The 57477-nt window shown below is 70.1% G+C and carries 47 protein-coding genes (1 of these 47 only partly in view); 26 read left to right on the forward strand and 21 right to left on the reverse strand.

The window, feature by feature from the left end; translation table 11 throughout:
* Positions 1-16: 16 nt before the first annotated feature.
* The 4 genes from mdtD to SLW55_RS17105 form a co-directional block, all read right to left on the reverse strand.
* Positions 17-1447: a multidrug transporter subunit MdtD gene (gene mdtD, locus SLW55_RS17090; RefSeq protein WP_267092580.1), complete on the reverse strand. Its 1431-nt coding sequence runs from the start codon at positions 1445-1447 to the stop codon at positions 17-19.
* A gap of 243 nt (positions 1448-1690) precedes the next feature.
* Positions 1691-2758 carry a uroporphyrinogen decarboxylase gene (gene hemE, locus SLW55_RS17095; RefSeq protein ID WP_267107060.1) on the reverse strand — a complete coding sequence of 356 codons (1068 nt, stop codon included), beginning with the start codon at positions 2756-2758 and terminating at the stop codon, positions 1691-1693.
* Positions 2759-2768: 10 nt separating this feature from the next.
* Positions 2769-3023 (reverse strand): WGR domain-containing protein, encoded by a 255-nt coding sequence (locus tag SLW55_RS17100; protein WP_010344159.1) that lies wholly within the window; start codon positions 3021-3023, stop codon positions 2769-2771.
* 63 nt (positions 3024-3086) lie between these two features.
* On the reverse strand, positions 3087-4040 hold the full coding sequence (locus tag SLW55_RS17105) for a helix-turn-helix domain-containing protein (RefSeq protein WP_320745473.1): 954 nt from the start codon (positions 4038-4040) through the stop codon (positions 3087-3089).
* A gap of 89 nt (positions 4041-4129) precedes the next feature.
* Here SLW55_RS17105 and SLW55_RS17110 point away from each other — a divergent pair, with 89 nt between their 5' ends.
* The 5 genes from SLW55_RS17110 to SLW55_RS17130 all read left to right on the forward strand — a co-directional run bounded on the left by SLW55_RS17110 (position 4130) and on the right by SLW55_RS17130 (position 11254).
* Positions 4130-4753, forward strand: coding sequence for a cysteine hydrolase family protein (locus SLW55_RS17110; RefSeq protein WP_295918204.1), 624 nt, complete (start codon positions 4130-4132; stop codon positions 4751-4753).
* Positions 4750-5073, forward strand: coding sequence for a cupin domain-containing protein (locus tag SLW55_RS17115; protein WP_267111638.1), 324 nt, complete (start codon positions 4750-4752; stop codon positions 5071-5073). The genes SLW55_RS17110 and SLW55_RS17115 overlap by 4 nt, the downstream gene beginning before the upstream one ends.
* 417 nt (positions 5074-5490) lie before the next feature.
* Complete coding sequence (locus tag SLW55_RS17120) at positions 5491-6612, forward strand: efflux RND transporter periplasmic adaptor subunit (protein ID WP_295910419.1); 1122 nt, start codon at positions 5491-5493, stop codon at positions 6610-6612.
* Entirely contained in the window at positions 6609-9809 is a 3201-nt protein-coding gene (locus SLW55_RS17125) for an efflux RND transporter permease subunit (RefSeq protein ID WP_320745474.1), read from the forward strand. Before SLW55_RS17120 ends, SLW55_RS17125 begins: the two co-directional genes overlap by 4 nt.
* A complete protein-coding gene (locus SLW55_RS17130) occupies positions 9809-11254 on the forward strand; it encodes an efflux transporter outer membrane subunit (protein ID WP_320745475.1) in 1446 nt (481 codons plus the stop codon). The genes SLW55_RS17125 and SLW55_RS17130 overlap by 1 nt, the downstream gene beginning before the upstream one ends.
* 70 nt (positions 11255-11324) lie before the next feature.
* Here the strand turns inward: SLW55_RS17130 and SLW55_RS17135 are convergent, their stop codons facing one another.
* The gene (locus SLW55_RS17135) at positions 11325-12350 is read right to left on the reverse strand and encodes an alpha/beta hydrolase (RefSeq protein ID WP_267099192.1); all 1026 of its coding nucleotides are present in this window, start codon (positions 12348-12350) and stop codon (positions 11325-11327) included.
* A gap of 111 nt (positions 12351-12461) precedes the next feature.
* Here SLW55_RS17135 and SLW55_RS17140 point away from each other — a divergent pair, with 111 nt between their 5' ends.
* Positions 12462-13280 carry an AraC family transcriptional regulator gene (locus SLW55_RS17140; protein WP_320745476.1) on the forward strand — a complete coding sequence of 273 codons (819 nt, stop codon included), beginning with the start codon at positions 12462-12464 and terminating at the stop codon, positions 13278-13280.
* 59 nt (positions 13281-13339) lie between these two features.
* On the opposite strand, the gene aroB is transcribed toward SLW55_RS17140, so the two are convergent.
* Both aroB and SLW55_RS17150 read right to left on the reverse strand, forming a co-directional pair.
* Positions 13340-14449 carry a 3-dehydroquinate synthase gene (aroB, locus tag SLW55_RS17145; protein WP_320745477.1) on the reverse strand — a complete coding sequence of 370 codons (1110 nt, stop codon included), beginning with the start codon at positions 14447-14449 and terminating at the stop codon, positions 13340-13342.
* Positions 14446-14988 carry a shikimate kinase gene (locus SLW55_RS17150; RefSeq protein ID WP_010344147.1) on the reverse strand — a complete coding sequence of 181 codons (543 nt, stop codon included), beginning with the start codon at positions 14986-14988 and terminating at the stop codon, positions 14446-14448. The genes aroB and SLW55_RS17150 overlap by 4 nt, the downstream gene beginning before the upstream one ends.
* Before the next feature lie 133 nt (positions 14989-15121).
* On the opposite strand from SLW55_RS17150, the gene pdxH reads away from it, so the two are divergent.
* Both pdxH and SLW55_RS17160 read left to right on the forward strand, forming a co-directional pair.
* Positions 15122-15721 carry a pyridoxamine 5'-phosphate oxidase gene (gene pdxH / locus SLW55_RS17155; RefSeq protein WP_017910874.1) on the forward strand — a complete coding sequence of 200 codons (600 nt, stop codon included), beginning with the start codon at positions 15122-15124 and terminating at the stop codon, positions 15719-15721.
* Between the two features lie 70 nt (positions 15722-15791).
* On the forward strand, positions 15792-16592 hold the full coding sequence (locus SLW55_RS17160) for a cobalamin-binding protein (RefSeq protein ID WP_295966014.1): 801 nt from the start codon (positions 15792-15794) through the stop codon (positions 16590-16592).
* Positions 16593-16735: 143 nt separating this feature from the next.
* Here the strand turns inward: SLW55_RS17160 and SLW55_RS17165 are convergent, their stop codons facing one another.
* Complete coding sequence (locus tag SLW55_RS17165) at positions 16736-18121, reverse strand: MFS transporter (protein ID WP_320745478.1); 1386 nt, start codon at positions 18119-18121, stop codon at positions 16736-16738.
* A 101-nt stretch (positions 18122-18222) separates the two neighbouring features.
* Here SLW55_RS17165 and soxR point away from each other — a divergent pair, with 101 nt between their 5' ends.
* Positions 18223-18660 (forward strand): redox-sensitive transcriptional activator SoxR, encoded by a 438-nt coding sequence (soxR, locus tag SLW55_RS17170; protein ID WP_267085740.1) that lies wholly within the window; start codon positions 18223-18225, stop codon positions 18658-18660.
* Between the two features lie 192 nt (positions 18661-18852).
* Here the strand turns inward: soxR and SLW55_RS17175 are convergent, their stop codons facing one another.
* The 4 genes from SLW55_RS17175 to SLW55_RS17190 form a co-directional block, all read right to left on the reverse strand.
* On the reverse strand, positions 18853-19305 hold the full coding sequence (locus SLW55_RS17175; protein ID WP_267099367.1) for a DUF4426 domain-containing protein: 453 nt from the start codon (positions 19303-19305) through the stop codon (positions 18853-18855).
* A 142-nt stretch (positions 19306-19447) separates the two neighbouring features.
* The gene (gene proC / locus SLW55_RS17180) at positions 19448-20293 is read right to left on the reverse strand and encodes a pyrroline-5-carboxylate reductase (RefSeq protein WP_320745479.1); all 846 of its coding nucleotides are present in this window, start codon (positions 20291-20293) and stop codon (positions 19448-19450) included.
* A gap of 128 nt (positions 20294-20421) precedes the next feature.
* Positions 20422-21450 (reverse strand): hypothetical protein, encoded by a 1029-nt coding sequence (locus SLW55_RS17185; protein WP_318526801.1) that lies wholly within the window; start codon positions 21448-21450, stop codon positions 20422-20424.
* Positions 21451-21766: 316 nt separating this feature from the next.
* On the reverse strand, positions 21767-22444 hold the full coding sequence (locus SLW55_RS17190; RefSeq protein WP_267099380.1) for a YggS family pyridoxal phosphate-dependent enzyme: 678 nt from the start codon (positions 22442-22444) through the stop codon (positions 21767-21769).
* A 100-nt stretch (positions 22445-22544) separates the two neighbouring features.
* Here SLW55_RS17190 and SLW55_RS17195 point away from each other — a divergent pair, with 100 nt between their 5' ends.
* The 9 genes from SLW55_RS17195 (at position 22545) to SLW55_RS17235 (ending at position 34855) form a co-directional block, all read left to right on the forward strand.
* Complete coding sequence (locus SLW55_RS17195; protein WP_010344138.1) at positions 22545-23582, forward strand: type IV pilus twitching motility protein PilT; 1038 nt, start codon at positions 22545-22547, stop codon at positions 23580-23582.
* Between the two features lie 127 nt (positions 23583-23709).
* Complete coding sequence (locus SLW55_RS17200) at positions 23710-24840, forward strand: PilT/PilU family type 4a pilus ATPase (RefSeq protein ID WP_010344137.1); 1131 nt, start codon at positions 23710-23712, stop codon at positions 24838-24840.
* A 156-nt stretch (positions 24841-24996) separates the two neighbouring features.
* Complete coding sequence (locus SLW55_RS17205; protein ID WP_267099365.1) at positions 24997-26274, forward strand: WD40 repeat domain-containing protein; 1278 nt, start codon at positions 24997-24999, stop codon at positions 26272-26274.
* The gene (locus SLW55_RS17210) at positions 26271-27770 is read left to right on the forward strand and encodes a diguanylate cyclase (protein ID WP_267099364.1); all 1500 of its coding nucleotides are present in this window, start codon (positions 26271-26273) and stop codon (positions 27768-27770) included. Before SLW55_RS17205 ends, SLW55_RS17210 begins: the two co-directional genes overlap by 4 nt.
* A 449-nt stretch (positions 27771-28219) precedes the next feature.
* Positions 28220-28816: an MFS transporter permease gene (locus SLW55_RS17215; RefSeq protein ID WP_267099363.1), complete on the forward strand. Its 597-nt coding sequence runs from the start codon at positions 28220-28222 to the stop codon at positions 28814-28816.
* A 153-nt stretch (positions 28817-28969) separates the two neighbouring features.
* The gene (locus SLW55_RS17220; protein WP_053069717.1) at positions 28970-29686 is read left to right on the forward strand and encodes a YitT family protein; all 717 of its coding nucleotides are present in this window, start codon (positions 28970-28972) and stop codon (positions 29684-29686) included.
* A 586-nt stretch (positions 29687-30272) separates the two neighbouring features.
* A complete protein-coding gene (locus SLW55_RS17225) occupies positions 30273-31583 on the forward strand; it encodes a hypothetical protein (RefSeq protein WP_267099362.1) in 1311 nt (436 codons plus the stop codon).
* 37 nt (positions 31584-31620) lie between these two features.
* Entirely contained in the window at positions 31621-33690 is a 2070-nt protein-coding gene (locus SLW55_RS17230) for a LodA/GoxA family CTQ-dependent oxidase (protein WP_267099361.1), read from the forward strand.
* 49 nt (positions 33691-33739) lie between these two features.
* The gene (locus SLW55_RS17235) at positions 33740-34855 is read left to right on the forward strand and encodes an FAD-dependent monooxygenase (protein ID WP_267099360.1); all 1116 of its coding nucleotides are present in this window, start codon (positions 33740-33742) and stop codon (positions 34853-34855) included.
* Positions 34856-35064: 209 nt separating this feature from the next.
* Here SLW55_RS17235 and SLW55_RS17240 read toward each other — a convergent pair whose 3' ends face one another.
* The 3 genes from SLW55_RS17240 to SLW55_RS17250 are packed head-to-tail and all read right to left on the reverse strand — an operon-like array spanning position 35065 to position 38629.
* Positions 35065-36285 (reverse strand): hypothetical protein, encoded by a 1221-nt coding sequence (locus SLW55_RS17240; RefSeq protein WP_320745480.1) that lies wholly within the window; start codon positions 36283-36285, stop codon positions 35065-35067.
* Positions 36282-36821, reverse strand: a complete 540-nt coding sequence (locus SLW55_RS17245; protein WP_043095742.1) for a DNA-3-methyladenine glycosylase I — start codon at positions 36819-36821, stop codon at positions 36282-36284. The genes SLW55_RS17240 and SLW55_RS17245 overlap by 4 nt, the downstream gene beginning before the upstream one ends.
* Positions 36822-36835: 14 nt before the next feature.
* On the reverse strand, positions 36836-38629 hold the full coding sequence (locus tag SLW55_RS17250) for a DUF4153 domain-containing protein (protein ID WP_320745481.1): 1794 nt from the start codon (positions 38627-38629) through the stop codon (positions 36836-36838).
* A gap of 105 nt (positions 38630-38734) precedes the next feature.
* Here SLW55_RS17250 and SLW55_RS17255 point away from each other — a divergent pair, with 105 nt between their 5' ends.
* From SLW55_RS17255 to SLW55_RS17285, 7 genes are all read left to right on the forward strand, one after another.
* Positions 38735-39301 (forward strand): YqgE/AlgH family protein, encoded by a 567-nt coding sequence (locus SLW55_RS17255; RefSeq protein ID WP_010344126.1) that lies wholly within the window; start codon positions 38735-38737, stop codon positions 39299-39301.
* 7 nt (positions 39302-39308) lie between these two features.
* On the forward strand, positions 39309-39806 hold the full coding sequence (gene ruvX, locus SLW55_RS17260; RefSeq protein ID WP_152236613.1) for a Holliday junction resolvase RuvX: 498 nt from the start codon (positions 39309-39311) through the stop codon (positions 39804-39806).
* Between the two features lie 19 nt (positions 39807-39825).
* Entirely contained in the window at positions 39826-40773 is a 948-nt protein-coding gene (locus SLW55_RS17265; protein WP_017913284.1) for an aspartate carbamoyltransferase catalytic subunit, read from the forward strand.
* 209 nt (positions 40774-40982) lie between these two features.
* The gene (locus SLW55_RS17270) at positions 40983-42983 is read left to right on the forward strand and encodes a M1 family metallopeptidase (RefSeq protein ID WP_320745482.1); all 2001 of its coding nucleotides are present in this window, start codon (positions 40983-40985) and stop codon (positions 42981-42983) included.
* A gap of 419 nt (positions 42984-43402) precedes the next feature.
* The gene (locus SLW55_RS17275; RefSeq protein WP_017910646.1) at positions 43403-44467 is read left to right on the forward strand and encodes a polysaccharide lyase family 1 protein; all 1065 of its coding nucleotides are present in this window, start codon (positions 43403-43405) and stop codon (positions 44465-44467) included.
* Positions 44468-44917: 450 nt separating this feature from the next.
* Positions 44918-47176 (forward strand): methyl-accepting chemotaxis protein, encoded by a 2259-nt coding sequence (locus SLW55_RS17280; protein ID WP_152236591.1) that lies wholly within the window; start codon positions 44918-44920, stop codon positions 47174-47176.
* A 797-nt stretch (positions 47177-47973) separates the two neighbouring features.
* Positions 47974-50226: a methyl-accepting chemotaxis protein gene (locus SLW55_RS17285; protein WP_320740872.1), complete on the forward strand. Its 2253-nt coding sequence runs from the start codon at positions 47974-47976 to the stop codon at positions 50224-50226.
* A gap of 177 nt (positions 50227-50403) precedes the next feature.
* Here the strand turns inward: SLW55_RS17285 and SLW55_RS17290 are convergent, their stop codons facing one another.
* Positions 50404-50886 carry a hypothetical protein gene (locus tag SLW55_RS17290; RefSeq protein ID WP_267083122.1) on the reverse strand — a complete coding sequence of 161 codons (483 nt, stop codon included), beginning with the start codon at positions 50884-50886 and terminating at the stop codon, positions 50404-50406.
* Positions 50887-51099: 213 nt separating this feature from the next.
* Positions 51100-51483, reverse strand: coding sequence for a hypothetical protein (locus tag SLW55_RS17295; protein ID WP_267085757.1), 384 nt, complete (start codon positions 51481-51483; stop codon positions 51100-51102).
* Here SLW55_RS17295 and SLW55_RS17300 point away from each other — a divergent pair.
* Entirely contained in the window at positions 51404-52780 is a 1377-nt protein-coding gene (locus SLW55_RS17300) for an amino acid permease (protein WP_152182549.1), read from the forward strand. The genes SLW55_RS17295 and SLW55_RS17300 overlap by 80 nt on opposite strands.
* A gap of 391 nt (positions 52781-53171) precedes the next feature.
* Here the strand turns inward: SLW55_RS17300 and SLW55_RS17305 are convergent, their stop codons facing one another.
* The 4 genes from SLW55_RS17305 to mgtE all read right to left on the reverse strand — a co-directional run.
* Positions 53172-54440 carry an arsenic transporter gene (locus SLW55_RS17305; protein ID WP_320745483.1) on the reverse strand — a complete coding sequence of 423 codons (1269 nt, stop codon included), beginning with the start codon at positions 54438-54440 and terminating at the stop codon, positions 53172-53174.
* Positions 54441-54699: 259 nt separating this feature from the next.
* The gene (locus SLW55_RS17310; RefSeq protein WP_267102618.1) at positions 54700-55149 is read right to left on the reverse strand and encodes a hypothetical protein; all 450 of its coding nucleotides are present in this window, start codon (positions 55147-55149) and stop codon (positions 54700-54702) included.
* Between the two features lie 174 nt (positions 55150-55323).
* Positions 55324-56142 (reverse strand): prolyl oligopeptidase family serine peptidase, encoded by an 819-nt coding sequence (locus SLW55_RS17315; protein ID WP_267085756.1) that lies wholly within the window; start codon positions 56140-56142, stop codon positions 55324-55326.
* A 211-nt stretch (positions 56143-56353) separates the two neighbouring features.
* Positions 56354-57477, reverse strand: partial view of a magnesium transporter gene (gene mgtE, locus SLW55_RS17320; RefSeq protein WP_017913818.1) — the 3' portion only. It continues 235 nt past the right edge of the window; the window shows 1124 of its 1359 coding nt (coding positions 236-1359); its start codon lies off the right edge, out of view; the stop codon is at positions 56354-56356.

Here is a 57477-nt window from a genome sequence, read left to right on the forward strand (position 1 = left end):
GTCCCGGGTCCCGGCATCACTCCGCCACTTCCTCCACCTGCTTCGGCAGCGGCCGCGTATCCGGCAGCTGCCAGAAGATCAGGGTCGAGGTCAGGGTGATCGCGCCGACGCAGACGAAGGTCGCATGCAGCGCCGCGGTGGCGCCGTGGGTGTCGCCGAGATGGGTGTTGAACGCGGCCAGCAGGCTGCCGGCCGCCGCGGCGCCGAAGCCGGTGGCCAGCATCATCACCATCGACAGCAGGCTGTTGCCGGCGCTGGCCTGATCGCGGTCCAGGTCGCGCAGGGTCACCGTGTTCATGACGGTGAACTGCAGCGAGTTGACCGCACCGAACAGCGCCAGCTGCAGCAGCCGCCAGCCCAGCGGCTGGCCGGCGTCGAACAGCAGGAAGCTGGCCATCGCGGTGCCGACCAGCACGGTGTTGGTCATCAGCACGCGGCGGTAGCCGAAGCGCTCCACCAGCTTCACCGCCGCGCGCTTGGAGGCCATGCCGGCCAGCGCCACCGGGATCATCATCAGCCCGGCGTTCATCGGGCTCATGCCCAGGCCCACCTGCAGCAGCAGCGGGATCAGGAACGGCATGCTGCCGCTGCCCACGCGCGAGAACAGGTTGCCGAGGATGCCGATGCGGAAGCTGGCGACCTTGAACAGATGCAGCGGGAACAGCGGCGCCGCCGCGTTGGCCGCGTGCAGCCAGTAGCCGATCAGCGCCGCCAGCCCGGCGATCGCCAGCAGCATCACGAAGGCGTGGCGCAGGCCCAGCTCGGAGATGCCGTCCAGCGCCAGCGACAGCGCGACCATGCCGAAGGCCAGCATCGCGTAGCCGATCAGGTCGAAGCGGGTGCGTTGCTCGCCGTAGAAGTCCGGCATGATCTTCAGCGCGGCGGCGAAGCCGATCGCGCCGATCGGCAGGTTGATCAGGAATACCCAGTGCCAGGACGCCACCTGCACCAGCCAGCCGCCCAGGGTCGGGCCAACGAGCGGCCCGATCAGCGCGGGGATGGCGATGAAGCTCATCGCGCTGAGGAACTGCGCCCGCGACACCGAGCGCATCACCGCCAGCCGGCCCACCGGCAGCAGCATCGCGCCGCCGATCCCCTGCAGCACCCGCGCGGCCACCAGATACGGCAGCCGCGGCGCCGCCGCGCACAGCAGCGAGCCGAGGGTGAACAGCACGATCGCGGCCAGGAAGGTGCGGCGGGTGCCGTAGCGGTCGGCGATCCAGCCGGAGGCGGGAATGAACATCGCCACCGCCAGCGCGTAGCTGAACACCACCGACTGCATCTGCAAGGGGCTCTCGCCCAGGCTGCGCGCCATCGCCGGCAACGCGGTGTTGACGATGGTCGCATCCAGCATCTGCATGAAGATGGCCAGCGACACCAGCCACAGCAGCGGACGGAAACTACGCGCGTCGGGAACGGCGATCGGATCGGAGGAGGGCGCGGACATCGGCACGCAGGGGCGACGCGAGGGGGGCGATAGGATCGCGCAGATCGCGTCGCCGTGTCGTGCAGTTGCGCGCGTTGCGCGCTTGCGATGCAGCGCGCGCTCAGCGATCAGCGCTGTCGACGCAGGTATGGACGGCGCCCTGAAGCCGCTCCTACGCGAAAGCGCAAGAGATCGAGCGCACGGTCAGATCGCCGACCGTGCGCGAGACTGGAATCCCCAATCCCTAATCCCCAATCCCGGCTCTTAAGCGCGCCGACTATGCCGCTGCACCGCCGCCACCAATGCCCCGACATGCTCCGGCTGCATGTCCGGCGACAGCCCGTGGCCCAGGTTGAACACGTGGCCATCCAGCGAGCCGCCGTTGCCGTCGGCATAGCTGCGCAGCACGCGTTGCACTTCGCGGTCGATCGCCTCCGGCGCGCCGTACAGCATCGCCGGGTCCAGGTTGCCCTGCAGGGCGACGCGGCCGCCGGTGCGGCGCGCGGCGTCGGCCAGGTCGATGGTCCAGTCCACGCCCACACCTTCCGCACCGGAGCCGGCCAGCTCTTCCAGGTAGGGCGCATTGCCCTTGCCGAACAGGATCAGCGGGGTGCGCTCGGCGCCGTCGCCGCGCGCCAGTTCGCGGGCGATGCGTTGCAGGTAGGGCAGGGAGAATTCGCGGTACATCGCCGGGCTCAGCACGCCGCCCCAGGTGTCGAACACCTGCAGCGCCTGCGCACCGGCCGCGCGCTGCGCCGCCAGGTAGGCGATCACCGCGTCGGTGTTGACCGACAGCAGCTGGTGCAGCGCCGCGGGTTCGTTCAGCGCCAACGCCTTGATCCGCGCGTAGTTGTCGCTGCCGCCGCCCTCGACCATGTAGCAGGCCAGGGTCCAGGGGCTGCCGGAGAAGCCGATCAGCGGGACGCTGCCGTCCAGTTCGCGGCGGATCACCCGCACCGCGTCCATCACGTAGCGCAGCTCGGTTTCCATGTCCGGCACGCCGAGCCGGGCGATCGCCGCGGCGTCGCGCACGGGGTGGCGGAACTTGGGGCCTTCGCCTTCGACGAAGTACAGCTCCAGGCCCATCGCATCGGGAATGGTGAGGATGTCCGAGAACAGGATCGCCGCGTCCAGCGGGAACCGCGCCAGCGGCTGCAGGGTCACTTCGCAGGCCAGTTCCGGGGTCTTGGCCATGGCCAGGAAGCTGCCGGCGCGGGCACGGGTGGCGCGGTACTCGGGCAGGTAGCGCCCGGCCTGGCGCATCAGCCACACGGGGGTCTGGTCCACGGGCTCGCGGCGCAGCGCGCGCAGCAGGCGGTCGTTCTTGAGCATGGGGGATTCCTTAGCGCGGCGCGTCGGCGCCACGGGTGAACATGACCTGGAAGCCGCGCTTGAGCTGGGCGTCGCGGGCTTTCTCGAAGGCGGCGTTGGCGTCTTCCTGCTGCAGGTAGAGCTCGCGCCGCAGCTGCGCGCGGCCGCCGATCTGGCCGCTCTCGCGCAACAGTTCCCAGCCGCCGAGCAGGTCCGGCTGCAGGGTCAGCTGCAGGTAGCGTGGCGGCTCGTTGCCGTCGGGGCGTTGCTGGAGGAAGACGCGCATGTGCCGATTGTAGCGGGTGCCGGTGCAGGCGACGTGGCCCGGTCGGCGGAACGCAGCGGCCGCTCAGCCGGCACGGAAGCCGCGGCGATACGCCGACGGCGGCAACCCCAGGTCGCGCGTGAACTGCAGGCGCAGCGCGCCGGCACTGCCGAAGCCGCAGTCGGCGGCGATGCGCTCCAGCGGCAGGTCGGTGCGCTCCAGCAGTTGCTGGGCGCGGACCAAGCGCTGGTGCGCCAGCCACTGCACCACGGTGGTCCCGGTCACCTGGCGGAACTGCCGGGTGAAGCTGCGCCGACTCATCCGCGCGTGCGCGGCCAGCGCGTCCAGGCGCAGCGGCTGGTCCAGGCGCTGCAGCATCCAGTCCAGGGTCGGGCCCAACTGGGCGTCGCGGCGGCTGGCCGGCAGCGGCTGTTCGATGTACTGCGCCTGCCCGCCCTGGCGGTGCGGCGCCACCACCAGGCGCCGCGCGATGCGGTTGGCGACATCGGCGCCGTGGCGGCGCCGCACCAGGTGCAGGCAGCAGTCGATGCCGGCGACGGTGCCGGCCGAGGTCAGCACGTCGCCGTCGTCCACGTACAGCACGTCCGGCTGCAGCCGCACCTGCGGGTGGCGCTGCGCGAAGCGCGCCAGCGCCGCCCAGTGGGTGGTGGCGGGGCGGCCGTCGAGCAGGCCGGCATCGGCCAGCACGAAGGTGCCCAGGCACAGCCCGACCACCTGCGCGCCGGCGGCGTGGGCGCGGCGCAGCGCCTGGCACAGCGCCGCCGGTGCCGGCTCGGCGGCATCGCGCCAGGACGGCACGATCACCGTGTCGGCGTCGTCCAGCGCCTCCAGGCCGTGCTGCACCTGGATGGCGAAGCCGGCATCGGTGCGCAGCAGTCCCGGCTCGGCGGCACACACGCGCAGGTCGAAGGCCGGCAGGTCGGTGTCCGGCCGCGCTTCGAACACCTGGCAGGGCACCGCCAGGTGGAAGGGACTGATGCGATCGAAGGCGACCACGGCGATGCGATGCGGCGACATGGCCCGATTTTAGCGAAAACGGTGTTTCGGGCCACTCGTCGACGCGGGTGCGGCCACCGACACTGGCTGCCCCTTCGCCGGAGTCACCCATGTCCTCTCCACGCCGCGCCCTGCTGGTCATCGATGTCCAGAACGACTACTTCGACGGCGCACTGCCCATCGCGCATCCGCCGGTGGCGCAGTCGTTGCCCAACATCCTGCAGGCCATGGACGCGGCGCAGGCGCACGGCGTGCCGGTGCTGGTGGTGCAGCACACCGCGCCGGCGCAGGCGCCGGTGTTCGCCGACGGTAGCGCCGGTTGGGCGTTGCACCCGCAGGTCGCCGCGCGGCCGCACACGCGGCTGCTGCGCAAGACCCGGCCGAGCGTGTTCGCCGACACCGACCTGGCCGACTGGCTGCAGGCGCAGGCGATCGACACCCTGACCGTGGCCGGCTACATGACCCACAACTGCAACGCCTCCACCGTGTACGAGGCCTTCCACCGCGGGTTGGCCGTGGAAGTGCTGGGCGACGCCAGCGGCGCGCTGCCGTATGCCAACGCCGCCGGCCAGGCCAGCGCCGAGGAGATCCACCGGGTGTTCGGGGTGGTGTTCCACAGCAACTTCGCCGCGGTCGCCGACACCGCGCAGTGGATCGCGGCAGTGCAGGCAGGGCAGCCGCTGCCGCGCGACAACGTGCTGCAGTCCAACCGCCGCGCGCGGGACCTGGCATGAGCGGCATGCCGCGGGTGCTGCGTGCGCGCGAGTTCACCGGCAGCCGCGCCTGGGAGGCGCTGCCGGTGGCGCTGCTGGACGGGATCGGCGTGCGCATCCATTGGACCGACCAATCGTACGTTTGGCACGTCAACGACGGGGCGGAAGTATTCGTGGTGCTGGACGGACAGGTGCAGATGCGCTGGCGCGTGCAGGGCATCGAGCAGGCGGCGCTGCTGCAAGCCGGCGACGTGTTCCATGCGCCGGAAGGCACCGAGCATGTGGCGCACCCGCAGGGTCCGGCGCGGGTGCTGGTGGTGGAGCGCGACGGCAGTCCGTGATTGCCGGGATCGCTCCTGGCCGGCGGGCGCCGCGATGGTACCCGGGACGTGCCGCTGTCGATGACGTGTGTACAGGGCGACGCACACTGCGCGTTCTGATGTGCGTTCTATCACGGAGCCATCACTGGCGATCTGGCGTCATTGGGACAGGCTATGCCGCTGCGTGCGCACAGAGATCCTGGTGTCACGGCATCGCCATTCACCACGAGTGCGGACGCGGCCGGTATGCGAAGCCAGAGCGATGGGCGGTTCCCTGGGCAGCACCCCGAGGTCGGGGCGGGACGGGATCCCGCGCGGCCTGCTGCCATTTCCGACGACGTCATGTCGTTGCGCGCGCCACGTCGTCGCGCGAGCGCTTATCAAACGCCACGCAGGGCGTGCGGCCTGGGTCGGGTCACTGTCTTCGCCGGATTGGCGGTGCTGTGCCTGCTGATCCTCGGCGGCTGGGTTTGGCACGCGCACCGCCAGCAGCCCGCGCCGGCGCCCGAGCCCTTGCGCGTGCAGACCATGACCGTCGCGCCGCACCGGGTGCCTGACATCATCGAGACCTCCGGCACCCTGTTGTCGCCGCAGACCGTGGAGGTGCGCGCGCAGGCCGACGGGGTGCTGCAGTCGGTGCTGATCCATGACGGCGAGCAGGTCCACGCCGGGCAACTGCTGTTCACCATCGATCCGCGTCCGCTGCGGGCGGCGTTGGCGCAGGCGCGCGCCACCCTGGCCCGCGACCAGGCGCTGGCGGCGGATGCGGCCGATACCGAGGCACGCTACGCCAAGCTGTCCAGGACCGGCGCGGTGGATCCCAAGACCTACACCACGGCGGCCGACACGCTGCGCTCGCTGCGCGGCACCGTCGCCGCCGACCAGGCGCAGGTCGAGCAGACGCAGCTGTCGCTGGCCTACACCCAGGTCCGCGCGCCCATCGACGGCCGCGCCGGCGCCATCGCGGTCAAGCCGGGCAACCTGGTGTCCAGCGGGTCCAGCACCGCGCTGGTCACGCTCAACGTCAGCACGCCGATCGAAGTGCGTTTCGCGCTGGCGCATGTGCAGGTCGATGCGGTGCGCGCCGCGCCGCTGGGGCACCAGGGCCTGGGGCTGCCGGTACTTGCGCTGGATGCGGTGAACGGCACGCTGCTCGAGCGCGGCGAGGTGGCGTTCCTCGACAATGCCTTCGACACCAGCAGCGGCACGCTGGAGCTGCGCGCACGCTTCGCCAACGCCGGCGCCACACTGTGGCCGGGGCAGTTCGTCACCGTGCGGGTGATCCTGGCCGAGGACCCGCAGGCGCTGTCGGTGCCCGAGAGCGCCTTGCAGCAGGGACAGCAGGGGCCGTACGTGTACTGCGTGGTCGAGGGCCATGCCGTGTCGCGGCCGCTGACCGTGGCGCGGATGGTCGACGGGCAGGCGGTGATCGCCAAGGGCCTGCGCGCGGGCGATCGCGTCATCCTCACCGTGCCCAACGAACTGCGCGACGGCACCGCGGTGCAATCCGGCAACCAGCACGCCACGCCGACCGCGGCGGCGACCGGACGGCATGCGTGAATCTGTCGGCGCTGTTCATCCGCCGCGCGGTGATGACCTCGGTGCTGATGATCGCGCTGGTGCTGGCCGGCGGCATGGCCTACTTCGCGCTGCCGGTCAGCGAGCTGCCCGACGTCAGCTTCCCGACCATCACCGTCAACATGTCGCTGCCCGGCGCCAATCCCGAGACCATGGCCGCGGCGGTGGCGACGCCGCTGGAGCGCCAGTTCAGCGGCCTGCCCGGGCTGGACACGATGAGTTCGACCAGCAGCGTCGGCAGTACGCGCATCGTGTTGCAGTTCGCGTTGAGCCGCAATGTCGATGCCGCCGCGCAGGACGTGCAGAACGCGGTGTCGCAGGCGGCCGGCCTGCTGCCGCGCGAGATCAATCCGGCGCAGATCCAGAAGGAGGATCCCAGCGCCGCGCCGATCATGCACCTGATCCTGCGCTCCAGGACCATCGCGCTGCCGCTGCTCAACCAGTTCGCCAAAGACCGCGTGGCGTTGCGCCTGGCCTCGGTGCCGGGCGCCGGCCAGATCGATGTCAACGGCGCGCAGAAGTACGCGGTACGCCTGTTCGTCAACCCGCACCTGCTCGCCGCCCGCCACCTGGGCTTCGACCAGGTGGTGTCGGCGGTGCAGGCGGGCAACAGCAACGCGCCGGCCGGCACACTGATGGGGCGCGCGCGGTCCTACACCGTGCGCGCCGACGGCCAGCTCAAGCGCGCGGCCGATTTCGACGCCATGGTGCTGAGCTACGCGGACGGCGCGCCGGTGCGCCTGCGCGACGTCGGCCATGCCGAGGACAGCGTCGAGAACCTGCAGACCGCCGCCTCGCTCAACGGCCAGCGCGCGATCGAGATCAACATCCACCGCCAGCCGGGCGCCAACACGCTGTCGGTGACCCAGGGCATCCAGGCGGCGCTGCCGGGGATTCGCGCGCAGTTGCCCGGCGACGCCCAGCTCGACGTGCTCTACGACCGCGGCGACTACATCGGCGCCTCGGTGGAGGACGTGGAGTGGACCCTGGTCGGCTCGCTGGTGCTGGTGATCGTGGTGATCCTGCTGTTCCTGCGCAGCTGGATGGCGACCCTGATCGTGGCGCTGGTGCTGCCGACCTCGCTGATCGGCACCTTCGCGGTGATGCGGCTGCTGCACTTCAGCCTGGACAACATCTCGATGCTGGCGCTGACCCTGTCGGTCGGCTTCGTGGTCGACGACGCCATCGTGGTGATCGAGAACATTGTCCGCCATGCCGAGCAGGGCGCCAGCCGCATGGACGCGGCTATCGCCGCCTCGCGCGAGATCGGCTTCACCGTGCTGTCGATGACGGTGTCGCTGTCGGCGGTGTTCCTGCCGATCGTGTTCATGGGCGGGCTGGTCGGGCGGTTGTTCTCCGAGTTCGGCATGGTGATCGCGATCGCGGTGATCCTGTCCGGCATCGTCTCGCTGACCCTCACGCCGATGCTCGCCAGCCGCTGGCTCGACCCGAAGAAGAGCGCGGGCTGGGTGTTCGAGCGCTTCGACCGGCTGGTCGAGGCCAGCGAACGCGGCTACGCGCGCTCGCTGGCCTGGGCGACCGAGCGCATCGGCCTGATGTGCGTCATCGGCGTGGCCACCCTGGTCGGCACCGCCGGCGTCTACGCCGTGGTCGAGAAGGGCTTCATCCCGCAGGTGGATTCGGGAAAGATCGACGGCGATACCCGTGTGCCCGAGGGCACCGCTTTCGCCGACTTCGTGGCCAAGCAGGCGGCGGTGGTGAAGATCATCCAGCGCAATCCCAACGTGGCCAACGTCGAATCGGTGATCGGTTCGGACAACTCGCTCAGCAACAGCGGGCGCCTGTTGATCGGGCTCAAGCCGCTGTCCGAGCGCAGCGGCAGCGCCGAGGAGGTGATCCAGGACGTGCGCAAGCAGGTCGCCGCGATCCAGGGCATCACCCTCAACATGCGCAATCCGCCGGCGATCGACATGGGGCCGACGGCCTCGAACGGGTCGCTGCAATACGTGCTGCAGTCCACCGACCAGAAGGCGCTGTACGCCCAGTCCGACAGCATCCTGCAGCGCCTGCGGCAATTGCGCGACGTGCAGGATCCGCAGAGCGACCTGCAGCTCAAGAACCCGGAGATCGAGGTGGTGCTGCACCGCGAACAGGCCGCCGCGCTGGGCGTCACCGCCGCGGGCCTGCAGGACACCCTGGCCAGCGCCTACGGCGGCCGCAAGATCAGCACCATCTACGGCGACACCGATCAGTACGAAGTGCTGCTGCAGGTCGATCCCGCGGCGCAGGCCGACCTCAACGGCCTGGATGCGCTGTCGTTCAACGGCAACCAGAATCCCGGCATCACCGCGATCGGCACGCAGACCTCCAACAGCAGCTCCGGCACCAGCGCGGTGCTGACCGCGGCCGGCGGCCCGATGGTGCCGCTGCGCGCGGTGGCCGACGTGCGCATGGGCGTGGGGCCGGTGGCGATCAACCATTACGCCGGCCTGCCGGCGGTGACGCTGTCGATGAACCTGGCGCCGGGCGTGTCGCTGGGCGAGGCCGCCGCCGGCATCGGCAACCTGATGGCGCAGACCCTGGGCAAGGACGACGCGCGCGCCATCAGCGGCCAGTTCGCCGGTTCGGCGCAGGCCTTCGAGAATTCGATGAAGACGCTGCCGATGCTGCTGCTGATCACCGTGCTGCTGATCTACGGCGTGCTGGCGATCCTGTACGAGAACGCGCTGCACCCGATCACCATCCTGACCTCGCTGCCGCTGGCCGGGTTCGGCGCCATCCTCATGCTGGTGCTGTTCCGTCAGGAGCTCAATCTCTTCAGCTTCGTCGGCCTGATCCTGTTGGTCGGGCTGGTCAAGAAGAACGGCATCATGATGGTGGACTACGCGCTGGACCTGGAGCGCTCGGGCGATGCGCGCTGGCAGCAGCCGCGCGCGGCGATGCTGGAAGCGGCCACGGTGCGCTTCCGCCCGATCATGATGACCACCCTGGCGGCGGTGCTGGGCTCGTTGCCGATCGCGCTGGGTTTCGGCGCCGGTGCCGAGGCGCGGCGCCCGCTCGGCATCGCCGTGGTCGGCGGCCTGCTGTTCTCGCAGGCGCTGACCCTGTATCTGACCCCGGCCTTCCACATCGCGATGGCCGAGTGGCTGGCGCGCCGCCGCGCACGTCGCAACGGCACCGCGCCGCCATCGGCGCCGACGCTGCCGGAGCCGGCCTGATGCGCGCGCTCGCGCTTGGCGCCGCGTGTCTGCTGTCGGCGTGCAGCCTGACGCCGGCCTATGTGCGTCCCGCCGCACCGATCCCGCCGTCGTGGCCGGTGGGCGACGCCTACCTGGCGCAGCACGAGGCCACGCTGCCGTCGCTGAGCTACCGGCAAGTGTTCGCCGACCCGCGGCTGCAGGCGCTGATCGCGCAGGCGCTGGACAACAACCGCGACCTGCGGATCGCGCTCGCCGATATCGCCCAGGCGCGAGCGCAGTACCGCATCCAGCGCGCGGCCCTGCTGCCGGAGGTGGGGGCCAGCGCGACCTATACGCGCTCCTATCGCGGCAAGGGCGCGGCGCCGGGCAACGACACGACCCAGGGCGGCAACGCAGCGGCTGCGCCGGCTGCCGGTTATGCCAGCAACTACGACCTGGGCGTGGGCGTCACCGCGTTCGAACTCGACCTGTTCGGGCGGCTGCACGCGCTGAGCACGGCTGCGCAGCAGCGCTATCTGGAACAGGAGGCCGCGGCCCGGGCCACGCGCCTGACCCTGGTCGGCGACATCGCCACGACCTGGCTGACCTATGCCGGCGACCGCAGCCTGCTGACGCTCGCGCAGGACACCGAACGCAGTGCCGGCGCCAGCGTGGCGCTGACCGCACAGCGGGTGGATGGCGGCATCGTGCCGCATTCGGACCTGGACCAGGCCAACCAGGTGCTGCATGCCGCGCAGGCCGACCTGGCTGCGCAGACCACGGCGCTGGCGCAGGACGTCAATGCGCTGCAGTTGCTGGTGGGCGCTCCGGTCGATCCGGCACTGTTGCCGGGTTCGATCGAGGAGGTCGCGGCCAGCATCGGCGATCCACCGGCCGGCCTGGACACCAGCGTGCTGCTGCGTCGGCCCGACGTGGTGCAGGCCGAATACGAACTGCGTGCGGTCAACGCCCAGATCGGTGCGGCGCGTGCCGCGTTGTTTCCCAGCATCAGCCTGAGCGGCCTGCTGGGCCTGACCAGCACCGCGCTGTCGCAGCTGTTCACCCACGACGCGCGCACCGCGTCGGTGGGCGCCGGCGTCGCCTACACCGTGTTCGATGGCGGCGCGGCGCGCGCCAATGTGCGCTACACCGAGGCGCAGCGCGATGCCGCGGTGGCCGGTTACGAAAAAACCGTGCAGACCGCCTTCGGCGAAGTGGCCGATGCCCTGGCCCGGCGCGGCACCATGGATGCGCAGGTGCAGGCGCAGCGCGCGCTCCTCGCCGATGCCGCCAACACCTACGACGCCAGTGCGCAGCGCTACCGCGAGGGCGTGGAAAGCGCGCTGTCCAACCTGGATGCGCAGCGCAGCTACTACGCTGCGCAGCGCAGTCTGGTCGCGGTGGAACTGACCGCGGCCACCAATCGGGTGACGCTGTATCGCACCCTGGGCGGGGACGCGTCGCTGGAGCGCGCCCAGCCCTGAGTGCGTTGGGGCGGGTAGGGCGGCACGCCGCAGCCAGGACGCGCTGCCTGACGTGCCGCCGGTGCTGCGCTTACTTCAGGTGCTCGCGCAGTCCGTCGCCCGCCTGTTGGATCGCGGTCCGCACCGCGGGCACGTCGCGCAGGGCATTGAGCAGGCCGAAGTCATGGATCAGCCCGTTGTAGCGGGTCACCGTGACCGTCACCCCGGCCTGGTCCAGCTTGCGGCCGAAGGCTTCGCCCTCGTCGCGCAGCACGTCCAGCTCGGCGGTCTGGATCAGCGTCGGCGGCAGGCCGGCGAGTTGCGCCGGGGTGGCGCGCAGCGGCGAGGCGGTGATCTCGGCGCGGGCCTTGGGATCGGTGGTGTAGTTGTCCCAGAACCAGGTCATCATGTTGCGGGTGAGGAAGTAGCCGCTCTGGAACTGCTGGTACGAGCCATCGTCGAAGCGGGCGTCGGTCACCGGCCACAGCATCAGGTCGTAGCGCAGCGCAGGTGTTCCGGCCGCCTTGGCCTGCAGCGCCACGGCCGCGACCATGTTGCCGCCGACGCTGTTGCCGGCCAGCGCCAGGCGCTTGCCGTCCACGCCGATCTGCGCGCCATGCTCGGCCACCCAGCGGGTGGCGGCATAGGCCTGGTGGATGGCGACCGGATACTGCGCTTCCGGCGACGGCGTGTAGTCCACATAGACCGCCACCGCGCCGGAGGCGTTGACCAGGTCGCGGATCAGGCGTTCGTGGGTCGGGAAGTCGCCCAGCACCCAGCCGCCGCCGTGGAAGAACATGAAGGCCGGCAACACCTGGCCGTCCGTGTGCGGCGGCCGCACGATCACCAGGTTCAGCGGCTTGCCGTCGGCCTGGATGGTGGTGCGGCTGACCTCGGCCGGCGGCAACGGCGTATTGGCCTGGGCATCGCGCAGCACCTGCCGCGCCTGCGACGGGGTGAGCTGTTCGATCGGCTTGCCGCCGCTGCCGTTGAGCGCATCGAGGAACGTCGCGACCGGGCGCAACGGCGCGGGCTGGTCGGCCGGCGTTGCGGCGGTGGCGGTGCCGATCGCGCCGGCCAGCATCGAGGTGGCGAGCAAGGGAAGCAGGGTCTTCATGGCGGTTTCCTGGGGCATGCCGGGCGGTGTGCCGGCGACAGGAGTGACTTTGCGCGCCAAGGCGATACGATAGGTGGTAAATTGTCCTTAAAACTTTACCTGGAGTGCCAAATGGCCGATCGCCTGGCCGCCTTGTTGACCCACTTCTCGGTCAGCGCCGAGGTCTTCCACGCTGGCACGCTGTGCGGGCTGCACCGGCTCGACGACGGCGACCGCGGGCAACTGCACCTACTGCGCCAAGGCAGCGTGGTCGTCCACAACGGCGATGGCAGCGTGCTGCGGATCGACCGGCCCAGCCTGCTGCTGTACCCGCAGGCCATGCCGCACCGCTTCGAGACCGATGTGCAACGCGGTGCGGACTTCGCCTGCGCGCACCTGCGCTTCGGTGGCGGTGCGGCCAATCCGCTGGTGCGCGCCTTGCCGGCCTGCATCTGCCTGCCGCTGGACGCGCTGCGCCAGGGGGAGACGCTGCTGCAGATCCTGTTCGAGGAAGCGTTCGCGCTGCATTGCGGGCGCCAGGCGGTGTTGAATCGCTTGTTCGAGGTGGTGCTGGTGCACGTGATCCGCGAACTGATGGAGCAGGGGCTCGCCGACGGCGGCATGCTCGCCGGGATGGCCGATGCGCGGCTGCGGCTGGCGCTGATCGGTATCCACGACGCCCCGGCGCAGCCGTGGACGCTGGAGAGCCTGGCCGCGCGTGCCGGCATGTCGCGCAGTGCGTTCGCGCGCAGTTTTCGCGAGACGCTCGGGTGCACGCCGGGCCAATACCTGCAGGACTGGCGCATCGCCCTGGTGCAGCGCGGCCTGCGTGAAGGACGGCCGCTGAAGCAGCTTGCCGACGAGGTGGGCTACGGCAGCGAGGCCGCGGTGTCGCGTGTGTTCAAGGCGCAGGTCGGGCAGAGTCCGCGCGCGTGGCGGCAGGCGCGCTGAGCGGGGGGCAGTCGCGGGTGGCCGGGCGCGCGCGGACACGCGCTCGGCGGCCTGCGCGCTCAGCCGGCGGCCAGCACCGCCAGCACTTCGGCCTCGTCCACGTCGGGGACGATCTCGGCGTGGCCGATGCCGCGCCACAGCACCAGCCGCAGGCGTCCGGCCAGGTTCTTCTTGTCCAGCCGCATGCGCGCCAGCAGCGCTTCCGGCGCCAGGCCGGCCGGTAGCGCGGTGGGCAGGCCGACGTCGTGCAGCAGCGCGCGCAGTTTCTCGGTGTCCTGCGCGCTGGCCATGCCCAGCCGCGCCGACAGTTCCGCGGCCAGCACCATGCCCACCGCCACCGCTTCGCCGTGGTTGAGGTTGGCGTTGTCCGGGGCGCCGTAGCCCTGTTCGGTCTCGATGGCGTGGCCGAAGGTGTGGCCGAGGTTGAGCAGGGCGCGCTCGCCCTTTTCCAGCGGATCGCGGGCGACGATCTCGGCCTTGTGCTCGCAGCTGCGCGCGATCGCCTGCGCCAGTGCGGCCGGCTCGCCGGCCAGCAGCGCGCGGCGTTCGGCATGCAGCCATTCGAAGAACAGCGGGTCGCGGATGGCGCCGTACTTGATCACCTCGGCCAGCCCCGCGCGCAGTTCGCGCGGCGGCAGGCTGCGCAGCGTGGCGGTGTCGGCCAGCACCGCGCGCGGCGGATGGAAGGCGCCGACCAGGTTCTTGCCCTGCGGGATGTCCACCGCGGTCTTGCCGCCGACCGAGGAGTCGACCATCGCCAGCAGTGTGGTCGGCAATTGCACGCAATCCACGCCGCGCATCCAGCAGGCGGCGGCGAAGCCGGCCAGGTCGCCGACCACGCCGCCGCCCAGGGCCAGCACGCAGGCGTCGCGGGTGGCGCCCAGGGCGGCCAGCGCGGCGATCGCCGCGGCGAAGTGGTCCAGGGTCTTGGAGGCCTCGCCGGCGGGGATCACGAAGTCGCCGATCTGCAACTCCGGGCGTGCCGCCAGCAGCGCGCTGCGAACCTGCGCGGCATACAGCGGCGCCACCTGGCTGTCGCTGAGCAGCAGCACATGGCGGCCGCGCACGTGCGCGGCGAGGGCGGCGCCGTCGTCGAGCAGGCCGGGGCCGATGTGGATGGTGTAGGCCGGGTCGCCAGCGACCTGGACCGTGCGCGATGCTGCGGTCATGCAGTGGGTTCCGGAAGTTTCCACGACGCGGCCAGGCGCACGACCAGTTGCGCGGTGGCCTCGGCCGGGGTGAGGTGGTCGGTGTCCAGGATCAGGTCGGCGACCTCGCGGTACAGCGGTTCGCGCACCGCGTGCAGGTCGCGCAGCACCTGCTCGCGGTCGCCACGCTGCAGCAGCGGGCGGCTGCGGTCGCGGTGCAGGCGCTGCAGTTGCGCGGCCACGCCCACCCGCAGGTACACCACGAAGCCGTGCTCGCGCATCTCGCGGCGGCTGTCGGCGTTGAGCACGGCGCCGCCGCCGGTGGAGATCAGGTGGCCGGGCGTGCTCAGGATGCTTTCCAGCACCGCGCGCTCGTGCTCGCGGAAACCGGCTTCGCCGGCGTGCTCGAACAGCGAGGCGATGCTGGCACCGGTGCGCTCGACGATGGTCTGGTCGCTGTCGACGAAGACCAGGCCGAAGCGCTCGGCCAGGCGGCGACCGATGACGCTCTTGCCGGCGCCCATCGGGCCGACCAGCACCAGGTTGGGGGCGGGATTCATCCGCCGATGCTAGCAGAGACCGACGCCGCCCCGCGCGCCGCGCGGGCGCGTGCGCGGGGCCTTGCGCGGCGAAGCGTGCGTCGCGCGGTGCATGGCGCGACAATGGCGCATCGTCCGCCGAGTGCCTGTCGCCATGCCCGATCTCTACGCCGAAGCCCTGTCCACGTTCGCCGACCTGTTCGCCGAGGCGCGCACCAGCGACGAGGCCGAATACAACGCCATGGTCGTGTCCTCGGCCACGCTGGAGGCGCGCCCTTCGTCGCGGGTGGTGCTGCTGAAGGCCTACGACGCGCGCGGTTTCGTGTTCTACACCCACCTGGACAGCCAGAAGGGCCGCGAGCTGCAGGCCAATCCGCAGGCCTCGCTGCTGTTCCTGTGGCGGCGCATGCGCGAGGACGGGGTGCAGGTGCGCATCGACGGCGAGGTGCAACTGGTCGCCGCGGCCGAGGCCGATGCCTATTTCGCCTCGCGCCCGCGCATGAGCCAGATCGGCGCCTGGGCCTCGGCGCAGTCGCGCACCTTGGCCTCGCGCGAGGAATTCGAGGAACGCGTGGCCAAGGCCGAGGCCACCTTCGAGGGTCGCGAGGTGCCGCGCCCGGACGGCTGGGGCGGGTTCCGCGTGGTGCCGCGCAGCTTCGAGTTCTGGTACGGCGCCAAGTACCGCCTGCACGAGCGCTGGCGCTACGAAGCCGACGCCGCCGGCCATTGGAGCAAGCGGATGCTGTTCCCGTGAGCGGCGGCGGCCCCGCCTGCCGTGGTACCGTCGCCGCGGTGCGCGCGTGCTCGGGCGAGGCGCGCTGAGCATGGGCCCGCAGCGCATCGTCTGCCTGACCGAGGAGCCGACCGAGACGCTGTACGCGCTCGGCGAACAACAGCGCATCGTCGGCATCAGCGGCTTCACCGTGCGTCCGCCGCAGGCGCGCCGCGACAAGCCCAAGGTCAGCGCCTTCACCAGCGCCAAGATCGGCGAGATCCTCAAGCTGCAGCCGGACCTCGCCATCGGCTTCTCCGACATCCAGGCCGACATCGCCGCCGACCTGGTGCGGCATGGCGTGGAGGTGTGGATCGCCAATCATCGCAGCGTCGACGGCATCCTCGATTACATCCGCCGGCTCGGCGCGCTGGTCGGTGCCGGGCCGCGCGCCAATGCCTACGCCGACGAACTGCAGCGCGGCCTCGATGCCCTCGCCGCGCAGGCCGCCACCTTGCCGCGGCGGCCGCAGGTGTACCTGGAGGAATGGGACGAGCCCATCATCACCGGGATCCGCTGGGTGGCTGAACTGGTGGGCATCGCCGGCGGCGACGACGTGTTCCCGGAACTGTCGGTGCAGCCGCTGGCCAAGGCGCGGATCCTGGCCAACGGCGACGAGGTGGTGCGGCGTGCGCCGGACATCATCCTCGGCTCCTGGTGCGGTAAGCGCTTCCGTCCCGAGCGCGTCGCCGCGCGGCCGGGCTGGGCGGCGATTCCGGCGGTGCGCGACGGGCAACTGTTTGAGATCAAGTCGCCGCTGATCCTGCAGCCGGGGCCGGCGGCCCTCACCGACGGCGTGCGTGCCATCGCCGACATCATCCAGGCCTGGGCCAGGGGCGTGGGCGCGCGCTAGGGCGGGCCCTCCAGGCCAAGAGCCGAACCGGCGCGACGTCCGTGCGTCGCCGCGGCATCGCCCCGCGAACGGATCGCTCTTCCTCGATCCTGCTTGTGGCGCGCGCCACCACGCCGCGGCGGGCGCCGGACGCGACGATTCCGTTAGCCCGGCGTCGGCTGGGTGCGGCCGGCGATGCCCAGGCCGAGCAAGGCCATCAGCGCGGCGACGGAGAAGGTCGACAGGTATGCAGCGGCGGCCGAGTACGCCAGCAGCGCGGCGAACAGCGAGCCGCCGACCGCCAGCGTGGTCGCCACCGCAATCGCCTCGCTCAACTGCAGCGCCGAACTGTTGCGGCCCTGCCGCGCCGGCGGCGACAGGGTCAGGGTCAGCACCGCCAGGGTCGGGTAGATCAGGCCCATGCCCAGGCCGGTCGCGGTCCAGCCGCCGATCGCCAGCGCTGCCGGCACTGCCGGCAGCAGCGCCAGCGCCGTGGCCGCGATGCCCAGCGCCATCAGCGTACAGCCCAGCCGCAGCCGCCGCAGACGGGTGGCGTCGCGGCCGTAGTGGCCCTGGTACCAGGAGCCGGCGAACCAGCCCAGCGCACCGGCGCTCAGTGCCACGCCGGCCCAGACCGGCGATAGCCCGCGCTCGCGCGACAGCAGCAGCGGCAGGAACGCCTCGCAGCCGAAGAACGCCGAGCCGGCGATGCCGCGCAGCGCGATCACGCTGGGCAGGCCGCGCGCGGCGCGCAGGGTGCCGGCCGGCAGCAGCCGCCAGGTGCACAGCGCCAACAGCGCCAGCGCCGACGGCAGCAGCAGCGCCGCCCACAGCCCGCGCTGCTGGCCGCCCAGGTACAGCAGGCAGACGCCGGCCGCGGCGCCCAGCGACCACCGCCGCGCCGCGCCGCTGGCGCCGTCCGCGCTCGCGGCGGGCGGCAGGCGCCGCAGCGCCGGCCACAGCAGCGCCGCCGCCGGCAGCGCCAGCAGCGGTACCGCCAGGAACACCCAACGCCAGCCGACGTGCTCGACGATCAGCCCGCTGATGCTGGGGCCGATCAGCGACGGCACCACCCAGCCGGCGGAGAACGCGGCGAACATGCGCGGGCGGATCGCCTGCGGATACAGCCGCGCGACCAGCACGTACAGCACCACCGAGATCGCGCCGGCGCCCAGGCCCTGCACCAGCCGGCCGGCCAGCAGGAATCCCATCGACGGGGCGAAGCCGGCCAGCAGCAGCCCGCAGACGAAGCAGGCCAGGCCGGTCCATAGCGGCGTCGCCGGCCCGTGCAGGTCGCTCCAGCGCCCGGCCACGGTCATGCCGATCACGCTGGTGGCCAGGGTCCCGCCGAAGGCCAGCGCGTACAGCCGCAGGCCGTCCAGTTCGCGGGCCACGGTCGGCATCGCCGCGGCCACCGCCAGCGCCTCGAAAGCGATCAGCGAGACCAGTGCGACCATGCCGATGGTGGTGGCGCGGTAGGCCGGCGCCAGCACGGAGCCGGCAGCGGCAGGGGCGGGTGGAGCAGCGGCGGTGGTGGCGTGGTCTTGCATCGGCGAACCTGGGAAAAAGGGTGGACGTCTGCCGGCGGCGACTTGCGTGGGCGCGTGCAGCCCATGCAGCATGCAACCTCAACCGGACTCGAGGTCAAGCGATGCAGGAAGAACTGAGCGTGGGGCAGGTTGCCGCGCGCAGCGGCGTGGCCGTGTCGGCGCTGCATTTCTACGAGAGCAAGGGCCTGATCCGCAGCATGCGTACCGCCGGCAACCAGCGCCGCTACACGCGCGACGTGCTGCGCCGGCTGGCGGTGATCCGCGTGGCGCAACGCGTCGGCGTGCCGCTGGACAGCGTCAGGGCCGCCTTCGCGCAGTTGCCCGACGCGCGCACCCCGACCCGCGCGGAGTGGGCACGGATGTCGGCGGTGTGGCGCGAGGAACTGGACGCACGCATCCTGCAGCTGACCCGCCTGCGCCACCAGCTCACCGACTGCATCGGCTGCGGCTGCCTGTCGCTGCGCCGCTGCCGGCTCAGCAACCCGGCCGACACCCTGGCCGCGCACGGCGATGGTCCGCAGCGCTGGGCGGAGGAGTGAGCGCTGCGTGCGCGCGCAGCCGCCGCGTGTAATGTCGCCCCGTCCACCGCTACCGCGTCGGGACTGAAGTCCCTCCCACAATTGACCGCGCTCGCTCTGCGCCGGTCGGTCTGTCGATCTTTCCGTAGGCGCGGTTGCAGCCGCGACCGGGGATTCCCGGTAATGCCAGTCGTGGCTGACGCGCGCTACGCGCTAGAAATTACGGGTGAAGCGCACCGTGCCGCTGCCGTCGGCACTGCGTACCTCCACCACGAAGCGCAGCTGGTCGTGGGCGCTGCTGCGCACCGTGCCGACGTAGTCGGTGTAGGCGTCGGTGCGGACCGCGCGCAGCGTCACCGGCTGGCGCTGGCCGCTGAGGTCGGTCGCCACCGCCTCCACCGTGCCCACAGCCGGTGCTTCCTCGCCGCCATGCAGGGTGCGCAGCGCGATCATCACCAACGCGGTGTCGGCCTCGCGGGCGATGCCGTAGCGGCGCGCCACGTCTTCGCTCATCGCCAGGGTGGGCAAGGCGTTGTAGTGCACGCGCAGCGCGCCGAAGTCGGCCTGCGCCGGGGTGGCGGCGAGCAGTGTCGCCGGGCGTGGGGTGTCCTGGTCCGAGCAGGCGGCCAGGGCCAGGCACAGCAGCGCAACGGGCAGGACACGCATCGGCGTTCTCCGGGTTTGCGTGGCGAACAACAGGTCTTACGCAGTCGCCCGGGGGGATACGGACGGCGCGCAGGAGTCGCAGTGTACGAGGGGGCGACGCCGATGCCGAGTACCGTCCGTGCCCGTCTGGTGCCCGCCGCGCTCAGTCGTCGTTGGCGGCGGACAGGGCACGGCCGCGCGCGGCCGCCGCATCGATCGCGGCTGCGGTCAGCGCCTCGAAGTCGCCGCGCTGGAAGGTCTCGATCGCGGCCTGGGTGGTGCCGTTGGGCGAGGTCACCCGCCGGCGTAGTTCGCTCGGCGCCTCGCCGGATTCGGTGAGCATGCGCGCCGCGCCGAGCACGGTCTGCAGGGTCAGGGTGCGCGCGGTGTCGGCGGGCAGGCCCTGCGCGATGCCGGCCGCTTCCATCGCCTCGGCGAGCAGGAACACGTAGGCGGGGCCGCTGCCGGAGACCGCGGTGACCGCATCGATCAGCGCCTCGTCCTCGACCCACACGGTGACCCCGGCCGCGGCCAGCACGCGCTCGGCGTGGGCGCGCTGGCCGGCGTCGACGCCGGCGCTGGCGAACAGGCCGGTGACGCCGGCGCCGAGCAGGGCCGGGGTGTTCGGCATCGCGCGGACCAGGGCGTGGCCGCCGCCGAGCCAGCGGTCCAGTTGCGCGGTGGTGATGCCGGCGGCGATGGACACCAGCAATGGCCGCTGCGCCTGCGCCAGCGTGGCCAGTTCGGTGCAGACCCCGCGCAGCACCTGCGGCTTGACCGCGAACATCCACAGCGCCGCGCCGTCGGCGGCTTCGGCCGCGGAGGCGACGGCGTGGACGCCGTACTCGGCGACCAGGGCTTCGCGCAGCGCCGCCACCGGCTCGGCCACACGGATGCGGCGCGGATCGGCGCCCTGCCGGACCAGCCCGGCGATCAGACTGCGCGCCATGTTGCCGCCGCCGATGAAGGCGATATCGGCGGCGTGGGAATCGGGGGAAGCGGAAGCCATGTGCGCACCGTCGCGAAGAGGGAGCGCCATGGTAGCGGCTGCGCCGCGCCGCGTTGCTGCGGTGCGGCGCAGTCCGGGTCACGCTGCGGAAGAACGCGCCGGCCGCCATGCGGACCGGCGCGGCGGCCTCAGTTGGACTCGGTGAAGGTGATCGACGGCGTGCTGCCGCCGGCCGTCGAGCAGCTGCCCAGGTTGAGATTGTTGGTCTCGCCGGTGCTGCCGGCGTTGGCCGCGCAGGTCGGGGCGGCGGTGGAGCCGTTGGTGGCGGCCACCTTCACCGTGATCGACGAGCCGGAGTTGAAGTTGGCGCTGGAACCGCCGGCGTTGCCGACCACGTTGAACTCGGCGTCCTTCCACACGGTGGCCAGCTTGACCACGCTGTCCTTGGCGCTGACGCTGTAGGCGGTGCCGTTGTTGGTGAAGGTGATGGTGTCGTTGCCGTTGGCGGTGGCCGAACCGGTCAGCTTGAGGTTGGCCAGTTGCGTGGCCGGCACGTCCGGCGCGCTGACCGCATTGCTGTTGCGGTAGCAGTCCGAACCGCCGCCGCTCATCCAGCCGCTCGGGCAGCTGCTGCCGTAGCCGATCAGCCAGTACTGCATGAACACCGCGGCCTGGCCCTGGGTCTCGTAGTCGGTGGCGTAGACGAACTGCTGCCACACGGTGCAGCCGGAGCGGCCGCCGCAGACGCTGGTGGTGGCGTTGTAGTTGGAGTTGATCTGCAGCGAGTACTCGTTCGGGCCGAGGATGCCGCCGCCGCCGAAGGAGGCCACGCCCACGCCTTTCTCCGAGGTCACGCCGGTCACCTGCGGGAAGCTGCCCACGACCTTGCTGATCAGGCTGCTGGAACGCAGCGCGTAGTCGTAGCCGTTGCCGGTGGTCTCGGTGGCGCCGAACAGGATCTTGTGCGGGATCGGATGCACGCGGCGGGTCAGGGTCTTGCAGACGTCCGTTTGCCACTGCGTATCGGGGAAGTTGGCATGGAAGCAGCCTTCCGCCGGCGTCGGTTGATGCGCCATGGTTTCGCGCCAGGCGGTGCGTGCCTGGACTTCCGCGGGCGACATCATCGCTTCTTCGTTGGTCCAGGCCGGCGTCGCCGTCGGCGCGGCCATGGCCGCGGGGACGTGCAGCAGACCAATGACGCAGGAGGCGAACAGCAATCGGGTGGATGCTTGCATCTGTGACCTCGTTCGAGCCGAGCGCATTCGGCAATGGACTGCGGAGGACCCGCGGTCGGCCGCCATGGAAGCGAAGCGCGTGCGTCTGAAACGTGACTGAATTAACGGTTTGCAACCGTGTCGCATGGTTCAGGAAGCGCTGTCGGCGCGAACCTTTCATTCATCCCGAAACTCTATGGTTTTCAACAAGATCGCCTACGACAGAATTCCGATGTTGGTGAATCGATTTTGAAGCGGCCGTAGACAAATCATCACGGTGTCACGGGCACTGCGGTAATGCGGCGCGGCAGCAGCCGGTTCAGCCGGAAGCGCGCGGACCGCGCGCCCCGAACAGGGCGGTGCCGACCCGCACCATGGTGGCGCCGGCGGCGATGGCGTCGGCGAAGTCGCCGCTCATGCCCATCGACAAGGTGTCGACCTGCGGGTGGGCGGTGCGCAGCCGCGCGAACAGGGCGTGCATGCGCGCGAACGCGTCGATGCGGCGTTCGGCCTCCGGCCACGGCGCGGGAATGGCCATCAGCCCGCGCAGCATCAGCGCCGGCTGCGCGGCGATGGCCGCGGCCAGCACGTCCACGGCGTCGGGCTGGCAGCCATGCTTGCTGGCCTCGTCGTCGATGTTGACCTGGATCAGCACGTTCAGCGGCGCGCGTTCGGGTGCTGCCGCGCGGCCCTTGGCCAGGGCGGCGACCAGCTTGGGCCGGTCCACGGTCTGCACCCAGTCGAACAGCGTCGCCGCCTGTTCGGCCTTGTTCGACTGCAGGTGGCCGATCAGATGCCATTCCAGTCCGGCCTCGGCCAGCGTGGCGATCTTGGCCGCCGCTTCCTGCACGTAGTTCTCGCCGAAGGCGCGCTGCCCCTGCGCGGCCAGCGCCGCCACGGCCTCGGCCGGCTGGGTCTTGGACACCGCCAGCAACTGCGCGTGCGGGCGCCCTGCGGCGTCGGCGGCGCGGTCCATGTCCAGGCGAATCTGTTGCAGCGGAGAGAGGGGCACGGCGGCGTTCCGGCAAAGGGAAGGGCGCTATACTGCCGGCCGGGGAATCATCCTTCCAGTCGCAGCCCAAGGGGAAAAGCAGCGTATGGATATCGCTGAACTATTGGCGTTCTCGGTCAAGAACAAGGCGTCCGACCTGCACCTGTCCGCGGGCCTGCCGCCGATGATCCGGGTCGATGGCGACGTCCGCCGCATCAACATTCCGGCGCTGGACCACAAGCAGGTGCATGCGCTTGTCTACGACATCATGTCGGACAAGCAGCGCCGCGACTACGAGGAATTCCTCGAGGTCGACTTCTCCTTCGAGATTCCCAGCCTGGCGCGCTTCCGCGTCAACGCGTTCAACCAGAACCGCGGCGCCGGCGCGGTGTTCCGCACCATTCCCTCGGAAGTGCTGACCCTGGAAGACCTCGGCTGCCCGCCGATCTTCCGCCAGCTGATCGACCAGCCGCAGGGCCTGATCCTGGTCACCGGGCCGACCGGCTCGGGCAAGTCGACCACGCTCGCCGGCATGATCGACTACATCAACAAGAACGAATACGGCCACATCCTCACCGTCGAGGATCCGATCGAATTCGTGCACACCTCGCAGAAGTGCCTGATCAACCAGCGCGAGGTGCACCGCGACACCCACGGCTTCAACGAGGCGCTGCGCTCGGCGTTGCGCGAAGACCCGGACATCATCCTGGTCGGCGAGTTGCGCGACCTGGAAACCATCCGCCTGGCGCTGACCGCGGCGGAAACCGGCCACCTGGTGTTCGGCACCCTGCATACCAGCTCGGCGGCCAAGACCATCGACCGCATCATCGACGTGTTCCCCGCCGGCGAGAAGCCGATGGTGCGTTCGATGCTGTCCGAGTCGCTGCGCGCGGTGATCTCGCAGGCGCTGCTGAAGAAGGTCGGCGGCGGCCGCACCGCGGCCTGGGAAATCATGGTCGGCACCCCCGCCATCCGCAACCTGATCCGCGAGGACAAGGTCGCGCAGATGTACTCGGCGATCCAGACCGGCCAGCAGAACGGCATGCAGACCCTGGACCAGCACCTGCAGGACCTGGTCAAGCGCAGCCTGATCACCCGCAACCAGGCCCGCGAGTACGCCAAGGACAAGCGGTTGTTCGAGTGAGGCCGGGAATCGGGAATAGGGAATCGGGAATGGGAAGAGCAACCGCCCCATCCTTCCCGCTTCCGGATGCCCGCTGCTGCGATTCCCGATTCTCCATTCCCGATTCTCAGCTCCGAAGGAGCCGACCATGAGCACCATCGACTTCACCTCCTTCCTGAAACTGATGGCGCACCAGAAGGCGTCGGACCTGTTCATCACCTCGGGCATGCCGCCGGCGATCAAGGTGCACGGCAAGATCACCCCGATCACGCAGACGCCGCTGACCCCGCAGCAGAGCCGCGACCTGGTGCTGAACGTGATGACGCCGGCGCAGCGCGAGGAGTTCGAGAAGACCCACGAGTGCAACTTCGCCATCGGCGTGGCCGGGGTCGGGCGCTTCCGCGTCAGCTGCTTCTACCAGCGCAACCAGGTCGGCATGGTGCTGCGCCGGATCGAGACGCGCATTCCCAGCGTGGACGAGCTGAACCTGCCGCCGGTGATCAAGACCCTGGCGATGACCAAGCGCGGCATCATCATCTTCGTCGGCGCCACCGGCACCGGCAAGTCGACCTCGCTGGCGGCGATGATCGGCTACCGCAACCAGAACTCCACCGGGCACATCATCACCATCGAGGACCCGATCGAGTTCGTGCACAAGCACGAGGGCTGCATCATCACCCAGCGCGAGGTCGGCATCGACACCGACAGCTGGGAGAACGCGCTGAAGAACACCCTGCGCCAGGCGCCGGACGTGATCATGATCGGCGAGGTGCGCACCCGCGAGGGCATGGACCACGCCATCTCCTTCGCCGAGACCGGCCACCTGGTGCTGTGCACCCTGCACGCCAACAACGCCAACCAGGCGATGGACCGCGTCATCAACTTCTTCCCCGAAGACCGCCGCAGCCAACTGCTGATGGACCTGTCGCTGAACCTGCGCGGCGTGGTCGCGCAGCAGCTGATCCCGACCCCGGACGGCAAGGGCCGCCGCGTGGCCATGGAGATCATGCTCGGCACGCCGCTGGTGCAGGACTACATCCGCGAGGGCGAGATCCACAAGCTCAAGGACGTGATGAAGGAGTCCACCAACCTGGGCATGAAGACCTTCGACCAGAGCCTGTTCGAGCTGTACCAGGCCGGCGAGATCAGCTACGAGGATGCGCTGCGCCACGCCGATTCGCAGAACGAGGTGCGCCTGCGCATCAAGCTGGCGCAGGGCGGCGACGCGCGCACCCTGGCGCAGGGCCTGGACGGGGTCGAGATCGCCGAGGTGCGCTGAGCCGGCTTGGCAGGCGAGCGCAAGGTGGGGCGCAGGATGCGGTGAGGGGGCCACGTCGTAGCGGCTGCTTCAGTTGCGTGCACGGGTGTCGTGTTTTCAGTCAACTGTCCGCCGAGATCCATCGCGGACTGTTCAGCCGAAGAGAAGGAAGCCGCCATGAACGACGTGCCCGAGGTGCTCTGGTCGACACAGCCGCATGCCGGCTACTACATCAATTCCGTGGCGGTCTCAGACGATGGCAATGTCATCGTCGCCGGCACCTTTTTCCACCAGTACGGCGGGCTGTCGCAGGTTCCTGGGCTGGATGCGGTGCCGCTCGAGCAACGCAAGATCTTCGAACGCATCGCACCCGCGGCCACGCGCAGCGATGTGGGCGACGACCAGCAGGGGTGCTTCGGCACCTATGCGTGGGATCGCGCCGGCAACCGCCTGCTGACGCAGGAATTCCAAGGTTGGCAGGGCGTGTACTGGGTCGACGTGGCAGCGGACGGGAGCACCGTGGCCAGTTGCGGCTGGAAGAGCCAACAACCGTATGCGGGCTTCATCAGTGCCTGGGCGGTCCCGGGCGGAAAGGAGCTGCTGTCCCATGCGCTCCCCGGTCGCGGCAACATGGTGTCGCTGGACGCGCGTGGGCAAACGTTGCTGGCCGGTGCCGAGCAGGGCTATCTGTTCTGCCGCGACAGCGACGCGTCCTTCGGTGCGCCCGTGTGCATCGCGCTGAGCGCCGGTGGCACCGGCGACAGCGCCGACAGCGTCATCGCCACCGGCCTCGCCGCCGATGGCACGATCGGACTGGTGGCCAGCGCACAGGGCGAGATCATCCTGTTCTCGATCGCAGCGGGACAGCCGGGGACGCTGACGCGCTGGCAGTTGCCCAAGCAGGCCCGCGTCCATGCCGCGGCGCTGTCGGGCGATGGCCGTCGCGCCTATGCCGGTGCCAGCGACGGCACGCTGTACGCGTTCGACGTGGCGGCGTTCCAGAAAACGCCTGGGCCGGCCTGGACCGAGACGGTGCCCGAGGGCGCCACCACCATCTACGGGGTGGCCTGCGATCGCGCCGGAAACAAGGTCGCGATTGCCGGCAATCTCAAGGGCGGTGGCGTCGTCGCCGTGTACGCCGATGCCGGTACCGCCGCGACGCCGCAGTGGACCGCGCACAGCGCGCACTCGCCCAACGACCTGGCGTTCGACCCGGACGGGCAGTGGCTGGGGCTGGCCGATGGCCATCCCGACGGGACGCCCGGCGCGTTCACCCTCTGGAACGCGGGCGACGGCACGCTGCAATGGTCCTATGGCACGGACAACATGAGCTGGCCGATCCGTCTGAACAGCGGTGCCACGGTAGTGGTGGGCGGCAGCGACGACGGCGCGGTCACCGCCTTCGCCGGCCCCGGTTCGGCCATCGGCCGTGGCCGCGCGGAGTCGGATGGATGACAGGCAGGGACGCCGAGGCGCCGTTGCGTACGCGCGTCGCGGCGCCGCGCCGTCCCGGCGCGCTGCTGGTGCTGTCGGTGGTGCTGGTGGTGGCGTGGCTGGCGGTCTTCGAGTTGGCGCGGGTCCTGGACTACCAGCCGCATGCGAGCCTGTGGTTCCCGCCGGTGGCGGTGACGCTGGCCACGTTCATGGTGCTGGGCTGGCGCGGTGCGCCGGCGATCGCCAGCGCCTGCGTGCTGGCCACGCTGCTCAGCTTCTATCGCACCAGCGGCCACCCCGTGGTCCCCGGTCGGGCGGTGCTGGGATACGCGCTGTTGTTCACCGCCCAGCAGTTCTGCGTCTGGGGCGGGCTGGCCTGGCTGCTGCGCCTGGTCGGCCGCGGGGTGTCCTCGAGCAGCCTGCCACGTGTGGTTACCTGCTTCATCCTGGGGGGCGGCGTGGCGTCGCTGCTGTCTGCCTGCCTGGGCGGCGCGGGGCTGGCCGTCACCGGCGCCATCGACTTGCCGAGTATGCTGGCGCAATTGATCCCATGGGCGATCGGCGACTACGCCGGCCTGCTGGCGCTCGGCCCGCTGGCGATCGTCGGGGTGCTGCGCCTGGCCGAGTGGCTGCAGATCGTGCCGCAGCCGGGTATCCCGCGCCTGTCGGGGATGGTCGCGCCGGCCGGAAGCGTCTCTGCCTACCTGGTGAAGCTCGCGTTGCTGCTCGGCGTCACCCTGGTGGTGATGGCGCTGGCGGCGGCGTTGCCGCGGCAGCCGGCCGTGGTGTTCGCGCTGTTCGTGGTGGTGGTGATCCAGTTGTGGATCGTGCATACCCACGGGATGCTGCAGGCGCTGGTGGCGATCGCGGCCTTCAGCCTGCTGATCGCCGTGACCACGCCGTTGCTGCGGCTCGAGGCGCAGGCGCTCGCGCTGCAGTTCGCCATGATCAGCCTGGCGGCGAACAGCTACTTCGGCCTGGCCGTCCCCGGGCTCTATGCCGACAACACGCGGCTGCGCCATGCGCTGGTGCGCGATCCGGTGACCGCGGCGCTGTCGCGCACCGGATTCCTGGAGCAGGTGCTCAACGATCTGCAAGTGGCCGCGCAGGACCCACGTCCGCTGGCGGTGATCGTCGCCGACATGGACAACCTCAAGGCGATCAACGACCAGTTCGGACACGCCGCCGGGGATGCGGCCCTGCGCGCCTTCGTCAAGCGCTGTCGGCGTTGCCTGCGACCGGGCCAGTTGCTGGGGCGCCGGGGCGGGGACGAGTTCGCGCTCTACCTGCCGCTGACCACGCCGGAGAGGGCGCAGGGGCTGATCGACGCGCTGCGCGGTGCGCTTGCCAAGCCCGGCGACGACGACGGATTCGCAACCGCACTGTCGGCCAGCTTCGGCCTGGCCTTGTGCCACCGCCGGGATCTGGACGCGGAGGCGCTGGAGGAACTTCTCGAACGCGCCGATGCGGAGATGTACGCGGACAAGCGGCAGCGCCGCGCGGTGGCTGTGCGCTAAGTGTTCTCCGTTTCCCGTCGTAACCATGGCGCCCTCTCGGGGGGAGGTGCCCCCCGAAGGGGGATGACGGTACGGGCGAAGTCTCGTGTTTCTGTTTCGGCGGGGCGCTTCGCGCCGGACCCTCACCCCAACCCCTCTCCCGGTGGGAGAGGGGCTTTGCTGTTCCTTCTCCCCTCGGGAGAAGGTGCCCCGAAGGGGCGGATGAGGGTACGGGCGCAGCCTCATGCACTCGAACTCCGCGAGATGCTTCGCGTCGGACCCTCACCCCAACCCCCGCTCCGCGCCCCGGCCCGCGCTTGCGGCGCGGGCGCTCCAGGGTGCGCGCGCCAGTGGCGCGCAGGCCGCACCCTGTCGCCCCGGTGGGAGAGGGGCTTTAGCTGTTCCTTCTCCCCTCGGGAGAAGGTGCCCCGAAGGGGCGGATCAGGGGACGGTGCGCCAGAATGCGAGCCATGCAAACCGACAACCCCTACGCCGCCCCGGTCGCCGCGCTGCCTGACACCGCGGCCGCTGCGGCACCCGCCGACCCGCTGTCCACGCTGTTCGCGCCCTCGGCGGCCAAGCTGGCGCTGCTGTGCGCGACCAGCTTCGGCTGGTATGCGCTGTACTGGTTCTACCGCAACTGGCGCGCCTTGCGCCTGCTGTCCGGGCGACGACGCATCTCGCCGGTGTGGCGCTCGGTGTTCTCGCTGCTTTGGGTATTCGCCTGCTTTCGCGAGCTGGAACGCATCATCGGCGCGCAGCGTGGCGCACTGGTCGGCTGGCTGGGGCCGGCGTTGGCCTATGTCTGCCTGAGCCTGCTCGGCGTGTGGCCCTCGGCACTGTCGTTGTTGACGCTGCTGACCTGGACGCCGGTCCTGCTGGTCAACCAGCGCCTGGCGCGGTTCAAGCAGGCGCGCGGGCTGCCGCGCAGCGCGGCGGAGCGGTTCAACGCCTGGACGTGGACGTGGCTGGCCATCGCCGGGCCGGTGGTGCTGCTGGTGGTGATCTCGATGGTGAGGGCGGTGACCGTCGGCCTCCCCGTCCACATCGCTCTGCCACAGCGATAGGTCACGAACGCTGAGCGGAATCGGGGGAGGCCACAGGGTCGGCATCCGGCTACCGACACGTCGCAGGCACGAGCCGCTGCGAGTCGTCAAAGTTTCATGTGCAACCACTGCCTGGCTGGTGTCTAATACCGCCCCCCACGCTGTGCCCCTCCCGTGAGCCTTCCCGATTCCGATCTGCGTCCGGACCTGGACCCGTTGCCCGACGACGGCACCGTCGTCACCGCCGGACCGCTGACCCCGCCGCCGGATTCGGCCGGCACCGTGCAGGATGCGCGCGCGCTGCGCCACAGCGTGGCCGAGGACGTGCAGGGCATGCTGCTGGCGACCCTGGTGGCCTCGCTGGGGCTGGCGGTGTTCGCCCATGGCGGGCTGATGATCGGCGGCATGGCCGGCGTGGCCTTCCTGCTGCACTATGCGCTTGGCTGGAACTTCGGCCTGATGTTCGTGCTGGTCAACCTGCCGTTCTATTGGCTGGCGGTGCGGCGCATGGGCTGGGAATTCACTCTCAAGACCTTCGTCGCGGTCGCCGCCTGCGGCCTGCTGACCGACCTGCTGCCGCGCTGGGCGCAGTGGGCGACGATGACGCCGCTGTTCTCGGCACTGGTCGGCGGCGCGCTGGTCGGCCTGGGCATCCTGTTCTTCATCCGCCACCGCGCCAGCCTCGGTGGCGTCGGCATCCTCGCGGTCTACCTGCAACGCAGCCGCGGCTGGAGCGCGGGCAAGGTGCAGATGAGCTTCGACGCGGCGCTGATGGCGGTGGCGTTCTGGCTGCTGGCGCCGCAGCAGGTGCTGTACTCGGCGATCGGCGCGGTGGTGCTGAGCCTGGTGCTGATGTTCAACCACCGCGCCGGACGCTACATGGGCGTGTGAGTCCACGGCCGGTCGCCGTCGCGCGATCGGCGACGTGCGCATCGCCGCACGCAGGTATTCCTCGCGGATGCGCGAACGTCTCGCGATCTGCACGTACCGCATCTGCTCATGCATGACATGCCTGCACTGCCTGCAGGCCAACGACGCATTGTCGCGCCGTGCTGCGCGCGACAGCCGCCGCGCTGCACGGCAACTGTCTACGGAATCTCCGCGGTGTCTACGGAATTGTCTTGCTGTCCAAGTGTGACGCAGCGCATGCTGCTGTCGAAGAAAGGGTGAGTGCGCACAGACGGCGCATGCGATCGCGGGGAGCGCGATCCACCCGCATGCCATGACCACGATGTTCGACGCCGCGCCTGCGCGGCGGCGCGGTGCTGCCTGTCCGGCGTGCCGCGACGGATGCCGGCGCTTACAGCTTTTCCACGGAACGAGGGGCAGTGCGATGAAACGTGCGATGGGATTCGTGGCATTGGTCTGTGTAGTGGTCGCGGCGTGTTCTGCCGTGAATCCGGGGCCAGGCCCCAATCCCGGCAGCGGTGGCGGGACAGTCACGCCGACACCTGCACCCGGGGCCGGGCCGGGGCCGATGCCGAGCGCATCGAGCTGCGCGCCACCGGCGGCGCCAGCGCCCTCGTGGTTCCCGCATGCGCAGACGCCGGCACCGGATTCGGCCGGCTTCCAGTCCAGCAGCAATTGCGCCTTCCATCAGTGGTCGTGGAATGCCTTCCTGTGGCTGACCCAGGACGTGGGCGGGCAGCCGCGCTTCCTCAGCATGTCCAGCGATGGCATCGGCGGCGTTGCCGACGGCGTCCTCGATCCGTTGATCGGCCGCTCGCAGCAGGCGCGCACGGTGGAACTGATCGATCAGGCCGGGCCGGATGGCGTGCTGGTGGACCGCCATGGACGCGCGGTCTATTACTCGATCCATTCCAACGACGTGTTCGGCCAGTTCATCGCCAGCAATCACCTGCAGGATCCGAACGCGTTGCGCGCCTTCGATCCCAAGGAAGCGTTTCCGGTCGGCAGCATGACCCTGAAGGCGGCATGGAAGGTGGTGCAGCCGGGCGAGGACGTATCCACGTTCTATACCCGCCAGGCGCAGATCGCCAAGCTGGGCATGCGCAAGGGCAAGATCGTCGCCACCGGCGACACCGAAACCCAGACCGTGGCGCTGGTCGGCTTCCACATCGGCGGCACGGTCGCCGGACATCCGGAGATGATCTGGGCCACGTTCGAGCACCGCGACAATGCGCCGGATGTGGACACGTCGCTCAATCCGGGCCAGCCCGTCTCCGACAAGGACTGGACCTTCTACAAGGCCGGTACCCCGATCGAACAGTGCAACGTTAACGCCGCCGGTGCCGGTGCGCTGACCTTGAACGCGCAGACCCAGACCCTGAGCCCGGTGACCCAGGTCTGCCGCATGGTGCCGTACGGCGGGCAGAAGCCGTGCCCGAGCGGCCAGGACTGCAACATCGCCAACATCCAGTCGATGAACACCTCGGTGCAGGGCCAGTTGAACGACGTGTGGAAGAACTACTTCGAGGTCGGCGCGATCTGGTTCGTGGCCAAGGAGGCGTTGGCGCCCAACTGCACGTTCCAGCCAGGTTCGGCCCTGGAATGCATTCCCTCGCCGACACCCGAAGGTGCGCCGCCGCTGCTCACCGGCTCGATCAAGCTGTCCAATTCCACCATCGAGACCTTCACCCAGGTGCAGAGCACGCAAAACAACTGCTTCGCCTGCCACAACACCACCCAGGTGATTTCGCCCGATCCGCGCGCGCAGTCGTTGCCGGGGCTGAACGTCAACATCAGCCATGTGGTGATCAACGACTACTTCCAGGCGCAGTTGCCGCAGAAGGCCCCGCCGGCGGCGCGGCCGGCCACGCCGCGCTGAGGCGCGCCCCTCTCATCCGGATCAGGAGCAAGTCACCATGACCAGCAACGTGTTTCGCGTGCATCCGGCAATCGGCATCGGCCGCGTTGGCGACAGCCAGGAGTTCTATCTCGCACCGGTGACCGCGGCCGGCACCCGCGGTGCCGACGGGCTGATGGGCGGGCTGCCGGTGCAGCCCGGCACCGAGTCCACGCCGATCACCGCCGAGCAGTTCCGCGACGCCGCCGGCAATGTCAAGCGCCAGGCCGCGCGCTTCCACATCTACGCCTACCCCAGCGGCAGTTCCGGCACGTATCCCAACGGCGGCGGCGTGCGCGTGGACGTCGGCAGCTCGATCGACGGCAAGACGGTCAAGGACATCGTGTGGACCGTGCATCTGGCCAACAAGAAGCTCAACAACTATTCGACGGTGAGCCAGGGCGGCCAGTTTCGCGGCATCGCCGCCTACGAGGAGCCCGGGCTGCTGGAACTGCGCAACCCGAACTATCCCGATGCCGCAAATCCCAGCGATCCCAACGATCCGACACGGTTGCGGCAGTTGGTGATCGATGCAGGCCCGCGCGCGCTCAGCGCCGCCGCGGCGGGCAGCGCCGTGGTTGGCTTCGACATGACCAGCACCGCCAGCTACGCCGATGCCAGCGGCACGATCCACCCGCAGCCGGCCTATCCGGTCAGCTTTCCCTCGATGTTCCATACGCTGCACGAACCGCTCGGCAAGCTCGATTCGTTGGGCGACATGCGCGTGGAGGCCAACGGCGCGCTGATCGTGGCCGGCGGCTTCGCCCGCACCTCGGCGGTGATCGGGGCCGATGGCAGCTATCCGCCGCTGGAGGACGCGACCGAGAACGGCCTGTGGTACGACGACGCGGCCGATGGCCCGGTCAATGCCGTGCTGATCTTCAACGACGGATCCACCGCCAGCGTGCAGGGTGCCTGGTACGTCACCGGCGATCCGGGCTATGCGCCGCAGACCCGCAACGTGGTGTCCACCTGGGACGACGTCTACGACGTGTGGGTGCGCGCACTGGGTCTGGTGCCGTCGCTGTACGCCAACAACGCATTCGTCGCCACCTACCAGCCGTCCTTCAGCGACGACATCCAGCCGATCTTCCACGCGGCGATGCTGCAGCGCTGGAACACCAATCTGCCGTCGGGAGCGGTCAAGGGCCACGACATGATCGGGCAGATCCAGCCCACCGACGATCCGAGCGCGAAGATTCCCAACCTGAAGACGCTGATCCGCGACCCGGCCTCCGCCGCCGACACCGAGACCGGGTCGCCGATGATGCCGCTGTCGCTGGGCGATGCGCAGAAGAGCTTTCTCAGCGTCAGTTCCACGCAGTACTTCCTGCTGAGCCAGTGGCACGGCAAGAACTACGTGCAGGGCGGCGCACCTGTGTTGGGCCCTGGCGAAGCGCTGGACCGCGTCACCCTGCAGAACTGCCTCGGCGGCCGCTACAGCCCGGGCATCGAGGTGTCGTTCCCGATCCGCGACGTCAATCTCTACGTGCAGGACTGGAAGGCCCAGGATTGCGGCCCGTTCCGCATCAACCAGGCCGCGCTGGACTACAGCAAGGCGAGCAAGGGCAGCGCGTTCCTGAGCTTCGGCTATGTGCCGCTGCAAACGCATCCGGTGGAGCCGGGCGACCTGTCCAAGTTCATGTCGGTGCCCTGGCATACCGACTACAACTCCTGCGCCACCCATCTGCCCGATCCCAATCCCGGGCAGCAGACGGTCAATCCGAACAACACCCTGTTCTGGTCGTGGCCGGCCGAGCGGCCGTTCGCGGTCTACCCGGCGGCGCTGTGCCAGGTCGATCCGGACGACAACACCTGGTACCTGGGGCCGCAGGTCTATTCGGTGCGTGGCGAAGGCACCGACAGTCCGTATCCGACCAGGGCCGGACGCTTCCAGGCGTATGCGGACTTCGTCGCCAACTGGTCCAAGGTGGGCTTCGTCATCAGTGGCGCGCAGATCGCGCAGGTTTCCGGCAAGCCGCCGTACCCGGCCGAGCTGTTTCTCGAAGTGGCGAGCCAGTTCGATCCGGGCCAGGAGTTCGTGGCGCCGTGGCCGATGGCGAACATGCCGGTCGATCCGAAGGTGTGATGAGCACGCACCTCGGGAGCATATGGACGTCTCTGGACGGGACACGCCGATGAGCGCGCACGACCGCTGCGCCGTCGCCATCGTCGGCGGCGGCGCGGCCGGCTGCGCCACGGCGCTGGCGCTGGCCGCGCGCGGGGTCGAGGACGTGGTCGTGGTCGACATGGGCCGTGCCGCAGGCTGGCGGCTGGGCGAGGCGCTGGCGCCGACCGCCAGTGCGGCGCTGCAGCGGCTGGGCGTGTGGGAGGCGTTCCTGGCGCAGCGGCCGCTGGCCTCGGCCGGCAGTTGCGCCAGCTGGGGCCGGCCGGAGCTGGGCTACAACGATTTCATCGTCGCCGGCCACGGCAAGGGCTGGCACGTGGACCGCGCCGCCTTCGACGCGATGCTGGCCGCGGCGGTGCCGGCGCAGGGCGGCACGCTGCTGCGCGGCCTGCGCCTGGGCGCGGTCGGCCGCGCCGCCGATGGCGATCACGTGCTGGAGCTGCACGAAGAGCAGGGCGGCGTGCGCCGGCTGCGCGCCGGGTTCCTGGTGGACGCCAGCGGCATTGCCGCCGCGGCGGTGCGGCGGCTGGGCGTTGCCCGCAACGAGGTGGATTGCCTGGCCTTCGTCGCCGGTGTGTTCGCGCTGGAGCAGGCCGAGGCGATTCCGTCGCAGGCCTTGTTGGAGGCCTGCGCCGACGGCTGGTGGTATGCGGCGAAGTTGCCGCATAAGCGCTTGATGCTGGCCCTGGCGCTGGAGCCGCGCCGGCAACGGCAGTACCTGGACCGCGACGTGTGGCTGGCAGCGGCGCGAACGACCCGGCACGTCGCGCAATGGTTGGCGCAGGGCGCGGCCCGCGCGCCGGAGGCCGATGGCCTGATCGCCGCACTGGGGCCGTCGGCGATTCTCAGCCGCGTGGTGGGCGCCGACTGGTTGGCAGTGGGCGACGCGGCCAGCGCCTACGATCCGCTGACCGCGCACGGCATCGTCAAGGCCCTGCAGGACGGCGAGGCCGCCGCGCACGCACTGGCAGCGCATCTGCAGGGTGCCGGCCCGGCGCCGCTGGCGGCGTACCAGGAGGGCGTGTTCGCGCGCTTCCGCGCCTACCTGCGCGAACGCGGGGCGCTGTACGCGCGCGAGCGGCGTTGGGCGCAGGCGCCGTTCTGGCAGGCGCGGCTGGCGGGGTGATGCCGACCGCCACGCCGTGCGCGAGCGGTAGAGGACGCCGGCGCTCAGATTCCTTCAACGCCAACCACTTGCCGGCGGTATGGGGCTGCCCCCGCACTATCCGTGCTCGCGTGCCAACGCCGCCGTTTCCGGCGTGACCCAGCGGGGGCGCATTTCCGCTGCATCGCGCGCGAGCCGGTGGCGACCGATCCGCGGTGATCCGCCCACGTTCACTGCGCGGGCGGTGCCGCTGCGGTCAGCCTGACGCTGCTGCGCTCGCGCTTGGACAGCAGCGGCAAGGTCACCGCCTGCTCGCCGGGCGCGGCGTACAGCCACAGCGCACAGCAGGCAGCGTAGGAGGTCAGGTTGCTGCTGCGGAAGGCGACGATGCTGGCGCTGTAGCAATCCGATCCGTGCCGCAGGCGTATGTCGGCGACGTAGTCGAACGTATAGTGACCGGGCCCGTGCCACGGCCATTGCGCGCGTTCTTCGGGGTCGCTGGTCGCTGCTGGAACCGGGCAGCGCGCGTCCGGGTTCGGCCGGCGTTGCCGGCCCTGTGCGTCGAAGCCGAGGCGCTGCAACTCCCGGTCCGCGACCGCGCGCAGTTGCGGGTGCTGCGTCAGCCAGCGTGCGGCGTCCTGCTCCTCGGTCGTGGCGTTCGCAGTATCTGGCGCAGGCGCCAGCGTATGCCGGTAGCGGTAGCGCACCTGCAGCACGCGGGAGCTGCTGTGCTCTTGTGGCAGCGGCGATAGCGGGCGCGACAGCGTCAGCGTGTCCTGGAAGTAGTCGCCGTCGCGATAGGCGGCATAGCTGCGGCCGTCGATGCGCAGCCAGTACAGGGTCTGATCGCTGCCTCGGCCGTTGATGCTGAAGGTGCCTGTCGCCGGCGCTGTGTCGGGTGCGGTGTTGGGCAGGGCAAGGAAGCCGTGTACGGGGTCGCGGCGCAGCACCGTGATCTCGGTGAACAGGCCAGTGCCGCCGACATAGGATGTGATCACCAGATCGCGTTGCCCGTCTTCGTCAAGATCGAGCAGGGTGTAGTGGTCGTCGCCGTTTTCGGAAACGTCGTCCTGCGCGGTGCCGGCGTCACCCAGGTATGTGCGCACCGCTTGCCATTCGTCTGCGGTGACGCCGGCCGGTTGCACGAGTGGCGCGGCTGCGGCGCCCGCTGCGGCGAGGTCGAAGCTCACGCCAGTGGTGTCCTCATGGCGCTGTAGCACCGTGTCGATCGGCGTGGGGTTGCTGGCCGGTTCGGCCTCGATCTCGCGGCGCAGCTGCTCGAGTACCTGCGGCAGCGTCGCCGTCCCGGGGGCGCCCGCATGCGCGGGCGCCGGGCATGCGGCCAGTGCGAGCAGCGCCGCCGTCGCCCACGATGTCGGCCGTATCCGTGGCATCCACCGTGGTGCGGCGGCGAAGCGCGCAGGCGCAGCAGGCGCTGCGGCGCCGCTCATGCGCTGCGCATCCACGGCGGATCCAGCTGCGCGATGCGCGCGAACGCCGGGCAGTCTTCGCGGTGCGCGCCGGGCAGGTAGCCCAGGCTCATCAGGAACTCGCCGGTGATCTCGCCGCCGGTGAAGCGGAAAGTGCGCTTGAACAGCTTGATCCACTCGGCCTTGCTGCGCGGATGCTGCGCGTCCAGCCAGGCGGCGAAGCTGCCGTGGCTGGCGCGCAGGCGCTGGATCACCTGCGCGTTGTGGATCGCCGCCTGCACCTTGAGCCGGTTGCGGATGATCCCGGCATCGCCGAGCAGGCGCAGCACGTCGGCCTCGCCGAAGGCCGCCACCGTGTCCACGTCGAAGCCGGCGTAGGCGGCGCGGAAGCCGGCGCGCTTCTTCAGCATCAGCTCCCAGCTCAGCCCGGCCTGGTTGATCTCCAGCACCAGCCGCTCGAACAGGTCGGCTTCGGCGCGTTGCGGCACGCCGTACTCGTGGTCGTGGTAGTGGCCGTGCACCGGGTGCCCGGGGGCGATATCGCAGTAGCTGCTCATGCGGCGGGTGTCCGTCAGTCGATCTGGTCGTTGGGGTCGGCGGGGTACAGCTCGGTCCGCTGGGTGCCGGGCAGTTGCAGGTCGGGCCAGCGCCGCGGCAGCACCTGCAGCTTGCCGTCGCGCAGTGCCTGGTACAGCGCCTCGGCGTTGTCGCCGTGGCGCGGGAAGAAATGCGTCCGCGCCACGTCGCGCCAGCCGCTGCCCAGGTCGGTGTGGATCCGGCATTCGACGCCGTAGCCGGCGCTGGCATTGCACAGCAGCACGTCGTCGTGGCCATCGCCATCCAGGTCGCGGCGCAGCGCCACGCACTGCGCGCCCTCGCGCCGGCAATTGCCGTCCTCGATCTTGCCGGCCAGCAGCGCCTGCCACCAGGCGGCGTCGGGCTCGGCGCTGCCGGCGGCCGGCACGATGCGTTGGCGCACCTGCAGCGGATCGGTGCTGCGCGGCGCATCCTCGTTGTCGCCGCCCCAGCGCTGCTGGCGCTGCAGCATCCGCTGCAGGCGCTCGCGCTGCACCGGATCGTCGGCGAACGCGGGCACCTCGCGCAGCGCCTGTACCGCCCGATAGCCACGGCGGCCGCTGTCGAAGCGCAGGTAGGCCAGGTCCAGTTGCGCGGCGCTGGTGCGGCCATCGGCCAGGCGCTGCAACTGGTCGCCGACGACCAGGCGGTAGGGGTCCAGCAGCGGCGAACTGGTCGCCAGCGCCAGGCCGATCACCACCCACGACAACACCCGGTTCACCGGCGCTAGCGGCTGCAGCCAGCGCGCGCCCGGGCGCAGCACCGCCCAGGCATAACCGCATGCGTAGCCGCAGGCGACCACCGCGACCAGCACGCCGGCAAAGCGCTCGGTACTCCAGCCGTACTGCCCGATGCGCAGCCACAGCGCGTACAGCGCCAGCCCTGCGTACAGCGGCAGGCTCAGCAGTCCGGCGTCGATCACCCGTTGCAGCCAGGCCGGGTAGGGCGCGTCGGCGGTGCCGTCCTGGTACACCGCATTGACGAAGACCACCAGCGTGGCCACCACCGCGATCAGGATGCTGGCCGCGGCCCGGGTCTCCCACAGCGGCTGCAGGCCGGTGAACGGCAGGCTCAGCGCGAACAGCACCGCCACGAACGCCAGCAGCGGCAGCAGCCCGGTGCAGATCGCGAACAGGATCTGCCGCATCACCTGCACCGCGCGCTGCTGGGTGCGGCCGATCAGGATGCCCAGGCCGAACATGGTGCCGGTGGCCAAGTAGACGAAGGCGGTCTGCCGGAACAGGTCGCGGAACAGGGTCAGCTTGACCAGCGCGAACAGCGCACCCCACAGCCACAGCACCAGCCAGCAGATCCCCACGAACAGCAGCGCCAGCGCCAGGGTCAGCGCGTTCTGCCAGGCATGCTCGAACAGGTCGCGGTACGGCGCCTGCCAGCGCCCGTGCTGCAGCCGGCACTGCAGCCACGGCAGCAGCACGAACATCGCCAGCGCCACGGTCGCAGCGAACGGGCCCAGCACCTGGCCGGCGCGCAGGCCGGGCGCGCCGGTGGCGTTCCACACCGCCCAGGCGGACAGGGCCGCCACCAGCACCGCCACCGCGACGGTGTGCTGCCACAGGCGCAGCGCGCCCAGGTGCCGCACCGACAGCAGGGTCATGGTCGGCACGGTCAGCACCAGGGTGTACCAGCACACCTGGCCGCCCAGGGAGCCGAACGGCCACAGGCCGCGCTCGGCGCCGCGCTGCGCCAGGTACAGCAGCGCGCCCTGCAGCAGGGCCACCAGCACAATGAAGGCGCGGGTCTGGCGTGGCAGATCGGGGGGCGTGTCCATGCGTGCGTGCTCCTGGGCGACCGGTCGCGGCCGCGGTCGGGCGGATTATGGCAGCCCGCCGCAGCCCGGGCAGCGCGCACGCGGGAGGGACGATAGAATGGGGCCATGTCCGCTTTGCCCACGCCTCTGGCCAACCAACTGCTGATCGCGCTGCCGGCGCTGTCCGATCCCAACTTCGCCCGCAGCGTGGCGCTGATCTGCCAGCACGACGAGAACGGCGCGATGGGCGTGGTGGTCAACCGCGCCTCCGAATACACCCTGGGCGAAGTGCTGGAGCAGATGGGCATCGAGACCATCGACGCCACGCTGCGCGAGCAGGTGGTGCTCAGCGGCGGGCCGGTGCATCCGGAGCGCGGCTTCGTCATCCACGACGGCGCGCATGGCTGGGATTCCAGCCTGGCGTTCGCCGACGGCCTGTACCTGACCACCTCGCGCGACGTGCTCGAGGCGATGGCGCGCGGCGAGGGGCCGCGCAACGCGGTGGTCGCGCTGGGCTGCGCCGGCTGGGGCGCCGGCCAACTGGAATACGAACTGGGCGAGAACAGCTGGCTGACCGCACCGGCCGATGCCGAACTGCTGTTCGAGCTGCCGCTGGAGCGGCGCTGGCAGACCGCGGCCGGGCGCATCGGCGTGGACCTGTTCCGCCTCACCGACTACAGCGGGCATGCCTGAGTCCGGCCTGCCTGCGCCTGGCGCACCCGCGCCCACCAGCGCCGCGCCCGCGACGATCCGCCGCGACGGCACCGTGCTCGGTTTCGACGTCGGTCACCGCCGCATCGGCGTGGCCGTCGGCAGTTGTTTCGGCAACGGCGCGCGCGCGCTGGCGGTGATCGACGTGCATGCGCAGGGGCCGGACTGGCCGGCGCTGGACCGCCTGCACGCCGAATGGCGGCCGCACGGCCTGGTGGTCGGCGATCCGCTCACCCTCGACGGCGCCGACCAGCCCAATCGCAAGCGCGCGCACGCCTTCGCCCGCGAACTCGGCGCGCGCTACCGCCTGCCGGTGGTGCTGGTCGACGAACGCTCCAGTTCGGTCGAGGCCGCGCAACGCTTCGCGGTGGACCGTGCCGCCGGCCGCAAGCGCCGCCGCGACGCCGCCGCGCTGGACGCGGTGGCCGCCGCGGTGATCGTGGAGCGCTGGCTGGCCGCGCCCGACGACGCCATTCCCCCTCCCTGATCCACTGCCCGGACCCGCCATGACTGATCCGCAACTCGATTCGAACGGGCGCCTGCGCCACCTGCTGACCCTGGAAGGGCTGCCGCGCGCGACCCTGCTGCAACTGCTGGACCGCGCCGGGCAGATCCGCGACGCGGCGGTGGGTCGGGTCGGCAAGCGCAACGTGCTGGCCGGCACCGCGGTGTGCACGCTGTTCTTCGAACCGTCCACGCGCACCCGCAGTTCGTTCCAGCTGGCCGCGCAGCGGCTCGGCGCCGACGTGCTGAACTTCGACGCCTCCACCTCGTCCACGCGCAAGGGCGAGACCGCGCGCGACACGCTGAAGAACCTGGAAGCGATGGGCGTGCGCGGCTTCGTCGTGCGCCACCCCGAGGATGGCGCAGTGGAGCGTCTGGCCGAGGCGGCGGGTGAGGGCACCGCGCTGATCAACGCCGGCGACGGCCGCAGCGCGCATCCCACCCAGGGCCTGCTCGACATGCTGACCCTGCGCCACGCCAAGGGCGGCGACTTCTCCAAGCTCAAGCTGGTCATCGTCGGCGACGTCAAGCACTCGCGGGTGGCGCGCTCGGACCTGCACGCGCTGCGCACCCTCGGTGCCGGCGAAGTGCGCGTGTGCGGCCCGCGCGCGCTGCTGCCCGACGACGGCACCCTGGACGGCTGCGTGGTCGGCGAGGACTTCGACGCCATGCTCGATGGCGTGGACGCGGTGATGATGTTGCGCCTGCAGCGCGAGCGCATGGAGGAAGGCCTGGTGACCTCGCTGGAGGACTACCACGGCCAGTACGGCCTCACCGCCGAGCGGCTGCGCCGCGCGTCCAAGGACGCGGTGGTGCTGCATCCGGGACCGATCAATCGCGGCGTGGAGATCACCGACGAAGTCGCCGACGGCGCGCAGTCGTGCATCCTGCGCCAGGTCGCCAACGGCGTGGCGGTGCGCATGGCGGTGCTGGAGACCTTGCTGGGCTGAGCCCGGCGCGCGTCACCCTGCCGTCGTAGGAGCGGCGCTTGTCCCCTTCGGGGATCAGCCGCGACGGGCCTTCCCGGTAGCGCCCATCGCGGCTGAAGCCGCTGCTACTCCGTCTTGCCGAGCATCCGCTGCCGAAGGTGGCGAACGGCACATTCGCGCCACCCCCAATCGGCCTACCATCGGCGGCGATCCTCCCCACGGACGCCACCATGATCCTTGTCCTGCGCCGCGCTGCGTTCGCCGCGGCTTGTGTTTCCCTTGTCGCCGCCGCCCAGGCCGATGCCGCCACTGCCGCCGCCGCGGATGGCGCCGGTACCTACGATCCGCAGGCGCTGTTCGCACCGCTGCAGTTGCCGCAGCCGGCCAACGCCTACCGCAGCGGCGGCGGCGTGCCCGGCCCGCAGTACTGGCAGAACCGCGCCGACTACGACCTGCACGCCACCCTGGAACCGGCCACGCACACGCTGCGCGGCCAGGAGACCATCACCTACAGCAACCGCAGCCCGGACACGCTGGACGTGCTGTGGCTGCAGCTGGACCAGAACCTGTACCGCGTCGATGCCCGCGCCCGCACCCTGCGCGCCGCGCGTGCCGACCGGCCCGCGCCGCAGAGCACCGAGGGCTACCGCATCGCCAAGGTGGAACTGGAGCAGGGCGGCAAGCGCGTGGCGGCCACCTTCCTGATCGACGACACGCGCATGCGCGTGGATCTGCCGCAGCCGCTGGCCAGCGGCAAGGCGCTCAAGCTGCACATCGACTACGCCTACACCGTGCCCGGCACCTGGGGCGGCCGCACCGCGGTCACGCCCACCCCCGACGGCGACATCTACGAGATCGCGCAGTGGTATCCGCGCATGGCGGTGTACGACGACCTGCGCGGCTGGGACACGCAGCCCTACCTAGGCGCGGAGTTCTACCTGGAATATGGCGATTTCGACTACGCGGTGACGGTGCCGTGGAACTATCTGGTGGCCGGTTCCGGCGAACTGGTGAATCCGGCGCAGGTGCTCACCGCCACCCAGCGCCAGCGTTTGGCGCAAGCCGCCGCCAGCGACAGCACGGTGACCATCCGCGGCGCCGATGAGGTGGGCACGCCGGACAGTCGGCCCAGCGCCAGCGGCACCCAGACCTGGCGCTTCCACATGGACCACACCCGCGACGTCGCCTTCGCCGCTTCGCCGGCGTTCGTGTGGGATGCGGCGCGGATCAACCTGCCCGAGGGCAAGCATGCGCTGGCGATGTCGGTGTATCCGCGCAGCGCGGTCGGCAGCGACAAGTGGGGCCGCTCCACCGAGTTCGTCAAAGCCTCGATCGAACACTTCTCGCAGTGGTATCCGTACCCGTGGCCGGCGGCGGTGAACCTGGGCGGCCACGGCGCCGGCATGGAGTACCCCGGCATCGTCTTCGACGACATGGAGGACGGCGGCAAGCAACTGTTCTGGATCACCGCGCACGAACTCGGCCACGGCTGGTTCCCGATGATCGTCGGCTCCAACGAGCGCCGCCACGCCTTCATGGACGAGGGCTTCAATACCTTCATCGACGTCTACGCCTCCGACGCGATCAACCATGGCGAATTCGCGCCCAAGCGCGATGGCGAATACGCGCCCGGCGGCGGCAACCCGGTGGACGAGATCCTGCCGCTGCTGGCCGACGCGCAGGCGCCGACCCTGCTCGATCGCGCCGACGCCACCAGCGAGAAATACCGGCATCCGCTGACCTACTTCAAGGGCGCGCTGGGCCTGGTGCTGCTGCGCGAACAGATCCTCGGCCCGGCGCGCTTCGATCCGGCGTTCCGCAAGTACATCGCCACCTGGGCCTACAAGCACCCGACGCCGTCGGATTTCTTCCGGCTGATGGAGAGCGAGGCCGGCGAGGATCTGAGCTGGTGGTGGCGCGGCTGGTATTTCAACAACTGGCAGCTGGACATGGGCGTGCGCGCGGCCGCTTACGTCGATCATGATCCGGCCAAGGGCCTGCTGGTGACCCTGCGTAGCCGCCAGAAGCTGGTGATGCCGGCGACCTTGCGCATCGACTTCGCCGACGGCAGTCATCTGGATCAGCGCGTGCCGGTGGAGACCTGGATGCAGCAGACCCAGCCGCAGATCCGGGTGCCGAGTACGCAGAAGGTGCTGCACGTGACCCTGGATCCGGACCATGTGCTGCCCGACGCCGACCGCAGCGACAATCGCCTGGACACGGTGAGCTGAGCGCGTTGCGGCCATCCGGCGCCTGTTCGGCGTCGGATGGCCCGCGCAAACGTGCTGCGGCCGCAACATTCGCGGCCGCGCAGCGCCGGCGTGCGCTTGTCCCTGCGCGGTGCGCCGACGGCGATGGCGATGCGCGCGATGCACGGCCGTTCGCCGTCGTTGCCGGCGAGGTGCGTCCAACGCAGCGTGCGTGCGGGAAGCCTGTCCCCGGCTGTCGCTGTCTGTCTCCTGCGGACCGTGCGTGTCCGCTTGTCCTGTCCCGCGCGGCGAACGGAGCGCAGGGTTCCAGTTCTGCGTCGCGGCGATTGCGCGGGCCGCCGCGTGCATTCCAAGAATGCCGCCGGCCCCCACGCCCCGTGCCGGCGCATGCATGCACTGTCATGCGTCGTGCACTCATCGCGACAGATGGGAGAGACATCATGCAGCAGCAGTTCCGCAGGGGCGCACTGGCGCTCGCTCTGGCCGTCGGCGCCGCCCCGGCCTTCGCCGGCCCGGTCGGCTACGGCGCCAACACCACCGGTGGCGGCAACGCCATTCCGGTCAACGTCGCCACGATGGAGGCGATGCAGGCGGCGATCGACAACTACGCCGGCTCCGGCGGCCTGGTGCTCAACTACACCGGCAGCTTCAACTACGCCAGCATCACCGACGTATGCACGCAATGGAAGCTGCCGGCCAAGACCGTGCAGATCAAGAACAAGCGCGACATCACCATCAAGGGGGCGAACGGCTCCTCGGCCAACTTCGGCGTGCGCGTGGTCGGCAATGCGCACAACGTCATCATCCGCAACATGACCATCGGCCTGCTGCCCGGCGGCGAGGACGCCGATTCGATCTCGCTGGAAGGCAATTCCAGCGGCCAGCCGTCCAACATCTGGGTGGACCACAACACCATCTTCGCCTCGCTGACCAAATGCCCCGGCGCCGGCGACGCGTCCTTCGACGGCGGCATCGACATGAAGAAGGGCGTCAACCATGTCACCGTATCGTACAACTACATCCACGACTACCAGAAGGTCGCGCTCAACGGCTACAGCGACAGCGATACCCAGAACGCCGCGGCGCGCACCACCTACCATCACAACCGCTTCGAGAACGTGGAATCGCGCCTGCCACTGCAGCGGCGCGGGTTGAGCCACATCTACAACAACTACTTCAACAACGTCTTCACCTCCGGCATCAACGTGCGCATGGGCGGGGTGGCGCTGATCGAAGCCAACTACTTCGAGAACATCAAGAACCCGGTGACCTCGCGCGACAGCAGCGAGATCGGCTACTGGGACCTGATCAACAACTACGTCGGCAGCGGCATCACCTGGACGGTGCCGGAGAGCACCAGCAAGCCCTACGCCAACGCCACCACCTGGATCTCGTCCAAGACCTATCCCGAGTCGCTGGGTTACATGTACACGGCGATCCCTGCCGCGCAGGTCAAGGCCAAGGTCATCGCCACCGCCGGTGCCGGCACCAACCTGGCCGAGTAAGGCACGCCGCCTCCGCGCCCGACGGCGCGGAGGCCGGTCGCCCGGGCGGTCGCGGATATATGCCGTTTACGACATTCTTGGTGTGCGCGTGGCGACGCCTGCGGCGGTAAGTGTGACGTGCGCCGGCGCCGATAGGGCGCCTTCTAATCCTTGTTTCACATGGAATTTACGAGTGCGCAACGGTGGCGTGAGGGAGACGCGCAACGTGGACATCGTAGTCACGATGCTGAGGGAATTTAGAAAACTGTGCGCAGTTGCGCATCAAGATTCTTTACGGGTCGCCGTTACCTAGTACGAGTACCCGCATGGGACACCCCCGATGCGGCCGGTGCTGGAAGTGTCTTTTCCTTCTTCTCCGTCGCATCGCGCCCAGGCCGTTGGCCCGAGGGTGTCCTGCGCGATCCAGGTCGTGGCGCGGGCTGCTCTCCTTTTCTTACTTGGTGGCCCCTCATGATCGGAATCCTGCAACGCTACAACGTCGGGACGCGGCTCGCGTCCGCCTTCGGCGTCCTCATCCTGCTCTCCTGTGCGCTCGTCGTCGCCGGGCTGCTGACGCTGAAACAGGCGCGCGAGATGATGGACACCATCGTCAACCGGCGCATGCAGATCCTCGATTACACCGGCGAAATGCGCAATGCCAGCGCACAGGTGGCGGTCAATCTGCGCAACATCGTGCTGCCGACCACGCAGGAAGAGAACGAGCGATTCGCCAAGGCCGTCGACCAGCAGCGCCGCTACTACGGTGAGGTCCACGACAAGCTCTATGCGATCCCGGTCAGCGATGCCACCGGCGCGCAGATGCGCAAGGCCATCGACGACGCCTACGATCGGACCCGTCTCGCCAACCAGAAGGTCCTGGACCTGGGCATGGCCAACAAGGCCGATGAGGCATTGAAAGTCCTGATGGCGGAGGCCGGACCGGCGACGCAGCAATGGCAGGAGGCGATCAATACCTATGCCAACCGGCAGCGCACGCGCGGTGCCGAGGCCTACGCCGGCGCCAACGTCGCGATGGACCGCGGCCGCAGCCTGCTGGTGGCCGGTGGCGTGCTCGTGGTGCTGGTCAGCGGCCTGCTGGCCTGGCTGATCACCCGCAGCCTGACCGTGCCGCTGACCCGCGCCACGCGTGTCGCCGAGGCCATCGCCAGCGGCAAGCTCGACAACGACGTACGCACCGACGCCCGCGACGAAACCGGACGTCTGCTGGTCGCGATGCAGGGCATGCAGCAGCAGGTCAGCAACCTGATCGGCGCGCAGTTGGAAATGGCCAAGCGCCACGACGCGGGCGAAGTCAGCCATCGCATCGAAGCGCAGGCCTTCCCGGGCGACTACGGGCGCATGGCGGCCGAGACCAATGCGCTGGTGGCCTCGCACCTGGCGGTGAAGACGCGCCTGGCGCAGATCATGGGCCGCTACGCGATCGGCGACCTGTCGCAGGACATGGACCGCCTGCCCGGCGAGGAGGCGGTGCTGAGCCAGACCATGGACGAGGTCAAGGCCAACCTGTCGGCGATGAACGGGCAGATCAAGCAACTGGCGACGTCCGCCGCCGACGGCGACTTCAGCGCGCGCGGCGACGCCGAGCGCTTCCAGTACGACTTCCGGGTGATGGTGGACAGCCTCAACCAGTTGATGGCCACCGCCGATGGCAACCTGCAGGCGCTGTCGACCCTGCTGCAGGCGATCGCCGCGGGCGATCTGACCGCGCGCATGCACGGCGATTTCCGCGGCGTGTTCGCGCAGATGCGCGACGACGCCAATGCCACCGCCGAGCAGCTGGCCGGCATCGTCGGACGCATCAAGCACTCGGCGGTGTCGATCAATGCCGCGGCCAGCGAGATCGCCGCCGGCAACGACGATCTGTCGCGCCGCACCGAGCAGCAGGCCGCCAGCCTGGAAGAAACCGCAGCCTCGATGGAGGAACTGACCTCCACCGTTCGCCAGAACGCCGAGCACGCGCGCCAGGCCAATCAGCTCGCCGCCGGTGCGGCCTCGGTCGCCTCGCAGGGCGGCGACGTGGTCGGCCAGGTGGTGACCACCATGAGCGGCATCGAGGATGCGTCGCGGCGCATCGCCGACATCATCTCGGTGATCGACGGCATCGCCTTCCAGACCAACATCCTGGCCCTCAACGCGGCGGTGGAAGCCGCGCGTGCCGGCGACCAGGGGCGCGGTTTCGCCGTGGTCGCCAGCGAGGTGCGCACGCTGGCGCAGCGCTCGGCCAGCGCGGCCAAGGAGATCAAGAGCCTGATCGACGATTCGGTGAGCCGCGTCGCCGAAGGTTCGGTCCTGGTCGACCGGGCAGGCAAGACCATGACCGAGATCGTGACCTCGGTGCAGCGTGTCACCGACATCATGGGGGAAATCTCCGCCGCCTCGCAGGAGCAGTCGGCCGGCATCGAGCAGGTCAACCAGACCGTGACGCAGATGGACGAGAGCACCCAGCAGAACGCGGCCTTGGTGGAAGAGGCCAGTGCGGCGGCGCGCTCGATGGAGCAGCAGGCGGTGGAACTGAGCCAGGCGGTGGCGCTGTTCAAGCTCGACGCATCCGCGGCCACGCCGGTAGCGCAGGCACCGCGGCACCAGGCCACCGCGACGCCCGCGGGCAAGCGCAACGTCCTTCCGGCAGCGGCCAAGGCCGCACCTGCGCGGCGTGCGGCGCAGCCGGCGGCGGCGATGGCGCTGGACAAGGATTGGCAGGAGTTCTGAGCCGCACGGCGCCTGTCATCGGCGAGCGGCGCAATGCGCGTCGCTCGCCTGTCGCGTATCGGTTGCCTTGCGGCCGCCGGTGCCGCATCCCGCAGATCCGAGGATGTTCCACTGCGGTCGCGATGCCGTGCCTGCCTTGGCGCGGCACGCTGTTTCTGACCGACGCCCACGCCGCGCGCGTGGGCGTCCTGCTCCTTCCTCACGCCTGCGTGGGGCTTACGCGCGTGTTGCCCGCGTGAGCATCCAGCACGCCGTCACGTGCGCCGCTGCCGTGCAGCAGACGCCGTGCGCGTGATGCGACGCGTCCCTTGTACGACAGCATCGCTGCCGCCGTGGCTGCGGCCGCGGGTTCCCGGCTGACGCTGCGAAGTGACCGCGATCGCGTTCCTGGCCTTCGCATCGCGTGTCGAGGTCTCCGTTGTGCGGCCAATCGGAAAACTTTTTCCTCGCTGCGACCTCGCGCCGCAAGCAAGCGTCGTGCCGGCCGTTGCAACATGACGTGCACGCGGTATTCACGCGAAAACGCCGATCCGGACGCAGTGCGAATGGCCTCTCCACATCCCTGTGATGTGCCTGAGGGTGTTCAATAAATTCCGTGCAATCGCCTCTCAAGTCCCCGCGCGGGGCGCCGTTACATCGCCCGCACATCGAGCGGGATGCGTCATCAAGCGTCTGATTCAAAACGCTTTTTCACGAATCATTCATCTCGTTCGATGCGGGCGCGCACAACGGCGGCTGGTCGGCGTGCGTGGTCCGCGGCGTTCCATCGCCCCTCTCATTCCCCCAAAGGCCATTCCATGATTGCATTCCTTCAGCGCTACAACGTCGGTGCCCGGCTCGCCACCGCGTTCGGCATCCTCATCCTGTTGTCCTCGGCGCTGGTCGTCGCCGGGCTGCTGACCCTGTTCCAGGCGCGCGAGCGACTGGACGGCATCGTCAACCGCAACATCGCCGCCATCCGCGCGTCCAGCGACATGCTCAACGCCAGTTCGGTCGTGGCCATCAATGTCCGCAACATCGTGTTGCCGACCTCCCAGGAAGACAACATCCGCTTCGCCAAGGTCGTCGTCGAGCAGCGCGCACGCTACCAGGAGGCGCGCAAGCGGGCGGGCGCCATCCCCAGCGGTGCGCAGAGCCAGGCCGTGCTGGAGGACGTCGATCGCGCCCGGCAGATGACCGTGGACGTCAACAACCGGGTGATGGATCTGGGCATGCACGACAAGCCGGACGAGGCCCTGGCCCTGCTGATGCGGGAGTCCGCACCGCTGACGCAGAAATGGCAGGACGCCATTGCCCGCTATGCCGATCTGCAGGCCACCCGCAGCAACGAGGCCTATGCGGAAGCGACGGCGGCGATGGCGCGTGGGCGCGCCATGCTCATCGCCGGCGGACTGGCGGTGGTGCTGGTCAGCAGCCTGCTGGCGTGGCTGATCACCCGCAGCCTCACCGTGCCGCTGGCCCGCGCCACCCGCGCCGCCGAGGCCATCGCCGACGGCCGCCTGGACAACGACGTGGCCACCGACGCGCGCGACGAGCCCGGCCGCCTGCTGCTGGCGATGGGCCGCATGCAGAACCAGCTGCAACGCTTCTCCCGCGAGACCGTGCTGATGATCGAGCTGCACGCCGACAAGGACATCAGCCACCGCATGCCGCAGGACTTCCCCGGCGTGTACGGCGAACTGAGCAAGGGCATCAACACCATGATGTTCGAGCACCTGGACGCCATCGTCGAGGCGGTCGAGATCCTCAACGAATACGCCAACGGCGACCTGCGCCGCGACGCGCGCCGGCTGCCCGGCAGCCGTGCGGTGCTGCACGAATCGATGGATGCGGCCAAGGCCAGCCTGCTGGCGATCAATACCGAGATCAAGCGCCTGGCGTCGGCTGCTGCGGCCGGCGACTTCAGCGCCCGCGGCGATGCGGCCAGTTTCCAGCACGATTTCCGGCTGATGGTGCAGGACCTCAACGCGATGATGGAGGTCAGCGACCGCAACCTGGGCAAGCTGTCCGCCCTGCTGCAGGCGATCGCCGCCGGCGACCTCACCGCACGCATGCACGGCGACTTCCACGGCGTGTTCGCGCGGATGCGCGACGACGCCAACGCCACCGCCGACCAGTTGACCGGCATCGTCGGCCGCATCCAGACCGCCGCGGTCAGCATCAATGCCGCCGCCAGCGAAATCGCCACCGGCAACGACGACCTGTCGCGCCGCACCGAGCAGCAGGCCGCCAGCCTCGAAGAAACCGCTGCATCGATGGAAGAGCTGACCTCCACCGTGAAGCAGAACGCCGAGCACGCGCGCCAGGCCAACCAGCTCGCCAGCGGCGCGGCGTCCGTCGCGTCCCAGGGCGGTGCGGTGGTCGGTCAGGTGGTCGAGACCATGAGCGGCATCGAGGCCTCGTCGAAGAAGATCGCCGACATCATCGGCGTGATCGACGGCATCGCCTTCCAGACCAATATCCTGGCGCTCAACGCGGCGGTGGAAGCGGCGCGTGCCGGCGAGCAGGGCCGCGGGTTCGCGGTCGTTGCCAGCGAAGTGCGCACCCTGGCGCAGCGTTCGGCCAATGCCGCCAAGGAGATCAAGACGCTGATCGACGATTCGGTGACCCGCGTCGCCGAAGGCTCGGCGCTGGTCGACCGGGCCGGCAGCACCATGCAGGAGATCGTGGCGTCGGTGCAGCGGGTGACCGACATCATGGGCGAGATCTCGGCGGCCTCGCAGGAGCAGTCGGCCGGCATCGAGCAGGTCAACCAGACCGTCACCCAGATGGACGAAAGCACGCAGCAGAACGCGGCACTGGTGGAAGAAGCCACGGCGGCGGCGCGCTCGATGGAGCAGCAGTCGGTGGAGCTGACCCAGGCCGTGGCGCTGTTCAAGCTGGACGGCGCGCCGGCTGCGGCGCCGATGCCGGCTCCGTTGCCGCGCGGCAGACACGCGACGCAGACGATGACGCGCAGTCCGCGCCCGCAGGCCGCGGTCGCACCGGCACGCCGCGCGCCGTCGTTCGCGGCGGCGGTGGCGCTGGACAAGGACTGGCAGGAGTTCTGAGTCGTTGCGGTCCGGTCGCCGGACTGTCGTTGGTGCGGCCGCCTTCCTCGGAAGGCGGCCGCACGCGTTTGCCGATCGCTCGCCGGGCGACGGGGCCGATCAGGGCACCCGCGTCCGCCGATCGACGGCGCTGGGTCACGCTGCGGCCGCCGAGCGCGGCCGCAGCGCGGTCGGCACTTACTGCGGCGGCTTGGTCTGCGGGCTCTTGATCACGTACGAGGTGATGTACTCGCCGTTGGAGCCGTAGACCACCACGATGGTGGTGTTGGCGTCGCGGTAGACCACGGTGGCGTTGCACGGGCAACTCGCTGCGGCGGTGACCATGCCCAGCGGCTGGTTCTTCGCGTCGTTGACCGCGATCATCTGCGCCTCGGCGGCGCTGCCGATCGGCAGCCGTGCCTCGGTGCCCGGCGTGGCGGTGAGCACGGTGATGACCTCGTCCCGCAACGAGTTGATCTGCACGAAGCGCAGGCCGGCCTTCTCGAACGTGTAGACCTTGAACAGCGGCGACAGGCTGACGTTCTTCTTGCCGATGGGCAGGCGTTCGCCCATGCCCTGGATGGCATCGGCGGCGTTGAGCGGGGCGCGCTCGGCGGCCTGCAGGCAGGGCACGGCCAGCGCGGCTGCCAGCACCGTCAGGGTCAGCAACGGTTTGATCATGGTGTCTCTCCTTGTCTGGATGGTACGGACCTGTACGCCATGGGACGAGCGGCAGCCGTGGTCCTTTCCGGCCGGAGCGCCCGCAACGGGCCGTCTCCCGGTCCGTCGTCGCCTGCCGTCCTCCTGGCTCCGCGTGCATGCCCTCATCGGCTGGTACGGAAATAGGAGATTCGGTGGGCGTCGAGTTCAGTATTTCTGACGTTAGTATCGCTGTCAATATGCAAAATCAACGAGATGGAGCAAAAGTCCGCCATGGCTGCGGGTAAGGAAAATCCGTACCTGTCGGACATCGAGCGGTGCCGTCGTCTTGCCGGACGTGGGAAGGCCGCCAGCAAGGTGCTCGCCGTCCGCCCCGGCGGTGTGCATCGCGGCCGCGTGCGCGGATCCGCGCTGCGTTGCAGCAGCCATGCCGCCGCTGTGCGCCGATCCGCGCTCGCAGGCGGCCAAACGCGCGCGTAGCCGCACGGCATCGTCGCCAGCCTGTATCGTGTCGCGTTTTCCGCACCCGACCGAGCCGATGCCGCATCCGTCCGCGCCTGTCCCGCCTGCCGCCGCACCCGCCTTGCGCCATGCGCTGAAACCGCGGCAACTGATCATGATGGGATTGGGCAGCGCGATCGGTGCCGGCCTGTTCCTGGGCTCCGGCGTCGGCGTGCACGCGGCAGGGCCCGCGGTGCTGATTTCCTACCTGGTCGCCGGCGCGCTGGTGATCATCGTGATGAACGCGCTGGGCGAGATGGCGGCGGCCAAGCCGGCCAGCGGTGCGTTCTCGGTGTACGCCGCCGACGCGATGGGTCCGACTGCCGGCGCCACCGTGGGCTGGCTGTGGTGGCTGCAGTTGGTGATCGTGATCGCCGCCGAGGCCGTGGGTGCCGCCGGCCTGCTGGCGACGGTGTGGCCGGGCTTGCCGGTGCCGTTGGCCGCGATCGCGTTCATGGCCGCGTTCACCGCGATCAACCTGCTGGGCGTGCGCAATTTCGGCGAGTTCGAATTCTGGTTCGCCATCCTCAAGGTCGCGGCGATCGTCGGCTTCATCCTGGTCGGCATCGCCTTGCTGGCCGGCTGGCTGCCCGGGGTGGCCTCGCCGGGCCTGTCCAACGTCACCGGCAACGGCGGCTTCGCGCCGAAGGGCCTGGCTGGCATCGGTGCCGCGCTGCTGGTGGTGGTGTTCGCGTTCGGCGGCACCGAGATCGTGGCGGTGGCCGCGGCGGAGACCGCCGATCCGGAGCGCAGCATCGCCCGCGCCATCCGCACCGTCGCCTGGCGCATCCTGGTGTTCTACATCGGCTCGCTGAGCGTGATCATCGCGGTGGTGCCGTGGCAGAGCGAGGCGCTGAGTTCGCCGTTCGCCGCGGTGCTGCAGGTGGCCCGGATTCCCGGCGCCGCCACCGGCATCACCCTGATCGCGGTGATCGCGCTGCTGTCGGCGCTCAACGCCAATCTCTACGGTGCCTCGCGGATGATCTTCTCGCTGGCCCAGCGCGGCGAAGCGCCGCGCGCGCTGGCCGCGTCCAGCCGCCAGCAGGTACCGTGGCTGGCGGTGCTGGCCAGCGTGCTGTTCGGCTTCGTCGCTGCGGTGCTGGAGCTGCTGTATCCCAACCGCGTGCTGCCGGTGCTGCTGAACATCGTCGGCGCCACCTGCCTGCTGGTGTGGACGATCTCGCTGCTGTCGCAGCTGATCCTGCGTGCGCGCGCCGACCGTGCCGGCACCCGCCTGCCGTTCCGCATGCGCGGCTATCCGGTGCTCACCGTGCTGGCGCTGGCGATCCTGGCGCTGATCTTCGGCCTGCTGGTGGCCTCGCCGGACACCCGTACGCAGTTCCTGTCGATGGCGGCGCTGACCGCGGTGATCGCCGTGGTCAGGGGCGTGGCGCGGCGGCTGCGCGCGGGGTAGGGCGCGCGCTCCAGCGGTGGCGGCATGCCGTTGTGGGAGGGACTGCCGTCCCGATGCGTGAGGGTGTCGGCCGGTGTCGGGCTTCGCTCGTGGCGACTGACGTCGCTCCCACAGGCGCGGGCTCCGCGCGCGTCATGTCCGCTGCCGTAACAGCGGCGCTTGTTGCTTTTCATGGATCAACCGCGGCAGTTGCCGTGGTAAGCCTGTCGCGGCTGAAGCCGCTCCTATGACGGCACCGACAGCTCGCAGACTCCCTCGTAGCAGCGGCTTCGGCCGCGACGCGGTGCGGTAGAAGCCGCCGCGGCCGACCCGCGGTCGCTGCAGGCCGGACCTGGGTGCCCATTCCGCGGGCTGGCCGCCATGGGCAATCCACGAAGTGGGCGCGCGCGACTCAGCCCAGCAGCAGCCGCGCACCCAGCGCGCACAGCAGCGCCGGCGGCATCACCAGCGCACCGACCTTGAGGAAGCGCCAGAAGCCCACGTCCTCGCCTTCGCGGCGGATCGCGGTCAGCCACAGGATGGTCGCCAGCGAGCCGGTGATGGACAGGTTCGGGCCCAGATCCACCCCGATCAGCAGCGCGTCCACCACCAGTTGCGGCGGCTGCGCCTGGGCGACGGTGGTGCTGGCGATCAGGCCGGCGGGCAGGTTGTTCATCAGGTTGGAGCCGAACGCCAGCAGGGTGCCGGCGATGCCGGCGGTGGCCTGCGGCGAGTGCGCAGCGGCGTCGGCCAGGGAGCGCGCGAGCAGGCCGATCACGCCGGTGCGCGACAGCGCCTCCACCAGCACGAACAGGCCGGCGACCAGCGGCAGCACCGACCACGACACCGCCTTGGCCATCGGCAGCGGCGACTGGCGGCCGCCCAGGCACACCACGCCCAGCGTCGCCAGGCCGGCCAGACAGGTCGGCAGGCCCAGGTCCAGGCCGAGCGCGGAGACGCCGACCAGCAGCGCGGCGGTGGCGAGGATGCCGACCAGGGCGAAGGTGCCGCCGCGGGTCAGCGGCACCGTGTCCACGCGCGCGGCGCAATGGCCGGTCAGGTCCTTGCGCTCGGCCCAGCGCAGCATCACGAAAGTCACCCCGATCGCCAGCAGCGACGGCAGCGCGAACGCGGCCATCCACGCGCCAAGGGTCGGCATCTTGCCGCCGTACAGCACCAGATTGGCGGGGTTGGAGATCGGCAGCACGAAGCTGGCGGCGTTGGCGATCAGCGCGCAGGCGAACAGCAGCGGCAGCGGCTTGGCGCCGGCCTTGCGCGCGGCCGCGTACACCGCCGGGGTCAGCACCACCGCGGTGGCGTCGTTGGACAGGAACGCGGTGACCACGATGCCGACGCCGAACACCAGCGCGAACAGGCGCTGGGTCGAGCCCTTGGCCAGGTTCACCGCATGCATCGCCACCCAGTCGAACAGGCCTTCGGCGCGCGCGGTCTCCGACAGCAGCATCATGCCGATCAGGAACAGGTACACGTCCAGGCCCTTGAGTACCGCCTGCCACGCCTCGCCGCCGGGCATCAGCCCCAGCACCATCAGCAGCAGCGCGCCGCCCACCGCCCAGCACGCCTCGGGCAGCTTGAACGGCCGCGCGATCACGCCGGCCGTGGCCAGCGCGCAGATGCTCCACGTGGCGAAATTGGCCGTGTGCGCGCCGGGCATGCTCATGCCGCCGCAGCCGTGGCACGGGCGCCAAGGCGCGTGCGCGAGCAGGCCGCCGGGGCAGGGCAGGGGAGGGAAACGAGAGCGGGCACGGGCATGGGGCGTCGGGCAGCGGAGTGCGAGGGGCGTGCAGGATAGCAGCGGGGCAGGTGCAGGCCGGGCTGGCATGGGCGCTCCGGCGCCCGCGGTTTAGCTTGCGTAGACACGCGCGGCGTGGCGGGCCGTATATCGATGCACGCGCGGGCCGCGCGGCACCGCAGTGCCGCTACCCCAGATGGCGTGCGAGCCATCCTTGCACGAACGCCACCGGCCCGGTCCGCGGCGGTGGCGTCAGCCCGGCGCTGCGCACGAAGCCGGCGGCGGCCTGCGCCAGCGTCTGGTTGGCACGACGCACGGCCTGCTGCGCGGTCGCCTGCTGCTGGCGCAACTGCACCAGGTGCAGCGACGGCCGTCCGGGCGGTGCGAACTTCTGATCGCGGCGCAGCGCATCGGCGGACAGGCGGGTGGCGTGGCTTGCCTGGTGCAGCGCTTCCAGCGCATCCAGCACCTGCAACAGCCAGCGTCCGCTGTCGCTGAGTTGCAACGCAGCGGCGTCGTCGTGTGCCGGCACCAGCAGTGGCGGAATCGCCGCGCCGGCGACCACCGCTGCGCTCGGTTGCAGGGCGCGCAGGCGGGCGTGGAACGCGGTCTGCGATGAAGAAGGGGCGGTCGCCATGCCGGGCCTATGCAGGAAAGCGCGGACTGTACGCGGTTTCACGCAACGTTGCGCAGCGATTGGCGTTGCAGCGGTAGCGACGTCGCGGCCAGCCACCGGCTGGCACGTGCCGTTTCAGTGCGTCTCCCTAACGCGCGGCGCATGCTTGAGCACGCGCCATTGGTGTAGGCGCGCTCAGTTGTCGGCGGTCGTCTGCGTGGCGGCGTCGCTGCGCTTCTGCGCGAACAGCCACTGCCACATCTTCGGATCGCGGTAGGTGGCATCCCAGGCGTTGTGGTTGCCCTGCGGGTATTCGGTGTAGCGCACGTCGGCGTCGAGGTTCTTGAATGCACGGACGATCTTGCGGTCGTCGTGCGGCAGCACCACGTCGTCCTGGGCGCCGTGGAAGATCCACACCGGCACGTGCCGCAGGCGCTGCGCCAGGGCACTGTAGGGATCGGCCAGATAGGCCACCGGCGTCACCACCAGGTATTCGCGGTCTTCGTGCGGGGAAAGGATCGCGCCGCAGATCGGCACCAGCGCAGCGAAGCGCTGCGGCTGCTTCAGGGCGATCTCCCAGGTGCCGTAGCCGCCCATCGACATGCCGGTCAGGTAGGTGCGCTGCGGGTCGCCATTGAACTCGGCACTGCTGTCGTCCAGCGCCTGCAGCGCCATGGTCGCGTTGGCGCCGTTCCATTCTTCGCCGTCGGGTGCCTGCGGCATCACCACCAGGGCCGGGAAATCGGCCAGGTGGCGGCGCAGGTACGGGCCCAGTCCAGCCGTGGTCTGGTCGCGGCCATCGTCGCCGCGCTCGCCGGAGCCGTGCAGGAACAGCACCACCGGCACCGGGCCCTGGCGATGCGCCGGTGCCGGCACGAACACCTGGTAGCGGTAGATGCGTCCGTCGAGGCTGAGCTGGCGGCTGACGAAGTGGCCGGTGGCCGGGTCGTTGGGCAAGCTGCTGCAGCCGACCATCGACAGGCACAGCAGAAGCAGCAACGAACGCATCGACATGGCCGGCCCTCGGATGGGAAGGCCGCAGTATCGTGGGCGGGACGTCTCCACGACAACCCGGGCAGGGGCGGCGGACATGCGCCAGTCAGCCGGCGGCCAAGGCGCGTGCTGGCGTGGCGTGCCCGTCGCGCACCGGTGGATGCGGCGACGCGCGCTGCTGCCGCTCCGTGCGGCGCGCCGGCGGGAACCGCGCCCGCCGTACGCATACGCCCTACAGTAGGACCAAGGTGGCCAGGCCGAGGAAGCTGAGGAAGCCCATCACGTCGGTCAGCGTGGTCAGGATCACCCCGCCGGCCAGCGCCGGATCGAAGCCCAGGCGCTTGAGCGTCAGCGGCACCAGCACGCCGCCCAGCGCGGCGGTGAGCAGGTTGATGGTCAGCGCCGAGCCGATCACCAGCGACAGCAGCGGCTGCTTGAACCACAGCAGCACGATCAGGCCCAGGCCAATGCCCAGCGCCAGGCCGTTGATCAGCGCCACCGCCAGTTCCTTGCGCAGCAGCACGATCACGTTGGAGGCGCCGATCTGGCCCAGCGCCAGGCCGCGCACCATCAGCGCCAGCACCTGGGTGCCGGCGTTGCCGCCCATGCCGGCCACGATCGGCATCAGCGCGGCCAGCGCCACCAGCTTGGCGATGGTGCCCTCGAACTGGCCGACCACGCTGGAGGCGATGAAGGCGGTGCCGAGGTTGATCGTCAGCCACAGCAGGCGGCGCCGGAACGCGCGCCGCACCGGGCTGAACAGGTCCTCGTCCTCGTCCAGGCCGGCGGCGCTCATCGCCTGGTGCTCGGCCTGGTCGCGGATGATGTCGACCACGTCGTCGATGGTGATGCGGCCGAGCAGGATGTTGTTGTCGTCCACCACCGGCGCGGAGATCCAGTCGTGGTCGGAGAACTGCCGCGCGACCTCGTCGGCGCCTTCGCCGACGTCGATCGCCGGCTGCTCGTCGTCGATCAGCCGGTTGATCGGGGTGGAATCCTCGTGGGTCACCAGCGCCGCCAGCGACACCCGCCCCAGGTACTGGTGGCGGCGGCTGACCACGAACAGGTGGTCGGTGTGGTCCGGCAATTCGCCGCGCAGGCGCAGGTAGCGCAGCACCACGTCGACGTTGACGTCTGCGCGCACGGTGACCACGTCCGGGTTCATCAGGCGGCCGGCGCTGTCCTCGGGATACGACAGCACCTGCTCGAGCCGCTCGCGGTTCTCGCGGTCCATCGACTTGAGCACTTCGTCGATGACCGTGTCCGGCAAGTCCTCGACCAGGTTCGCCAGGTCGTCGATGTCCAGGTCTTCGACCGCGGCGACGATTTCGTCCGGGTCCATGTCCGCGAGCAGGC

Origin of the sequence: Xanthomonas sp. LF06-19, from assembly GCF_034105425.1 — a bacterium.
Classification (GTDB): domain Bacteria; phylum Pseudomonadota; class Gammaproteobacteria; order Xanthomonadales; family Xanthomonadaceae; genus Xanthomonas_A; species Xanthomonas_A sontii.

Bases quoted from the DNA above. Each gene is read 5' to 3' on its own strand.
- mdtD (WP_267092580.1), bottom strand. From the start codon at position 1,447: ATGTCCGCGCCCTCCTCCGATCCGATCGCCGTTCCCGACGCGCGTAGT.
- hemE (WP_267107060.1), bottom strand. From the start codon at position 2,758: ATGCTCAAGAACGACCGCCTGCTGCGCGCGCTGCGCCGCGAGCCCGTG.
- SLW55_RS17100 (WP_010344159.1), bottom strand. From the start codon at position 3,023: ATGCGCGTCTTCCTCCAGCAACGCCCCGACGGCAACGAGCCGCCACGC.
- SLW55_RS17105 (WP_320745473.1), bottom strand. From the start codon at position 4,040: ATGTCGCCGCATCGCATCGCCGTGGTCGCCTTCGATCGCATCAGTCCC.
- SLW55_RS17110 (WP_295918204.1), top strand. From the start codon at position 4,130: ATGTCCTCTCCACGCCGCGCCCTGCTGGTCATCGATGTCCAGAACGAC.
- SLW55_RS17115 (WP_267111638.1), top strand. From the start codon at position 4,750: ATGAGCGGCATGCCGCGGGTGCTGCGTGCGCGCGAGTTCACCGGCAGC.
- SLW55_RS17130 (WP_320745475.1), top strand. From the start codon at position 9,809: ATGCGCGCGCTCGCGCTTGGCGCCGCGTGTCTGCTGTCGGCGTGCAGC.
- SLW55_RS17135 (WP_267099192.1), bottom strand. From the start codon at position 12,350: ATGAAGACCCTGCTTCCCTTGCTCGCCACCTCGATGCTGGCCGGCGCG.
- SLW55_RS17140 (WP_320745476.1), top strand. From the start codon at position 12,462: ATGGCCGATCGCCTGGCCGCCTTGTTGACCCACTTCTCGGTCAGCGCC.
- aroB (WP_320745477.1), bottom strand. From the start codon at position 14,449: ATGACCGCAGCATCGCGCACGGTCCAGGTCGCTGGCGACCCGGCCTAC.
- SLW55_RS17150 (WP_010344147.1), bottom strand. From the start codon at position 14,988: ATGAATCCCGCCCCCAACCTGGTGCTGGTCGGCCCGATGGGCGCCGGC.
- pdxH (WP_017910874.1), top strand. From the start codon at position 15,122: ATGCCCGATCTCTACGCCGAAGCCCTGTCCACGTTCGCCGACCTGTTC.
- SLW55_RS17160 (WP_295966014.1), top strand. From the start codon at position 15,792: ATGGGCCCGCAGCGCATCGTCTGCCTGACCGAGGAGCCGACCGAGACG.
- SLW55_RS17165 (WP_320745478.1), bottom strand. From the start codon at position 18,121: ATGCAAGACCACGCCACCACCGCCGCTGCTCCACCCGCCCCTGCCGCT.
- soxR (WP_267085740.1), top strand. From the start codon at position 18,223: ATGCAGGAAGAACTGAGCGTGGGGCAGGTTGCCGCGCGCAGCGGCGTG.
- SLW55_RS17175 (WP_267099367.1), bottom strand. From the start codon at position 19,305: ATGCGTGTCCTGCCCGTTGCGCTGCTGTGCCTGGCCCTGGCCGCCTGC.
- proC (WP_320745479.1), bottom strand. From the start codon at position 20,293: ATGGCTTCCGCTTCCCCCGATTCCCACGCCGCCGATATCGCCTTCATC.
- SLW55_RS17195 (WP_010344138.1), top strand. From the start codon at position 22,545: ATGGATATCGCTGAACTATTGGCGTTCTCGGTCAAGAACAAGGCGTCC.
- SLW55_RS17200 (WP_010344137.1), top strand. From the start codon at position 23,710: ATGAGCACCATCGACTTCACCTCCTTCCTGAAACTGATGGCGCACCAG.
- SLW55_RS17205 (WP_267099365.1), top strand. From the start codon at position 24,997: ATGAACGACGTGCCCGAGGTGCTCTGGTCGACACAGCCGCATGCCGGC.
- SLW55_RS17210 (WP_267099364.1), top strand. From the start codon at position 26,271: ATGACAGGCAGGGACGCCGAGGCGCCGTTGCGTACGCGCGTCGCGGCG.
- SLW55_RS17215 (WP_267099363.1), top strand. From the start codon at position 28,220: ATGCAAACCGACAACCCCTACGCCGCCCCGGTCGCCGCGCTGCCTGAC.
- SLW55_RS17225 (WP_267099362.1), top strand. From the start codon at position 30,273: ATGCCGAGCGCATCGAGCTGCGCGCCACCGGCGGCGCCAGCGCCCTCG.
- SLW55_RS17230 (WP_267099361.1), top strand. From the start codon at position 31,621: ATGACCAGCAACGTGTTTCGCGTGCATCCGGCAATCGGCATCGGCCGC.
- SLW55_RS17235 (WP_267099360.1), top strand. From the start codon at position 33,740: ATGAGCGCGCACGACCGCTGCGCCGTCGCCATCGTCGGCGGCGGCGCG.
- SLW55_RS17240 (WP_320745480.1), bottom strand. From the start codon at position 36,285: ATGAGCGGCGCCGCAGCGCCTGCTGCGCCTGCGCGCTTCGCCGCCGCA.
- SLW55_RS17245 (WP_043095742.1), bottom strand. From the start codon at position 36,821: ATGAGCAGCTACTGCGATATCGCCCCCGGGCACCCGGTGCACGGCCAC.
- SLW55_RS17250 (WP_320745481.1), bottom strand. From the start codon at position 38,629: ATGGACACGCCCCCCGATCTGCCACGCCAGACCCGCGCCTTCATTGTG.
- SLW55_RS17255 (WP_010344126.1), top strand. From the start codon at position 38,735: ATGTCCGCTTTGCCCACGCCTCTGGCCAACCAACTGCTGATCGCGCTG.
- SLW55_RS17265 (WP_017913284.1), top strand. From the start codon at position 39,826: ATGACTGATCCGCAACTCGATTCGAACGGGCGCCTGCGCCACCTGCTG.
- SLW55_RS17270 (WP_320745482.1), top strand. From the start codon at position 40,983: ATGATCCTTGTCCTGCGCCGCGCTGCGTTCGCCGCGGCTTGTGTTTCC.
- SLW55_RS17275 (WP_017910646.1), top strand. From the start codon at position 43,403: ATGCAGCAGCAGTTCCGCAGGGGCGCACTGGCGCTCGCTCTGGCCGTC.
- SLW55_RS17280 (WP_152236591.1), top strand. From the start codon at position 44,918: ATGATCGGAATCCTGCAACGCTACAACGTCGGGACGCGGCTCGCGTCC.
- SLW55_RS17285 (WP_320740872.1), top strand. From the start codon at position 47,974: ATGATTGCATTCCTTCAGCGCTACAACGTCGGTGCCCGGCTCGCCACC.
- SLW55_RS17290 (WP_267083122.1), bottom strand. From the start codon at position 50,886: ATGATCAAACCGTTGCTGACCCTGACGGTGCTGGCAGCCGCGCTGGCC.
- SLW55_RS17300 (WP_152182549.1), top strand. From the start codon at position 51,404: ATGCCGCATCCGTCCGCGCCTGTCCCGCCTGCCGCCGCACCCGCCTTG.
- SLW55_RS17295 (WP_267085757.1), bottom strand. From the start codon at position 51,483: ATGATCAGTTGCCGCGGTTTCAGCGCATGGCGCAAGGCGGGTGCGGCG.
- SLW55_RS17305 (WP_320745483.1), bottom strand. From the start codon at position 54,440: ATGAGCATGCCCGGCGCGCACACGGCCAATTTCGCCACGTGGAGCATC.
- SLW55_RS17310 (WP_267102618.1), bottom strand. From the start codon at position 55,149: ATGGCGACCGCCCCTTCTTCATCGCAGACCGCGTTCCACGCCCGCCTG.
- SLW55_RS17315 (WP_267085756.1), bottom strand. From the start codon at position 56,142: ATGTCGATGCGTTCGTTGCTGCTTCTGCTGTGCCTGTCGATGGTCGGC.